The following is a 54,217-nucleotide window of genomic DNA, read 5'->3' on the forward strand; positions in this document are numbered from 1 at the left end:
CTCGGCCGGGGTGCGGCCGATCAGGGTGGACAGGCGGAACAGGGCCTCGTTGCGGGCGGCGCGCAGGGTCGGCAGGGTCGCCGCCGTCTGGGCCACCGCCGCGCGGGCGCTGGCCACGTCCAGCCCCGTGCCGGCCCCGCCGTCCAGCAGGGTCTGGGTCAGGCTGGCGGTGTTGCGTTGCAGCTCCAGCGTCCGTTCGGCCACCGCGATCTGGGCGTTGGCCGAGCAGGTGTCCGCATAGGCGCGGGCGGTCTCGGCCGCGACCGTCACCTGGACGGTGGCCAGAGCGGCCTCGGCGGCGCGGGTATCGGCGCGGGCGGCGCGGATGGTGGATTCCACCCGGCCGAACAGATCGACCTCATAGGCCGCCTGGATCCCGACGTCGTAGGTGTCGATCTCGGGCGCCTTCTCGCCCGCCGGCAGCCCCTGGACCGTGGCGGCCGAGGCGCGGCTGCGCTGGGCCTGGGCGCTGGTGGTCGTGGTCGGGAAGCGGCCGACGCGCGCCTCCGACAGCGACGCCCGGACGGCGCGCAGATTGGCGAAGGCGGCCTCCAACTGGTTGTTCTCGGCGAAGGCCTGCTGGATCAGGGCGTCCAGTTGCGGGTCGTCGTACAGCCGCCACCAGTCGTCGCGCGCTTGGGCGGTCGAGACGGTGGGGCTGGCGGAGCCGACGAAGGCGCCGGTTCCGGCCGTCGGCAGGTCGGCCGTCGGCGCCTTCGGCCCGACCGCGCAGGCGGCCAGCAGGGCGCTGGAGGCTGCGGCGGTCAGGAGGCTGAGCGTGGATTTGCGGGTCATCAGATGTCCCCTCCCCGGCCGGTCGCGGGCGCAGGCGCGTTCGGATCGGTCAGGTCGCTGGTTTCGTCGTAACGCTCGATCCGCTCGGGGGTCGAGGTCGGCTTGGGTCCGGGCTTGTGGCCCTGCGGCAGCTTGGACGACAGCCAGCGGCAGACCACATAGAAGACCGGGGTGAAGATCAGACCGAAGAAGGTCACGCCCAGCATCCCCGAGAAGACGGAGGTGCCCAGCGACTGACGCATCTCCGCGCCCGGCCCCGACGCCAGCATCAGCGGCACGACGCCGAGGATGAAGGCGAAGGAGGTCATCAGGATCGGACGCAGGCGGGTCTTGGCGGCGGCGACCGCCGCGTCGAACCGGTTCATGCCCTGCTCTTCCTCGGCCTGTTTGGCGAACTCCACGATCAGGATGGCGTTCTTGGCCGCCAGGGCGATCAGCACCACCAGCCCGATCTGGACCAGGATGTTGTTGTCCAGGCCCCGCAGGTTCACCCCGACGATGGCGGCGAGCAGACACATGGGCACGATCAGGATGACCGCCAGCGGAAGCGTGAACGCCTCATACTGCGCCGCCAGCACCAGGAAGACGAACACCACCGCCATCAGGAAGATGACCGTCGCGCCGGAACCGGCCGCCTTCTGCTGATAGGCCAGGCCCGTCCATTCGTAGGAGAAGCCCTGCGGCAGGGTCTGGGCGGCCATACGCTCCATGACCTGCAGCGCCTCGCCCGACGACACGCCCGCCGCGGCGTTGCCCTGAAGCTCGGCCGCCGGGAACAGGTTGTAGCGCACGATCCGCGACGGACCGGAGTCGTTCGTCAGATTGGCCACCGAACCGATGGGCACCATGGCCCCCGACGACGACTTGGTCTTCAGATTGGCGATGTCGGCGATGTCGTCGCGCGACTGCGGCTCCGCCTGCGCCGTCACCCGGAAGGTGCGGCCCAGCATGTTGAAGTCGTTGACGTAGGACGAGCCGAGATAGACCCCCAGGGTGTCGAACACGGCGCTGGGCTGGACCCCCATCATCAGCGCCTTGTCGCGGTCGACGTCGGCGGTGATGCGCGGCGAGGCGGTGTTGTAGGTCGAGAAGACCTGGTTCACCTCGGTCGGCGCCTGGGCGGCCGCGCCCATCATGGCGAAGGTCGCGCCTTCCAGCGGACGATAGCCGGCGCCTTCGCGGTCCTGGATCATCATCGAGAAGCCGTTGCCGGTGCCCAGACCCTGAACCGCCGGCGGGGCGATGACGAAGATCTGCGCGTCCTCGATCTGACCCGTGGCCTGGGTGATGGCCCCGGCCAGGGCGGTCGCGGCCTCCTGCTTCGAGCGCTCCTCGAACGGGTTCAGACGCACGAAGATGGTGGCGGCGTTGGAGCCGAACGAGAAGCTGGAGCCGTCAAGGCCGGCGAACGCGATGGCGCCGTTCACGCCGTCGGTCTTGCGGATGATGTCGGTGGCGCGCGTCATCACGGCCTCCGTCCGATCAAGCGAGGCGCCGGCGGGCAGCTGGATCACGCCGATCAGGAAGCCCTGATCCTGTTCGGGGATGAAGCCCGAGGGGGTGTCGATCAGGCGCCAGGCGGTCAGGCCCAGCAGGCCGGCATAGACGATCAATACCAGACCGACCGTGCGCACCAGTCGCGCGGTCAGACGGCCATAGCGATCCGACAGCCAGTCGAAGCCCTCGTTGAACTTCCGCCCGGCCCAGCCGCCGTAATAGACGACCGTGCCCAGGACGCCCGGCTTGCGGGCGTGTTCGTGGTCCTTCTTGTGCGGCTTCAGCAAAAGGGCGGCCATGGCCGGCGACAGCGTCAGCGACACGAACAGGGAGATGACCGAGGCCGAGGCGATCACCACCGCGAACTGGCGGTAGAAGATGCCGGGGATGCCGGGCACGAACATGGTCGGGATGAAGACCGAGATCAGCACCAGACCGATGGCGATCAGGGCGCCGGACACCTCCTGCATCGAGCGATAGGCGGCCTCCTTTGGACTGAGGCCCTCGCTGATGGCCCGCTCCACGTTCTCGACCACCACGATGGCGTCATCGACGACGATACCGACCGCGAGGACCAGGGCGAACAGGGACAGGGAGTTGATCGAATAGCCCAGCGCCAGCTGCACCGCGAAGGTGCCGACCAGGGCGACGGGAATGGCGATGATGGGAATGATGGCCGCGCGCCAGGTCTGAAGGAAGACCATGATGACGATGACGACCAGGATGACGGCCTCGACCAGGGTGTGCTGAACCGACTCCACCGAGGCGGCGACGAATTCGGTCGGGTTGTACGGCACCGAGACGTTCATGCCGGCCGGCAGATCGGCCTTCAGCGCCTCGACCTCGGCCAGGACGCGGTCGGCGGTGCCCAGGGCGTTGGCGCCCGGCTGCTGCACGATGGCGATGCCGACGCCGCGCTGGCCGTCGAAGAAGCCGCGAATGCCATAGTCCTGGGCGCCCAGTTCGATCCGCGCCACGTCGCGCAGATAGGTGACGCGACCCTGGGCGTCCGTCTTCAGGATGACCTTGGAGAACTCATCCGGGTCGCTGAGACGGCCCTGAACCTGAACCGGCAGCTGGAACGAGGCGGCGTTGTTGGCGAACGGCGGCTGGCCGATGGAGCCGGCGGCCGCCTGCACGTTCTGGGCGCGCAGGGCGGAGACGATCTCGGGGCCCGTCAGACCGCGCTCGGCCGCCTTGGCCGGGTCGATCCAGACGCGCATCGAATAGTTGCCGCCGCCGAACACCTGGACCGCGCCCACGCCCTCGATCCGCAGCAGGCGGTCGCGCAGGGTGGAGTTGGCGTAGTTGCCGACATAGTCGTTATCCAGCGTGCCGTCGGGCGACGTCAGACCCAGGATCATCAGGAAGCCGCTCTCGGCCTTGTTGACGACCACGCCGGTCTGACGCACCGCCTCAGGCAGGCGGGGCTCGGCCAGGGCGACCCGGTTCTGGACCAGCACCTGGGCCGCGTCGAGGTCGGTTCCGGGCTGGAAGGTCACGGTGATCGCCACCGCCCCGTCCGAGGTGGACGAGGAGGTGATGTAGAGCATCTTCTCGACGCCGTTCACCTCCTGCTCGATGGGGGCGGCGACGGTCTCGGCCAGGGTCTCGGCCGAGGCGCCCGGATAGGCGGCGTTGATGGTGATCGTCGGCGGCGCGATCTCGGGATACTGCGACAGCGGCAGCAGCGGATAGGCCGCGATGCCGATGATCGAGATCACCACCGCGATCACGGCCGCGAAGATCGGCCGATCAATGAAGAAACGGGAGATGTTCATGGCTTAGCCAGCGGGAATGGAGTTGGCGAACGAGGCGCTGGACGCCGGGGCCGCCTGGGTGACCGGCGCCTGGGAGGCGTCCGCCGCGACGGGTTCGATCTTGCCGGTCTTGGGCGTGACCTTTGACCCCGGCTGGGCGGCGCGCTGCAGGCCGGCGATGATGACGCGATCGGTCGGGGCCAGGCCCGAACGGACGACGCGCAGACCCTGGACGATCGGGCCCAGTTGGACCGCCTTGTTCGTCACGGTGCCGTCGGCGTTGACCACGGCGACGGTGCGGCGGGTCTGATCCGTGCCGATGGCCGAATCCGGCACCAGCAGGGCGTTGTAGGCGCCGGCGCCGGCGACCTGGGCGCTGCCGAACATGCCGGGGCGCAGGAAGCCGTCGGCGTTGGGCAGGATGGCGCGCAGGCGGATCACGCCCGAGGCGGTGTCCACGGCGTTGTCCGAGAAGTCCAGACGGCCGGTGTGTTTGTAGGTGGTTTCGTCCTGCAGGCGCACATTGACCGTCGCGCCCTGATTGGCGCCGCCCTCACGCAGATACTTCAGCAGGACCGCTTCCGAACCGTCGAAGACGAAGTGGATCGGCCCGCCCGAGATGATGGTGGTCAGGACGTCGCCCGCCGACGAGCCGCCGGCGATGACATTGCCCGGATCGACCCGACGGTCGGACACGCGGCCCGAGGTCGGCGCCGTGACGCGGGTGTAGTCCAGGTTCAGGCGCGCATTGCGGACCGCGGCGTTGGCGGCGGCCAGATTGGCCTGGGCCGCATCGACGGCGGCCTTGTTGGAATCATACTCGGCCTTGGATACCGCCTGGGACGCCAGCAGCGTCTCGCTGCGGGTCAGGTTGGCGCGGGCCAGGGTCAGTTGCGACTGCATCTGGGCGACCTGGGCCTGGGCCTGGGCCAGGGCGGCCTGGGCGGGGCGCGGGTCCAGGGTGAACAGCAGCTGGCCGCGCTGGACCATCTGGCCGTCGCGGAAGTGGACCGCCTGGATATAGCCGCCGACGCGGGCGCGCACGTCCACCGTCTCGACCGCCTCGAACCGGCCCGTGAACTCGTCCCAGTCGCGCACCTGCTGCTGCAGGGGCGTCGCCACCGTCACCGGAGGCGCGCCCTGCGCCGGAGCCTCCGCCTTAGGCGAACAACCATAAAGCGCACCCGTCACCATGACGGATACCGCCGCAATCTTCAGCCCGCGCATCTGCGCAATCTCCCTGTCGGAGGTAAATCCCTGTCGAGCGGACAGAGGCCGATGGGGAGTCGGCCTTGTCAACGCATGGTGACTTAATGGTCGGGGCCGTGGCGCTTGTCAACACGCGATGACAAAGCCATATGGGAGCTACGGTTATTGTTCTGTGGAGTGTCACACCCTTGTTATGTCCCGGCCCACGCCCGAGAAACGCCGCCGCGACGCGCACGGCCATTCTCGATGCAGCGCGCGAAAGGTTCGCGGCCGAGAGCTATGACGATGTCGGCATGCGCGACATCGCCCGCGACGTGGGCGTCGATGCGGCCCTGATCAGCCGGTATTTCGGCTCAAAGGACGACCTGTTCCTGGCTGCGTTGGACAGTTGCGGCGACGGCAGCACCTTGATGTCCGGCGACAAGTCCGAGTTCGGCGCGCGCGTCGCCAATGAGATCGTGTTCGAGCCCAAGACCGCCGAAAAGCTGAAGGGCATGTCGATCATGCTGCGCTGCATCGGCTCGAACAAGGCCGCGGAGATGGTGCAGACGACCTGCACCGCACGCTTCTTCGGCCCGCTGGAGGAGTGTCTGAGCGGGCCGAACGCCACGGTGCGCGCGCGGCTGCTGGCCGGCTTCATCATGGGCATGTCCGTCAGCCGCGAGTTGGGCGGCGGCAGCTTCAACATCGACGCTGCCCAGTGCGAAGAGATGCGCGACCGGCTGGCCCCCATCCTTCAGGCGCTGATCGACGGCTGATCGCGCGGCGGAATCAAAGAAGGGCGCGGAGGTCTCCCTCCGCGCCCTTTGTCTTGTCCGGCGACGTATCGCTTAGTGCGAGGCGGTCGTCGTCACCTCGGTCCGCGCCTTGGTGCGGATACAGGCGATGGCGAAGATCGTCAGCCCGACATAGCCCAGCATCGGCACGATGAAGGCCGGCTGCAGATTGCCCGCCGCATCGGCGATGCGCGCCGCCACCTGCGGCAGCAGGGCGCCGCCGATGATGCCGAACACCAGCAGGCCCGAGGTCGCCGAGGTCGGGGCGGTCGACCGCTCCAGCGTCAGGGTGAAGATGGTCGGGAACATGATCGAGTTGAACAGGCCGATGGACAGGACGGCATAGGCCGCCGTCGGTCCGCCCAGTTGGCTGACGGTCAGGCACAGGATGGCGGCCGCCACCGTGCAGAAGGCCAGGACGATGCCCGGACGCACCTTGGTCAGGACGGCCGAGCCGATGAAGCGGCCGACCATGGCGCCGCCCCAGTACAGGGCGACCATCTTGCCCGCCGTCTCGATGGGGGCGTTCAGGATGTCGGGGCTTTCCAGGAAGTTGGTCAGCATCCCGCCGATGGCGACCTCTGACCCGACATAGAGGAAGATGGCCAGGGCGCCGAAGATCGCCCAGGGCGAGGACAGGGCCTTCAGCGGCGACACGGCCTCGGTCGTCGCGGGCGCGGCGGCGTTGATCTTCTTGCGCGCCGTGAAGATGAAGACGGCGACCAGGGCGAAGAAGGAGCCCATGCCCAGGAAGGCCATGTCGATGCTGCGCAGCGACTGGGTGCGGGTGGCGGCGGTCACGACCGCGCCGGCGGCGAAGACCCCGCCCGTCAACAGAACGTGCGACCCCAGCCACGGCCCGATCGTCGTGCCCAGAGAGTTGAACGCCTGCGACAGGTTCAGACGGCTGGACGCGCCCTTGGGGCTGCCCAGTTCGGCGACCAGCGGATTGGCGGCGACTTGAAGCAGGGTGACGCCAGAGGCGATCACGAACAGGGCGATCAGCACGCCCGGATACCAGTCGGCGGCGGTCGCGGCCGGCACGATCAGGCAGCCCGCGACCATGACGATCAGGGCGCCGATGATCGAGCGGCTGTAGCCCAGCTTGCTCAGCACCGAGGCGGCCGGCAGCGACATCAGCCCATAGGCGATGAACCAGGCGAAGGTGGTCAGGAAGGCTTCGGCGTTGTTCAGGTCGAACACCCGCTTCACCGCCGCGATCAGCGGATCGATCAGCGAGGTGGCGAAGCCCCAGGCGAAGAACAGGGTGGTGACATAGGCGAAGGCCAGGCCTGCGCCCTGGCGTTTTCCAGCGTCCGTCGTGGTCATGAAAGTCAGGTCCCCCAGAGGCGTCATCGGCCGCGCTGCGCCGCGCGGTTCTTCAGATCGACGTGGTTCCGACATCGCAGGCCGTGCGTCCAGCCGAAAAGCGCGCCCTGTAACCAAACTTTTGCCGCCGGACGAAAAAAGGGCCGCCCATGAACGGGCGGCCCAAGTCTGCTCGGAGAGAAGAAGGATCAGAACTTGTAGTTCAGACCGACCGCAAAGGTGCGGCCATAGTGCTGGTAGTCGATGGTCTGACGCTCATCGCCGTTCTGGAAGGTCTTGAACGGTTCGTCGGTCAGGTTGTTGACCTGGGCCAGGACGGACAGACCTTCCAGCGCGCCGGACTGGAACTCGTAGCCGATCTGGGCGTCGACCACGGTTTCCGCCCCCACCGAACGCAGGGTGCGGCCGTTGCCGAAGCCGGCGACCTCGCCCAGGTAGTCCGAGCGATAGCGGGCCGAGATCCGCGACTGGAAGCCGTAGCGCTCGTAATAGAGCGAGCCGTTGATCACGTTCTCGGACAGCCCCGGAAGCGTGGTCGGCGCCTGGGTCGGATCGGGCTGGACCTCGCTGTCCGTCGTCGAGGCGCTGAACTGGGCGCCGAAGCCTTCCAGCGCGGGATGGAAGATGTCGAACGGCGCCGAGATCGACAACTCCAGACCCTTGATCCAACCGCCTTCGCCGTTGTCCGGGGCCGACGACTTGCCGAAGTTGATGACGGGCGTCACGCCACCGGTCGGATAGCCGGTGAAATCGAAGATCTGGTCGTGGTTATAAACGTAGCTTTCCAGATGCTTGTAGAATGCCGCCAGGGAGATGTAGCCCTTGCGGTTGGCGAAATACTTCTCGAACGAGAGGTCGGCGACGTCCGCGATGTACGGGGTCAGCGTCGGATTGCCGCCCGAGGCGCTCCAGGGCGAGTTCTGATCGGCCGACGCATTGCCATTGTTCTTGCCGTTGTCGAACGAATAGTTCCGCGACGCGCGCATGTCGTCCATGCGGGCGCGAGCCAGGGTGCGGGCCGCCGCGAAACGCACGAAAGTGTCGTCCGCGACCTGCAGGATGAAGTTCGAGCTGGGCAGGATTTCCAGATAGTCCTTGCCGCCCGACACGGCGACCGTCTGGGACACTCCCGGTCCCGCCTGACGGGCCGAGAAGCCGTTAGAGCTCTGGTCCGTATAGACGAACTGCATCCCCACATTGCCGGTCAGCCGCAGGCCGAACAGATTGTGATCGACGTTGGCGCGGACATAGGCGGTAGAGACCTTTTCCGTCACTTCCCAGTTGCCCGAGATGACGTCGGCGTTCGGGTTGCGAATGCGGTTCAGCGCGCCGCTGTTGACCAGGCCCAGGGCGTCGTAGCTCAGCACCTGCGAGATGCCGAGATAGCCCAGGTCGGTCGGGTCCAGCAGGAAGGCGGTCGGAACCGTCAGATCGCCGCCGCCGGGGACGCCGAGGTAGTACTGGTCGTTGACGAAGGTCTTCTGGCGTTCGGTGTAGTTGAAGCCGAAGTCGATCGACTTGAACGGGCTCTGGTGCAGCTGGCGCGTGACCGAGAAGCGGGCGGCCTTCAGCTCGTCCTCGATGGACGGGGTGTTCATATAGCCGGCCTGCCCCTCGGGGATCACGTCGCCGCCCCAGCCCTGCGGGCTGGTGATCTTGATCAGCGTCGGATCGGCGTAGTTCAGGCGGCTGGTGAAGCGGGTCACGCCGTCGCCGGTCAGTTGGAAGCCCAGCGTGTCCAAAGCGCCGTTGATGTTGCGGCCGGTGCCGGCGTTGGTTTCCAGGATGATGTCGTTACGCTCGACCTTCGAATAGCTGAGGTCCAGGTTCGCCGACCAGTCGTCGCTGATCGTGAACTCGGTGTTCCAGCCCAGGGCCGTGATGTTGCTGTCGCGCTTGTTCAGGTCGTTGCGAACGACGCCCTTGATGTTGTCCCAGGTTCCCGCGACGATCAGGCCGTCCTCGACCGTGTAGCCGGGCCGCAGCGACGGCGCCGGGCGGCAGACGTTGGGCGTCGCGACATTGTTGGTGATCTGGCAACCGCCCAGAACGGTGTCGCTGCGGTTGGGGTTTTCAGCCAGGCCGCCCCACGCCAGCGGGAATTCGATGCCGCGCAGGACCTGGGTGTTCTTGAACTCGGAATAGAAGGCGTCGATCGTGGAGTGGATGCGGTCGTTCGGGCGCCATTCCAGCACGCCCATGTAGCCGTCGCGCTCCAGTTCCGACGACATGACGTAGGGCTTGACCCCGCCCGTCAGCAGATTGCCGTCGGTGTAGTTGGGATAGCCCCAGGCGTTGAACCGCTCGGACTGATAGGGCGAGCTCATGTGGGCGTAGCCCAGGGCCACGCCCAGGGTTCCGTCCAGGAACTGATCGACGTAGGAGACGGTGTAGCGGTCGCCCTTGTCGGTGGTGCCCGAGTTCAGGGCGCCGATGTCGTTCCACTCGTGGCGATAGTTCAGGGCGATGGCCTGGCGGCCATAGGCCAGCGGGCGCACGGTGCGCAGATCGACGGTGCCACCCAGGCCCTGACCGATCAGGGCCGAATCCGGGGTCTTGTAGACAACGACGCTGGACAGCAGTTCGGCGGGAAACTGATCGAACTCGACGCCGCGGTTGTCGCCGGTGGTGACCAGTTCGCGACCGTTCAGCAGGGCGGTGGTGAAGTCGGGGCCCAGTCCCCGGATCGAGATCGCCTGGCTGCGGCCGTCCAGCCGCTGCATCGTCACGCCCGGCAGGCGCGCCAGGGATTCGGCGATGGACACGTCGGGCAGTTTGCCGATGTCCTCGGAGGAAATGACCTCGACGATAGAGGTGTTGTTGGCCTTGGCCGAGATCGACGCTTCGATCGAGCGGCGGATGCCGGTGACGACGATTTCGCCGACCTCGGTCGGCTGGTCGCCCGCCTGAGCGGTGGTCGTCGCGGCGGTCTGGGCGTGGGCCGAGCCGACGGCCATGAAGGCGGCGGCGCCGAAGGCGACACCGGACAGCAGACGCGCGCGTCGGTTGAGACGTTGGAACATAATCATCCTCCCTGGGGCTGTTCGCGTTTCTGAACGTCGCGACCCTAAGCCGTCGCAAAAATATGCAAATCTTCGCGAACCTTGCAAGCAGTTAATGTTGTCCCTGCCACACTCCCCTCGCACGGACGGGATTTTTGCAGCTGCGACGCCTGGCTGCGGCCTGAAACCGCACATAAGGTTTGCATTACAGCAAAAACGACGCGCGTTGACAGCCGGAGCCATTGCTGCAAAATCTTGCAAACTGATCTGGAAGGCTTTGCATCGGCCAGACGTTTGGGAGCGACGACGATGAACACCGCAAAGACACCGAACAGATGGCGCGCGGTTGCGGCCGCCGCCGCCCTGATATCGGCCGCAGGCGGCTCGGCCCTGGCCCAGACCGGCCAGACGCCCGCCGCTCTTGAGGCGCTGCGCCAGCGCCCGCCGCAGGACGAGGTCATCTATTTCCTGCTGCCCGACCGCTTCGCCAACGGCGATGCCGCCAACGACCACGGCGGCTATGCGCCCCAGCGGCTGGTCAGCGGCTTCGATCCAACCGACACCGACTTTTATCACGGCGGCGATCTGGCGGGGGTGATCCAGCGGCTGGACTATATCCAGGGCCTGGGCGCGACGGCCGTGTGGCTGGCGCCCATCTTCAAGAACAAGCCGGTCCAGACGCATGGAAACTATACCGGCGCGGCGCACCACGGTTATTGGATCACCGACTTCACCACGGTCGATCCCCATTTCGGCGACGAGGCGACGATGCGCGCCCTGGTCGATGCGGCCCATGCACGGGGCATGAAGGTCTATCTGGACATCGTGGCCAACCACACCGCCGACGTCATCCGCTATCGCGAATGCCCGCAGAACGACTGCGCCTACCGCAGCCGCGCCGACTATCCCTACACACGCCAGGGCGGGGTGGACGGCGCGCCGATCAACGACGGGTTCGACGGTCGCGACTTCTCGCGCCTGACCCGGCCCGACTATGCCTACAGCCCTTACGTCCCGGCGGGCGAGGAGAACGCCAAGGTTCCGGCCTGGCTGAACGATCCGATCCGCTATCATAACCGGGGCGAGAGCACGTTCTCGGGCGAAAGCAGCCTGGACGGGGATTTCGCCGGTCTGGACGACCTGCTGACCGAGGACCCGGTGGTCGTGCAGGGCATGATCGACATCTTCGGCGGCTGGATCGATCGATACGGCATCGACGGCTATCGCATCGACACCGCCCGCCATGTGAACCCCGAATTCTGGCGGGCCTTCATCCCCGCCATGAAGGCCCGCGCCGCCGCCAAGGGCATCCCCAACTTCCACATCTTCGGCGAGGTCTATGACCCCGATCCGGCGGTGACGGCGCGGTTCACGCGGGTCGACGGCTATCCGGCCGTGCTGGACTTCCCGTTCCAGAAACAGGCGACCGACGTCGCGGCGGGCAAGGTGGGGACCGACGCCCTGGCCAAGCTGTTCGACGCCGATACGATCTATGCGGACGGCGCGGAGACGGCCGCCATCCTGCCGACCTTCCTGGGCAACCACGACATGGGCCGGATCGGCTTCTTCGTGAAACAGGCTAACCCTGAGGCCGACGACGCCGAACTGCTGGCCCGGATCAAACTGGCCCATGCGCTGATGATGTTCAGCCGGGGCGTGCCGACCCTTTATTACGGCGACGAACAGGGCTTCGCCGGCGCGGGCGGATACGGAAAATCGCGCCAGGACATGTGGCCCAGCCGCACGCCGGTCTATGCGAACGAGACGCCCGTCGGCGGCCGCCAAGCGGCCTATTCGACCGAGGCGCCGCTGTACAAGGCCATCGCGGAAATGGCCCGCCTGCGCGCCGCCGAACCGGCGTTGCGGCGCGGCCGTCAGGTCGTGCGGGCCTATGGCGACAAGCCGGGCCTGTTCGCCCTATCTCGCGTGACCGAGCCGCGCCTGACGGACGACGGCGGCGAAGTGCTGGTGCTGTTCAACAGTTCGACCGCCCCCGTCAGCGCCCAGGTCGAGGTGGAGCCCGGCTCGCTTCGGTGGCAGGCTTTGCGCGGCGACTGCGCCCCCCGTTCGTCGGCGCCCGCCAGCGTCGCCGTTCGCGTTCCCCCCCTCGATTACCTCGTCTGCAAGAGCGTGCCGTGACCGCCCAGCCCATCGATCCTTCCCCGGCGGCCGTCGTCCCTGCCCTCGCTCAGGATTGGTGGAGGGGCGCGGTCCTGTACCAGATCTATCCGCGCAGCTTCGCCGATGCGAACGACGACGGCGTGGGCGACCTGCGGGGGATCACGGCGCATCTGGATCATGTCGCCGGCCTGGGCGTGGACGGGGTGTGGCTGTCGCCCTTCTTCAAGTCGCCGATGAAGGACTTCGGCTATGACGTCTCGGACTATTGCGATGTCGATCCGATCTTCGGCACGTTGGTCGACTTCGACGCCCTGGTTGCGCGCGCCCATGCCTTGGGGCTGAAGGTCGTCATCGATCAGGTCTTCTCCCACACCTCCGACGAACACCCCTGGTTCACCGCCAGCCGCGCCAGCCGCGATGGCGAGCACGCCGACTGGTATGTCTGGGCAGACGCCAAGCCCGACGGCTCGCCGCCCTCGAACTGGCAGTCGGTGTTCGGCGGCCCGGCCTGGACCTGGGACGCGCGGCGCGGCCAGTATTACATGCACAACTTCCTGGCTTCCCAGCCCCAGTTGAACGTCAGGAACCCGGCGGTGCAGGACGCCCTGATCGCGGCGGCGCGGTTCTGGCTGGACCGGGGCGTGGACGGCTTCCGGCTGGATGCGATCAACTTCGCCATCCACGATCCGTCCTTGCGCGACAATCCGCCGATCGACGACGGCAAGAAGCGCACGCGGCCGTTCGACTTCCAGGACAAGATCTATAACCAGTCCCATCCCGACATCATAGGTTTCCTGAACCGCATCCGTACCCTGACCGACAGCTATGACGCCCGGTTCACGGTGGCCGAGGTCGGCGGCGACCACGCCGACCGCGAGATGAAGGAGTTCACCGCCGGGAACGACAGGCTGCATTCGGCCTATGGCTTCCTCTATCTCTACGCCGACACGCTGAAGGGCGAGTTGATCGGTCAGGGCGACGAGATGTGGCCGGACCAGCAAGGCGAAGGCTGGCCGTCCTGGACCTTCTCCAACCACGATGCGCCGCGCGCGGTGTCGCGCTGGGCCAGGGGCCGCGACGAAAAGGCCTTTTCCGAGATGGCCCTGCTGCTGCTGATGAGCCTGCGTGGCAATGTCTTCGTCTATCAGGGCGAGGAGCTGGGCCTGCCCCAGGCCGAAGTGCCGTTCGAGCGGCTGGTCGATCCCGAGGCCATCGCCAACTGGCCCCAGACCCTGGGCCGCGACGGCGCCCGCACGCCCATGCCCTGGATCGCCGTCGCGCCCAACGCGGGCTTCTCCACCGTCGAGCCGTGGCTGCCGGTCGATCCGCGACACAAGGCGCTGGCGGTCGATGCGCAGGAGGCGGACCCGACGTCGATCCTGCACGCCGCCCGCCGCATCATCGCCCTGCGTCAGGCTCATCCCGCGCTGCGGACCGGAGGTCTGGAGATCGAGAGCGCGGGCGACCTGGTGGTCTTCCGCCGGTTCGAACGGGCCGAGGGCGGCGAGCGGCTGCTGTGCGTGTTCAACCTGGGCTTCGAGGCCATGGAGTGGTCGCCGCCCGCCGGGGCGCGCCGGATCGCGGCGGTCAACTGGACCGAGACGGACGGCGCGGCGCTGAGGCCGCTGGCCGGTCTGATCTTCGCCGACGCCGGATGAAGGGGTCAGCCGCCGCAGGTCTCGCGAACGATCAACTCGGTCGGAACGCGCTCGGACCGGCCGACGCCCATGCCAGCGGATGCGCCGCCGTGATCCAACAGTTTGGACACCATCAGCCGACCGGCCTTCATCGTGTCCTGGGCGATGGTGCTGAGGGCCGGGCGCGAATAGCGGCTGAACGGCACATTGTCGAAGCCGATGACCGAGACCTGGCCCGGCACGTCCACGCCCGCGTGCAGCAACGCTCGCACGGCCCCAAGCGCGATCTGGTCGGACGCCGCCACCACGCCGTCGAAGGCGACGCCGCGTCGGATCAGGGCGTCCACGGCGGCCTCGGCCGATTCGACCTCGAAATGGGCGGGCACGATCCGTTCGGCCTCGGCCTCCAGCCCGCTCTGGTTCAGGGCGTCCAGATAGCCGCGATGCCGCTGCATGGCCTCGGGCGGATCGAGGTCGCCCAGGAAGACGATGCGCTTTCGCCCCAGCCGCGCCAGATGCAGGGTCGCGCGCCGTCCGCCCGAGATATTGTCCGAGCCGATGGAGCAATAGTCCTGGTCCGGCAGTTCGGCGCCCCAGACGACGAACCGATGGTCGGCGTCCACCAGCCGGTTGAAGGCCGAATGCAGGCTGGACTGGCCCAGAAAGATCACCCCGTCCGCCCGGCTGGTGTTCAGGGCGGCGGACAGCTCGTCATAGTTGGCGGGCGAGATATGGCTCATCAACAGGTCGCAGCCGCGTTCGCGCGCCGCCTCGCCCACCCCGGCCAGAAGCTCCAGGAAGAAGGGATCGCTGAGGCGCCCTTCGCGCCCCTGCGGACGCGGCACCACCAGGGCGATGGTGCCCTGGGCGCCGATGGGGCCGGCCGGCATGTGGCGGCGAAACGGATAGTCGTGCTCCTTGGCCAGCTTCCAGATCGTCTGTTTGGTGCGGTCGTTGACGGCGGGGCTGTCGTTCAGGGCGCGCGAGGCGGTGGCGATGGACACGCCGGCCAGGCGGGCGATGTCTTCCAGACGGGTGGTCTTGCGGCTCAAGGTCGCGGGTCCTCACGGCAGCATGGTGAAGCTGCAAAATTTTCTGCAAATATTTCAGCCACCGTTCGCGGCGGTTGGCAAGAGGCGGCGTAACGGAGTTCCCATGATGCAGCGCAGATCCTTCCTGGCCCTTGGCGGCGTGTCGATCCTGGCGTTCGGCGCCACGGGCGTTCGCGCCCAGACCACGCCCGCCCACGCCCGCACCAGCTCGCCCGGCGGCGTGCTGACGGTGGAAGCCTTCACCGACAACGACGGCCGGCCGATGTATTCTGTCCTGCGCCAGGGCCGGGTCGTGGTGGCGCCGTCCAAACTGGGCTTCCTGCTGACCGACGCCCCCGCCATCGAGCGCGGCCTGACCCTCACCGCAGGTCAGCCGGTCACGGTGGACGATACCTGGGAGCAGCCGTGGGGCGAGCGCCGCTTCATCCGCAACCACTACAACGAATGGCGTGTCGCCTATGCCGAGACCGGCGGCCTGCAACGCCGCGTGGACGTGGTGTTCCGCCTGTACGACGACGGCCTGGGCTTCCGTTACGAGTTCCCGGATCAGCCCGCGCTGAAGACTGTCCGCATCGGCTCGGAACTGACCGAGTTCAATCTGGCCGAAAACGGCGAGGCGCTCTGGTGCCCGGCCTGGGAGTGGAACCGCGAGGAATACCTCTATGACCGCACCCCCATCGACGCGGTGGGCAGCGCCCAGACGCCGATGACGGTCAAGGGCCAGTCGGGCCTGCACGTCTCGATCCACGAGGCGGCCTGCATCGACTATGCGGGGATGAACCTGCGTCGCTCCGAAGGCACGAACTTCCGCGCCCAGCTGACGCCCGGCCTGACCAATGCGGCGGTGGTGCGCCAGGCGCCGTTCAACACCCCGTGGCGCACGCTGCAGATCGCCGACAATGGGGCGGGGCTGATTGAATCCAGCCTGATCCTGAACCTGAACGAACCCAACAAGCTGGGCGACGTGTCATGGTTCAAGCCGATGAAATACGTCGGCGTCTGGTGGGAGATGCACCTGGAGCTGAAGACCTGGAACGCCGGTCCCAAGCACGGCGCCACCACCGAAAATACGATCAAACACATCGACTTCGCCGCCAAACACGGCCTGGGCGGCGTCTTGGTCGAAGGCTGGAACAAGGGCTGGGACGGCCAGTGGTTCGCCAACGGTTCGGACTTCAGCTTCACCGAGGCCTATCCCGATTTCGATATCGAGGCGGTCTGCGCCCATGCCCGGTCCAAGGGTGTGCAGCTGATCGGCCACCACGAGACCGGGGGCAACGCCTTCCATTACGAGCAGCAGCTTGAACCGGCGATGGCGCTGTACGAGCGGCTGGGCGTCCATTCGGTCAAGACCGGCTATGTCGCCGATGCGGGCGGGGCGCGCGTCGCTGGGCCCGATGGCCGGATGGTCATGGCCTGGCACGAGAGCCAGCCGATGGCCCAGCACCATATGCGGGTGATCGAGGCGGGCGCCCGGCACAAGGTCGCCGTCAACGCCCACGAGCCGTTCAAGGATACCGGCCTGCGCCGCACCTATCCCAATATGATCAGCCGCGAGGGCCAGCGGGGCATGGAATATTCGGCCTGGGGCAACCCCGGCAATCCGCCCGAACATGAGCCGAACCTGGTCTTCACCCGCCTGCTGGCCGGGCCGATGGACTATACGCCCGGCATCTTCGGCATGGAGACGCGCAGCCCCGGCGGGGTGCAGACGACCTGGGCGAAACAGCTGGCGCTCTATGTCGTCATCTACAGCCCGATCCAGATGGCGGCGGACCTCCTGGTCAACTACGAGGCCAATCCCGGCCCGTTCCAGTTCATCAAGGACGTGCCTTGCGACTGGGCAGAGACCCGCGTGCTGGCCGCTGAAATGGGCGACTATGTCGTGATCGCCAGAAAGGACCGGGCGTCCGACGTCTGGGCCCTGGGCGCCGTCACCGACGAACATCCGCGCGTGCTGAGCGCCCCGCTGGACTTCCTGGACGCGGGCCGCCGCTATCGCGCCGAAATCTACCGCGACGGCCCGGAGGCCGACTACAAGGGCAAACGCGAGGACATCGTGATCGAGCAGCGCGAGGTGACGTCCGGCGACGTCCTGACGCTGGCCCTGGCCCCCGGCGGCGGCCAAGCGATCCGGTTCGTGCCGGTGGGGCGTCGTCGGAGATGAGCGCTTCGCCCCATCCGTCATCCTCGGGCTTGACCCGAGGACCGGGCGCCGATCGAGCGTTGCGTCGCCCGTTCGCACCAGTCGTTGATTGTCCGATCCTCGGGTCAAGCCCGAGGATGACGGAGATGGTGATTGCGATCAGGGGCATCCGCCCATGACCCTGCTCACCCACCGTCCGCGCCTGTCCGGTCTGGCGATCTGGAACATGTGCGTTGGATTCTTCGGCATCCAGATCGGCTTCGGCCTGCAGAACGCCAACACCAGCCGCATCTTCCAGACCCTGGGTGCCGAGGTCGATACGCTGGCCATCCTGTGGATCGCCGCGCCGCTGACGGGTCTGCTGGTCCAGCCGATCATCGGCCATTTCAGCGACCGGACCTGGACCCGGTTCGGGCGACGGCGGCCTTACTTCCTGATCGGGGCCATCGCCACGACCCTGGCCCTGATCGCCATGCCCAACAGCCCCGGCCTGTGGTTCGCGGCGGCCATGCTGTGGATCATGGACGCCTCGATCAACATCACCATGGAGCCGTTCCGCGCCTTCGTCGGCGACAACCTGCCAGAGGAACAGCGCACCGCAGGCTATGCAATGCAGAGCTTCTTCATCGGCGCGGGCGCGGTCTTCGCCTCTACCCTGCCGTGGCTGTTGTCCAACGTCTTCCATGTCGCCTCGACGGCCGAGGCGGGCGTTGTGCCCCTGTCGGTCAAGATCGCCTTCTATGTCGGCGCCGCCGGCCTGTTTTCGGCGGTGCTGTGGACCGTGCTGTCGACCAGGGAATACAGCCCCGAACAGATCGCCGCCTTCGAACGCGCCCGCACCCTGGTCGCCGACGACGCGCCCGAGGCGCCGGCCCGGTCGGTGCGCGGCTGGCTGGGATCGGGTCTGATCTGCCTGGTGCTGGGCGTTCTGGCGCTGGGCCTGATCGCGGCGCTGGGGCTTGAGAAGGAACTGCTGATCCTGGGCGGCTTCATCGCCGGATTCGGCCTTCTGATGATCGCCGTCGGCATGATGCAGCGCCGGGGCATGGTCAACGCCGCGACCGAAATCCTGAACGACATCTTCCGTATGCCCAAGACCATGCGCGGCCTGGCCGTGGTTCAGTTCTTCAGCTGGTTCGCCCTGTTCGCCATGTGGATCTACACCACCGCCGCCGTGACCCGCGTCCATTACGGCGCGACAGACACCACTTCGGCCGCCTATGCGGCCGGCGCGGACTGGGTGGGGGTGCTGTTCGGCGTCTATAACGGCGTGGCGGCCCTGGCGGCCTTCACCCTGCCCGTCCTCGCAAAGCGGATCGGGCGAAAGGCGACCCATGCGCTGATGCTGCTGCTGGGCGCGGCTGGCCTGTTCGGCGTCTTCGCCATTCGCGAGCCGGGCCTGCTGTGGCTGCCGATGATCGGCGTCGGCTTCGCCTGGGCGTCCATCGTCTCCATGCCCTACGCCATCCTGTCGGCGGCGGTGCCGGACCGGAAGATGGGCGTCTATATGGGGGTGTTCAACATCTTCATCGTGGCGCCGCAACTGCTGGCCGCCACGGTGCTGGGCCTGATCCTGAAGGCCCTGTTCGACGGCCAGGCGATCTGGGCCCTGGTGCTGGGCGCGGCCTCCTTCGTGCTGGCGGCGGGCAGCGCCCTGCTGATCAAGGAGCACCGGGCATGAACCGGCGCAGCCTGCTGACCCTGATGGCCGCCCTGCCCTTCGCGGGCGCGGCCCAGGCGGAGGGCGCCCTCGCGAGCGGCCGTCTGATCGTCCACGAAGGCATGACTTCGGCCCATGTGAAGCCGCGCAACGTCTCGATCTGGCTGCCCCCGGGCTATGAGGCGTCCGACGCCCGTCATCCCGTCCTCTATATGCACGACGGCCAGAACCTGTTCGACGCGGCTACGGCCAACTTCGGCGAATGGGGCGTGGACGAGCATCTGACGCGGCTGATCGCGGGCGGCCAGGTGCGCGCCCCCATCGTCGTCGGCGTCTGGAACACCGACCTGCGCCTGAGGGAATATGTCCCCGCCGACCTGATCGCCGCGCTTCCCGCCGACATGCGCGACGAGGTTCAGGCCATCTATGGCGGGCCGTCGCTGTCCGACGGCTATCTGCGGTTCCTGGTCGAGGAACTGAAGCCGTTCGTCGACGGCGCCTATCGCACCCTGACCGGGCCGCAGGACACGATGATCGCCGGGTCCAGCATGGGCGGGCTGATCTCGATGGCGGCGGTGATGAAGCGTCCCGACGTCTTTTCCGCCGCCGCCTGTCTGTCGCCCCACTGGCCGCTGAAGGTCGAGGGGCTGGAGGCGGGCGGCGCGCTGGACGCCTGGCGCGAGCGGCTGGTCGCCGCCTGGACCGGCGTGATCGAACGCGGCCTGCCGGCGCCGGGCGCGCACCGCTTCTATTTCGACCGGGGCGACGAGACGCTGGATCAATTCTACGCCGTCTTCCAGACCCAGGTGGACCAGACGTTCCGTCGTCGCGGCTATGGCCCCGGCGATGTCCAGAGCCTGGTCTTTCCCGGCGCCCAGCATACCGAGGCGTCGTGGAACCAGCGTCTGGACGCGCCCCTGACCTTCCTTCTTTCCCCCGCCCCCACGCGCAACCCGTGAGGACTACAATGCGTCACTTCCGTACCTTCTGCCTCGCCGGCGCCGCCGGCCTGGCTTTCGCTTCCGCAGCGACCGCCCAGTCGGGCGTCGCCCCCGGCGCGCCCGGCGCGCCGCCCGTCTGGTCCAGCGCGGCCAAGACCGGCGCCGGTTCGTCCTACGAAGCCTATGTCGACGGCCAGTATCGCGACGGCGGCCCGACCGGGGCGGTGTCCAAGGTCTGGTATTCCATCGCCGACGGCGTCCTGACCGAAACCATGTACGGCCTGATCCACGAGGCCCAGATCAAGGCGCTGCGCTTCGCCGGCGTCACCCATGACGGCCTGGTCGTCGAAGGGCCGGACACCACCAGCCGCACCGAATATCTGCATGTGGACGCGCAGGGCCGCCCGCTGTCGCCCGCCTATCGCATCACCACCCGCGACAAGAACGGCCGCTTCCAGATCGAGAAACAGATCTTCAGCGACCCGGACCGCAACGCCCTGGTGCTGCGCGTCACGATCACGGCGCTGAAGGGCGAGGTGACGCCCTATCTGATGCTGGAGCCGCACATCGCCAACACCGGGATCGACGACCGGGGCCAGGTCACGCGCGACGGCTTCCACGCCTGGGAAGGCGACACCCATCTGGTCCTGAAGCCCAGCCAGGCGTTCGAAAAGGCCAGCGTCGGCTTCGTCGGAACCTCCGATGGTCTGACGGACCTGAAGGATGGCAAGCTGGACTGGACCTACGCCTCGACCGGCGATCAGGCCGGCAACACCATGATGACCGGCGCCCTGCCCCGGATGCGCGAAAGCACCCAGATCACGCGCGACTTCGTCATCGGCTTCGGCGCCAGCGAGGCCGAGGCGCGCGCGGCGGCGGACGGATCATTCGCCACCGGCCTGGACGAGGTTCTGGCCCGCTTCAACGGCGAGGGCGAGCGCGTGGGCTGGGAGGACTACATCGCCTCCCTGACCGAACTGCCGCGCATCGCCGAGCAGGCGACCGACGGCGGCAAGCTGGCCTACGCCTCGGCCCTGATGCTGAAGGTGCAGGAGGATCGCACCCACGCCGGCGCCCTGATCGCCAGCCTGTCCAACCCGTGGGGGGACACGGTGGACGCCTCGAAGTCCTCGACCGGCTACAAGGCCGTCTGGCCGCGCGACTTCTATCAGGTGGCGATGGCTCTGGCGGCCCTGGGCGACAAGGAGACGCCGCTGGCGGCCTTCAACTATCTGCCTCAAGTCCAGGTGGGTGCAAACACGCCGGGCAACACCGGCGTCGGCGGCTGGTTCCTGCAAAAGACCCATGTGGACGGCGAACTGGAATGGGTCGCGGTCCAGTTGGACCAGACGGCCATGCCGATCATGCTGGGCTATCGTCTGTGGAAGATGGGCTGGCTGTCCGACGCCCAGATGACCGAACACTATCGGTCCATGCTGAAGCCGGCGGCCGACTTCCTGGTCGACGGCGGCAAGGTCGGCCTGCTGTGGAACGACGCCGAGATCAAGCCGCCCTTCACCCAGCAGGAACGCTGGGAGGAGCAGCAGGGCTATTCGCCGTCATCGACCGCCGCCGTGGTTGCGGGCCTGACCGTCGCCGCCGAGATGGCCCGCGCCTCTGGCGACGCGGCCGGGGCGACCCGCTATCAGGCCACGGCCGACAGCTATGCGTCCAAGATCGAAGAGCGGATGTTCACCACCAACGGCGACTTCGGCGACGGCCGCTACTTCATCCGCATCACCCAGAACGAGAACCCCAACGACAAGGCCCCGATCGGCGCCGCCAACGGCCAGGTCGCTCCGCCGGAGGACAAGGTGGTGGACGGCGGCTTCCTGGAGTTGGTCCGCTACGGCGTGCGCAAGGCCGACGATCCGCACATCGTCGCCACCCTGCCCGTCTATGACGATCAGGGGCTGGAAGACCTGTACCGCGTCCGCTTCGACTTCGGCCCCGAAGGCGACAAGACGCCGGGCTGGCGCCGTTACGGCGTGGACGGCTATGGCGAGGATCATGTCACCGGCGCCAACTACGGCGTCGGCGGCGAGATGAGCCCCGGTCAGCGCGGGCGGGTCTGGCCCTTCTTCACCGGCGAACGCGGTCACTATGAACTGGCCCGCGTCAGCGTGAACGGCGCGCCATCGGCCGCCGACATCGCCGCCATCCGCCAGACCTATGTGCGCGGCATGGAGCGGTTCGCCAACGACGGCCTGATGCTGGCCGAACAGGTCTGGGACGGGGTCGGCAACCCCACGGCCCGCGACTACGCCCTGGGTCAGAACACCGACTCGGCCACCCCCCTGGCCTGGACCCATGCGGAATATCTGAAGCTGCTGCGGTCGCTGGCCGACGGCAAGGTCTGGGACAGCTACGATCCCGTCCACGACCGCTACGCCCGCTGAACGAAAAAAAGGCCCCGGAGAGCGATCTTCGGGGCCTTTCCACTTGTGTTTTCGGTTGGATCAGAAGGTCAGTTTCAGGCCGCCCACGATGCGGTCGTCGGCGGCCGGAACGCCTTTGATGTTGGTGTCGTAGTAACGCACGTCCAGCCCCAGATTGTCAGTCAGGGCGTAGCCGACGCCCAGGTTCCAGGTGGTGTAGTCGTTGCTGACGTTCAGCCACTGATGGCCGACGGCGCCCGAGACGGTCCATTTCGGCGCCGGGGCGAAGGCGCCGTTGATCTCGGCATAAGTCGCCTCCTTGTCCACGCCGTAGAAGTCCGGCGAATAATAGACGGCGGCGCCGAGGGTGGCCGGACCCACGGCGCGCGAGGCGGCGGCCTTGAACTCGGCATAGTTATAGTCCGCGCCCTTGGGCTCGCCCGCATAGAGGTAGCCGACCACGCCGAAGTCCCAGGCGAAGCCCGCCGCCTCGGTGCGATAACCGCCATAGACGTCGATCTCCGCATCGGTGTCGTCGCCGAAATCGACGTTGGAGGCCCAGGCGCCGGCGTAGAAGCTGCCTGAGGTCAGATCGACCCCGCCCTGGATGGCCGGATCCTCGCCCGTCTGGCTGAAGCCGCGGAAGATGTAGTCGCTGACGACGCCCACGTTCCAGGCGACCTTGACGTCGCTCTGGGCCGAGGCAGGACTGGACAGGCCGATCAGGGCCGTGGCCAGGGTCGCGGCGGCGGCCGCACGAAACAGGTTCTTGCTCATAGTTTTATCCCCTTGTTTTGATTTACGAACCGGCGGCGATGGCCGGGCGCGGGGATGGAGCCGCGCCCGGTCGCCGGATCAGTGTTCCAGCGCTTCGCCGTGCAGCGAGGTGTCCAGGCCGGCCGCCTCTTCCGCCTCGCTGACTCGCAGACCCGTGGTGAACTTGCAGATCATCAGGATGACCAGGGTGCCGACGGCGCTGTAGACGATGGTCCACAGCAAACCCAGGGCCTGGGCGCCGACATTGGCGCCTTCCGACAGGCTGTTGATCGCGGTGGTGGCGAAGACGCCGGTCAACAGGGCGCCGATCAGACCGCCGGCGCCGTGGATGCCGAAGGCGTCCAGGCTGTCGTCGTAACGCAGCAGCTTCTTGACCCACACCGACGAGGCGTAGCAGGCCGGACCGGCGATCAGACCAATGATGACCGCCCCCTTGGGATCGACGAAGCCGGCTGCCGGAGTGATGGCGACCAGGCCCGCGACCACGCCCGACAACATGCCGATCAGCGAGACCTTCTTCTTCTCGATATATTCGACGATCTTCCAGGTCAGGGCGGCGGCGGCGGCGGCCAGCAGGGTGTTCAGCAGCGCCACGCCCATCAGGTCGTTGGCCGCGCCCGCCGAGCCGGCGTTGAAGCCGATCCAGCCGACCAGCAGCAGGCTGGCGCCGATCATGGTCAGGACCGGGTTGTGCGCCAGGATCGGCTCGACGCCATAACCCTTGCGACGGCCCAGGACGATGGCGCAGACCAGACCCGCGACGCCCGAGTTGACGTGAACCACCGCGCCGCCGGCGAAGTCCAGCACGCCGGCCGAGCCCAGGAAGCCCCCGCCCCAGACCCAGTGGCAGATAGGCGCATAGACCAGAAGCGACCACAGGGCGGTGAACAGCAGAAGCGCCGAATATTTCATCCGCTCGGCGAAGGCGCCGGTGACCAGGGCCGGGGTGATGATGGCGAAGGTCATCTGGAAGGAGATGAACAGGAACTCGGGGATTCCCGGCAGCAGGGCGTTGGCGGTCTGAAGCGACACGCCGTTCAGGAACAGCATGTCCAGGCTGCCGATGAAGGGCTGAAGGCCAGCGCTTCCGTTCTTGCCGAACGCCAGGCTGTAGCCGGCGATGAACCAGACCAGCGACACCACGGCGAAGACGCCGACGGACTGGGTGATGGTAGCGATCACGTTCTTCTTGCGCACCATGCCGCCATAGAACAGCGCCAGACCGGGGAGGGTCATCAGCAGAACAAGAGCGGTGGAGGTGCCGAGCCATGAGGCCCCGGCGCTGTCCAGCACCAGCGGCGCCTGATGGCCCAGAAGGGCGGGCGCTCCGGTCTGCGCCTGAGCGGCGCCGGCCCCGATAAGACAGAGTGTGGGAAGGACGAGGCCCGCGGCCCCGATAAGTCGGTTTCCAATCTGCGACATGAAATAGTACCCCCTATGCAATCTCGCAGTTGCGAAGGTTTTACCGCAATTGCGAGACGCGCAAGAGGCAAGCGCGCGATCAGCGCAACATTCTTGCAACGGTCGAGTCACAAAACGTTCAAGGCGCAAGATCATTCGATCCTGAGCCGAAAACGAGATTTCAGATTGCCGGAAAGGCCAAGCTTAAAGGAACGTTTTTCAGCCGCTGTCGGCCGACCTTCAGGCCCAGTGCATCTGCACCCGGTGCGCGGCCGCCCAATGGATGGCGCGGATGGCGTCGATGACGGCCTCGGTGGCCGCCCGCGTGCCCAGTTCGCCGCCCAGATCGGCGGTCACGGCGCCCGCGGCCAGGACGGCGGCGACGGCGGCCTCGATGGAATCCGCCTCGTCCTCCATCTTCAGGCTGTGTCGCAGCAGCAGGGCCGCCGACAGTATGGCCCCTACCGGATTGGCCAGGTCCTGACCGGCGATGTCGGGCGCCGAACCATGGATCGGCTCGAACAGACCCGGCCCCTGGGTTCCCAGGGAGGCGGACGGCAGCAGGCCGATGGAGCCGCCCAGCACCGAAATCTCGTCCGACAGGATGTCGCCGAACATGTTCTCGGTCAGGATGACGTCATAGTCGCGCGGCTTCCTGATCAGGTGCATGGCCATGGAATCGACCAGGGCGTGCTCCAGGGTGATCTCTGGATACTCCTCGGCATGGATACGGGTCACGACCTCGCGCCACAGGCGGCTGGTCTCCATGACATTGGCCTTGTCGACCGACGTCACCTTGCCGCGACGCTGGCGCGCGGTCTGGAAGGCGGCGCGGGCGACGCGCTCGATCTCCACCACCGTATATTCGCACAGGTCGGTGGCGCCCTTATCGTCGCGGGTCTTCCTGCCGAAATAAACGCCGCCGGTCAGTTCGCGGAAGACGATCAGATCGACGCCCTCGACGATCTCCCTCTTCAGCGGCGAGCGGTGCGCCATCACCGGCGAAACCTGCAGCGGGCGCAGATTGGCGAACAGGCCCATGGCCTTGCGAATGGCCAGCAACCCCTGTTCGGGCCGCACCTTGCCGCCGTCCCACCTGGGTCCGCCGACCGCGCCCAGCAGAACCGCGTCGGCCGCGATACAGGCGGCGCTGGTGACGTCGGGCAGAGCCTCGCCCGTGGCGTCGATGGCCGCACCCCCGATCAGATGTTCGGTGAAGGCGAAGTGGTGGCCGTAGAAGTCGGCGATGACCGACAGCACCTGACGGGCGGCGCCCGCCACCTCGGGTCCGACGCCGTCGCCGGGCAGGACGACGATATTGTAGGTCTTGGGGGCGGCGTTGGTCATCTGATGGTCTCTCTCGAACGCTCGAACGCTTCGATCTCTGGCAGGTTTGATTGCAGCCAACCCAGGGTGTCCACCCCGTCCAGCAGGCACTGACGAGCGAAGGATTCGACCCCGAACGGCACGGGTTCGGCATTGCCGCGCTGGATCTGATTGGCCTGGAGGTCGATCGTGACCGGCTGGTCCGGCTGCGACGCCAGATCGTCCCAAACGGCCTGGCTGACGACGATGGGCAAGAGGCCGTTTTTCAACGCGTTAGATGTAAAAATGTCAGCGATCTCGGTCGAGATCACGGCCCGGAACCCATAATCCAGCAGGGCCCAGGGCGCATGTTCGCGCGACGAACCGCAGGCGAAGTTCTTGCCGGCCAGCAGGATCCGGTGCTCCGCCGGGTCGATCCGGTTCAGGATGGCCTCGGGCTTTTCCGAGCCGTCGTCTTCGTATCGCCAGTCATAGAAGGCGGCCTTGCCCAGCCCTTCGCGGGTGGTGGTGGTCAGGAAACGCGCCGGGATGATCTGATCCGTGTCGATATTGGCCTGGCTGAGCGTGACCGTCTTCGACGTCAGGACCTTGAAGGGCTCAGACATAATCATCTCCGCTCATCCCCGCGGAAGCGGGGACCCAGTTCTGTGGGCGACGGGCGCCACCCGTCCAGCCTTGGCGTCTATCCAGCGCGCGGCGCTTGGCGAAAGCACTGGGTCCCCGCTTCCGCGGGGATGAGCGGAAGGATGCAGCGTCAGACATGCTCCGCCTCGTTCAGATAGACGCGCGGGTCGGTCAGCACGCCCGCCACCGCCGTCGCCGCCGCCGTCGCCGGGCTGGCCAGAATGGTGCGCGCATCCTTGCCCTGACGCCCTTCGAAATTGCGGTTCGAGGTCGAGACCGCCAACTGTCCCGGCGCGACCACATCGCCGTTCATTGCGATGCACATCGAACAGCCGGGAATGCGCCATTCGGCCCCGGCCGCGATGAAGACCTCGTGCAGACCTTCCGCCTCGGCGTCGCGACGCACGGCCTCGGACCCCGGCACCACCAACATCCGCAGCCCCGGCTTCACCTTTCGGCCCCGCAGCACATCGGCGGCGGCGCGCAGATCGGGCAGACGGCCGTTGGTGCAGGAGCCGATGAAGACCACATCCACCGGCTGGCTGGTCGTCGCCTCGCCCGCCGTGAAGCCCATGTAGGCGATGGCCTTGCGGTCCGAGTCCGACCGAGGCTGCGGCACCGGCGAACCGATGGGCGCGCCTGCATCCGGCGTCGTGCCCCAGGTCGCCATGGGTCGGATGGCGCCGCCGTCGATGGTCACTTCCTTATCGAAGACCGCGCCTGCATCCGTCGCCAGTTTCAGCCATTCGGCCGTCGCTGCTTCATAGTCGGCGGGGACGTGCTTGCGACCGCGCAGCCAATCAATGGTCGTCTGGTCCGGCGCGATCATGCCGGCGCGCGCCCCCGCCTCGATGGACATGTTGCACAGGGTCATCCGCCCTTCCATGTCCAGCGACCGCACCGCCTCGCCCGCATATTCGATGACATAGCCGGTGCCGCCGCCGAAGCCGATGGCGGCGATTACGGCCAGGGCCACATCCTTGCCCGACACGCCCGGCTGCAGTTGGCCGTTCACAGTGACGCGCATGGACTTGGCCTTGCGCTGCAACAGGCACTGGGTCGCCAGCACATGGCCGACTTCCGAAGTGCCGATGCCGAAGGCCAGAGCGCCGAACGCGCCATGCGTCGCCGTGTGGCTGTCGCCGCACACCACCGTCATGCCCGGCTGGGTCAGGCCCAGTTCCGGCCCCATGACGTGAACCACGCCGCGATCATCCGAATCCCATCCCGCCAAAGGCACGCCGTGGGCGGCGCAGTTGCGCTCCAGCGTATGAACCTGCGCCTCGGCCTGGGCCGTGACATAGGGCTTCAGGCCGTTCAGACCCGCAGGCAGGGTCGGGGTCGAATGGTCCAGGGTCGCATAGGTGCGGTCGGGACGGCGGACCTTCAAGCCGCGGGCCTCGATCTCGCTGAACGCCTGGGGGCTGGTGACTTCGTGAACCAGATGCAGGTCGATATACAGCACCCCCGGCGTCTCGGCCGTTTCCGACCGCACGACATGGGCGTCCCAGACCTTGTCGAACAGGGTCTTAGGCATATGCAGGCGTCCGTTTCTCTGCGGGCGCGTCCATCGGCTCCAGCCAGCCTTCGAACACCGAAGCGCCATGGTGTGGCGCATGGTTCGCCACATGGATCTTGGCGTCGGCCCACGGCGTCAGCGCGCCGTCGACCCAGATGTTCTCAGCCAGGGGCTGCATGCACGTCTTCCTTCTTACGTCTTGGTTGGCGCTCGATCAGGGAGCGCCGCGAGGCCGCGATCAGGCGGCCTCGGACTGGATCATGTCGTTGGAGATGCGGCGCGCACCGAACAGACGATCAATCTGGCGGCCCAGATTATCCATGCAACGGGCGGCGTCACGGCCGCGCAGCGTCAGAGCGATGCGGCGGAACGCGCCCTCATCGGCCATGCTGATGCCGTCGATGTGGAAGCCCCGGCGCTCCACCAGACCGATCAGACGCTGAAGCGAGCCGTCGGCCCGGTCGATCTGGATGTGGATGGTGTCGGTCATCACAGTTCTCCTTCAGGGGTCGCAGCGTGCATCATCTGCGCGTTGTTCTTGCCCGGCGGCACCAGCGGCCAGACGTTTTCGGCGGGGTCGATAATGACGTGGGCCAGAATCGGCCCTTCGGTCTTCAGCAGGCGCTCCAGCCCGGCCGTGACCTGGTCGCGGCGCTCGATGCGGAAGGCCTCGATGCCGAAGGCTTCGGCGACCTTCACGAAGTCGGGGTTGTCGGACAGGTCGACCTCGGAGAAGTTCCGCTCGAAGAAGAACTCCTGCCACTGGCGCACCATGCCCAGACGCGAGTTGTCCAGCAGCAGAATCTTCAACGGAATGCCGAAGCGGTTGACCGTCGCCAGTTCCTGAATGTTCATCATGATGCCGCCGTCGCCGCTGATGGCGACGACCACAGCATCCGGCTCGGCCAGTTTGGCGCCGATGCCCGCAGGCAGGCCAAAGCCCATCGAACCCAGACCGCCCGAGGTGATGTGCGCCTCGGGCCGCGAAAACTCGCAGTGTTGCGCGACCCACATCTGATGCTGACCGACATCGCAGGCGGCGATGAAGCCGGGCCCAGCCAGACGCGACAGTTCGTTCAGCAGGGCGGGGGCATAGACCTTGTCGCCCGGCGCGTCATAGCGAACTTCTGTTTCGGCCGAACGCGCGCGCCATTGGTCGGCCCAGGCCGAAACATCGATAGCCGGGCCGTCGGCCAGACGCCGGTTCAGCGCTTCCAGATTGGGCTTCAGATCGCCGACGACGCCGACCGCGACAGGACGCAGCTTGCCGATCTCGGATGGATCGATGTCGAAATGGATGACGCCCGCCTTGGGTGCGAACTCAACCAACTTGCCGGTGGCGCGGTCGTCGAACCGGGCGCCGACGACGATCAGCAGATCCGATTCCTGAACCGCCTCGTTGGCGGCGGGCGTGCCGTGCATGCCCAGCATGCCCAGATAGTTGTCCTGACCCGTCGGGATCGTACCCAACGCATTCAGGGTCGAGACCTGCGGAATCCCGGTGGCTGCCGCGAACGCACGAACGGCGTCAATGGCGCCCGAAATCTTGGCCCCGCCGCCGACGTACAGAACCGGGCGGCGCGCAGCCCGGATCGCCGCCTCGGCCTCGGCGATGACCGAAGGTTCGGCGACAGCGATCTCGTTCGGCAGATGCAGGCCGCGCGGCTCGCTGGTCAGCTCGAACTGAACATCCTTGGGCAGGTCGATCAGGACCGGCCCCGGACGGCCCGAACGCGCGATATGGAAGGCTTCCTGAATGATGGCCGGAATGTCAGCAGCCTGACGCACCAGATAGGAGTGTTTCACCAACGGCAGGGTCACGCCCAGGATGTCGACTTCCTGGAACGAGTCCGTGCCCATGACGCCCTGGGCGACATTGCCGGTGATGCAGACCATCGGCACGGAATCCAGCATGGCGTTGGCGATGCCGGTGACCAGATTGGTCGCCCCCGGCCCCGAGGTCGCCATGCAGACCCCGACCTTGCCGCTGACCCGGGCGTAGGAATCAGCGGCGAAGGCGGCGCCCTGTTCGTGGCGGCACAGATAGTGCCGCAGCGTCGAACCGGCCAGGGCGTCATAGATGGGCATGATCGCCCCGCCCGGATAACCGAACACCACCTTTACCCCCAGCTGCTCCAGGGTGGAGACCAGCAGGCGGGCGCCCGACTGGGCGACCTCGGCAGAGGGTTTCAAGGCGACGGCGGTCATCTGGGTCATCCGGTCTTGTTTGGATCAGGCCGCTTCGGACTTGGGCGTATTCAGCCAGGCCATACGTTCACGCAGACGCGCGCCGACCTGCTCGATCTGGCTTTCGCGGTCCTGCTTCAGCCAGGCTTCGTACTGCGGCTTGCCGGCCTCGTTCTCGGCGATCCAGTTGCGCGCGAAGGTGCCGTCCTGGATCTCGTCCAGAATGGTCTTCATGCGGGCCTTGGTCTCTTCGGTGACGACGCGCGGGCCGCTGGCGACAGCGCCGTACTTGGCCGTTTCCGAGATGAAGTGGTGCATCTTGGAGATGCCCCCTTCGTAGAACAGGTCCACGATCAGCTTCAGCTCGTGCAGGCATTCGAAATAGGCGATCTCGGGCTGGTAGCCGGCCTCGACCAGGGTGTTGAAGCCCTGGATGACCAGTTCCTTGGCGCCGCCGCACAGAACGGCCTGTTCGCCGAACAGATCGGTCTCGGTCTCCTCGCGGAAGGTGGTTTCCAGCAGACCGCCGGTCGCGCCGCCATTGCCCTTGGCGTAACCCATGGCCCGGTCGCGCGCCTTGCCGGTGGCGTCCTTCTCGATGGCGAACAGGCTGGGCACGCCGCGCCCGCGCTGGAACTCGCGGCGGACCAGATCGCCCGGCCCCTTGGGCGCGACCAGGATGACGTCCATGTCCTCGCGCGGCTTGACGCGCTCGTAGATGATCGAGAAGCCGTGGGCGAACAGCAGGGCCGAGCCCTGCTTGGCGTTCGGCTCGACGATGTCGCGATAGACTTCGCCCTGAACCATGTCCGGCGTCAGGATGGCGATGATGTCGGCGCCCTTGACGGCCTCGGCCGGCTCGGCGGTCGGGATGCCGTCCTCGGTGGCGTGTTTCCAGCCCGTGCCGCCGTGGCGGACGCCGGCGACTACGTCATGGCCGCTGTCGCGCAGATTCTGGGCGTGAGCACGGCCTTGCGATCCATAGCCGATGATGGCGATGCGCTGACCGGCGATGGCGCCCGGCTTGATGTCTTCGTTGGTGTAGATGGTGATGGCCATGGGATCAGGCGTCCTGAGCAGCGTTGGTCTTATGGGATGCCGGAACTTGAGCCGGCGGCGGGTTGGGGATGGTGACGGCGCCCTGAGCGGCCGAGGCCACCGAGGCGCGGTATTTGGCGAAGACGCCTCGCGCCGGGCGGACTACGTGGGGCGTAAAGCCCGCCCGGCGCGTCGCCAGGTCGACGTTGACGTCGATCCGGCGGTTGGTGACGTCGATGGTGATGCGGTCACCATCGCGAATGAGGGCGATCGGGCCGCCGACGGCGGCTTCCGGCGAGACGTGTCCGGCGACGAAGCCGTAGCTGGCGCCCGAGAAACGGCCGTCGGTCAGCAGGGCGACGTTGTCGATCTTGCGGCCTTTCAGGGCGGCGGTGACCTGCAGCATCTCGCGCATGCCGGGACCGCCCTTGGGCCCCTCGTAGCGGATGATGATGACGTCGCCTTCGCCCACCGTTCCGTCCTGAACCGCGTGGAAGGCGTCTTCCTCCGAGTCGAAGACACAGGCCGGGCCTTCGAACGTGTCGACCTTGTGGCCCGTCAGTTTGATGACCGCGCCTTCGGGAGCGACATCGCCATAGATGACCGCGAAGCTGCCGCGCTCCATCACCGGCGCCTCGAAGGATGTGACCACCACCTGGCCCGGGGTCTCCTCGGCCTCGGCCGCCTCGGCGAACAGGCTGCGGCCGCTGACTGTCGGGGTGTTCACGATCTTGCCGGCCTCGGCCATCCGCTGGGTGACCAAACGCGTGCCGCCGGCGGCGAACAGGTGGGAGGCCAGGAAACGACCGCCGGGCTTCAGGTCGCAGATGACCGGCGCCTCGACGCAGGCCTGATGGCAGTCCTCCACCCCGAAATCGACGCCGGCTTCCGCCGCGATGGCCGTCAGGTGCATCACCGCATTGGTGGATCCGCCCGAGGCCGAGACGGCCACGGCGGCGTTCTTCAGGCTGGCCCTGGTGATGTATTTGCGGGCCGTGTCGCCCGCGAAGACGCGCTCGACGATCAGGCGACCGCAGCGTTCGCCCTCGGCCCCCTTGTTGGGATCGACGGCGGGCACGTCATTGGCGCCCATGGGGCTGATGCCCATGACCGACAGAGCCATGGCCATGGTGTTGGCCGTGAACTGACCACCGCAGGCGCCGGCGCCGGGGCAGACCGCACTCTCGACCGCCTTCAGACCCGCATCGTCCAGCGCGCCGGCCGAATGGGCGCCGATGGCCTCGAACACCTCTTGAACCGAGACCTCCTTGGTCCCCCCAGGAGCGGGCAAGACGCCCGGCATGATGGTGCCGCCGTAATAGACCAGGCCGGGGATATCCATCCGCGCCAGGGCCATGGCCGCCGCCGGGATCGTCTTGTCGCAGCCGACGATGCAGACCACGCCGTCCAGCTGGTGGCCCTCGATGGCCAGTTCGATCGAGTCGGCGACGACCTCGCGGCTGATCAGGGAAGCCTTCATCCCCGCCGTCCCCATCGAAATGCCGTCGGTGACGACGATGGTGTTGAAATCGACCGGATAGCCGCCCGCCGCCACGATGCCCGCGCGCACGTCCTTCGCCAGACGGTCCAAGTGCATGTTGCAGGGCGTGACCGTCGACCAGGTGTTGACGATGCCGATCATCGGCTTGTCGAAATCGGCGTCCTGCATGCCGGCGGCCCGCAGATACGAGCGGGCGGCGGCCCGGTTCGCGCCGGCCGTCACCGCCGCGCTGCGCGCGTTGGGCTTCTTGGGCTGAGAGGTAGAATCTTGCGTCATCGGTCCGGTTCGTTTCGAACCGCCGCGCACTAAAAACCCCGCTTCCTTTCGGATGCGGGGTGGTGCGAGGCGATCCTGAGTGCGTTTAGGTCAGGTCGCGTGCATCCACGCCGCTTGCGTAAGCAGGCCGAGAAGTACGAGGGTAATGAGGAATACGGGGCTTTCCAGGCCGAACGGCGCGCGAACGGTCGCGACCGCCTTGGCGGTGCTTCCCTTCATCATGTCGCGCATCATCGTGGCCACGGGCGGCTCCCTGTCTGACGCCAAGAAACCATACCGCCGGGACAGGCACAAGCCCTGTCGCAAAAATTTTGCTCAATAGGCGTCGCAGCGCCTCTCAAGGGGTGTTTCTTGCCGCAACGCCAGACAACGTACCCCTAAAGCGTAACCGTTCATCACATCATGTTACAGGCTCAGGGTTGCAAGCCGCGCCCGACCGCTCCATTGAGACGCCCACCTATATAAGCGTCACCCCTATCCGTTCAGAGGAGCCTTCCATCATGACCGTCCGCGTCGCCATCAACGGCTTCGGCCGCATCGGCCGTCTCGTCCTTCGCTCGATTGTCGAGCATGGCCGCAAGGACATCGAAGTGGTGGCGATCAACGATCTGGGGCCGGTCGAGACCAACGCCCACCTGTTCCGCTACGATTCGGTTCACGGCCGCTTCCCCGGCACGGTGACGTCGGGCGAGGACTGGATCGACGTCGGCACGGGCAAGATCAAGGTGACGGCCGAGCGTGATCCGGCCAACCTGCCGCATGCGGAGCTGAAGGTGGACATCGCCTTCGAATGCACCGGCATTTTCACCTCCAAGGACAAGGCCAGCGCCCACCTGAAGGCCGGCGCCAAGCGCGTCCTGGTCTCGGCCCCCGCCGACGGCGCCGACAAGACCATCGTCTATAAGGTCAATCACGAGACCCTGACCGCCGACGACATCGTAGTGTCGAACGGCTCGTGCACCACCAACGCCCTGGCCCCCGTCGCCAAGGTGCTGAACGACCTGTTCGGCATCGAGCGCGGCTATATGACCACCATCCACTCCTACACCGGCGACCAGCCGACGCTGGATACGATGCACAAGGACCTGTACCGCGCCCGCGCCGCCGCCCTGTCGATGATCCCGACCTCGACCGGCGCCGCAAAGGCCCTGGGCCTGGTCCTGCCGGAACTGAAGGGCAAGCTGGACGGCTCGTCGATCCGCGTCCCGACCCCGAACGTCTCGGTCGTGGACCTCAAGGTCGTCGCCGGTCGCGAGGTCACGGTCGAGGAGATCAACGCGGCGCTTCAGGCCGCCGCCGACGGCCCGATGAACGGCGTCCTGTTCACGACCACCGACCCGCTGGTCTCGCACGACCTGAACCACATCGCCGCCTCCTCCACCGCCGCCCTGCCCCAGACCCAGGTCGTCGACGGCAAGCTGGCCCGCGTTCTGAGCTGGTACGACAACGAATGGGGCTTCGCGACGCGCATGAGCGACACGGCGCTGCAGATGGCGAAGTTCCTGTAAGACTGCGAAAGTCTCCTCCCCACACCGTGGGGAGGGGGACCACGAAGTGGTGGAGGGGCTCTTTCCGCCGCACCGAACTCGGGGCCAACGCCCCTCCGTCACGGCGCAAGCGCGCCGCGCCACCTCCCCATCGCTTCGCGACAGGGAGGAGACAGGGAAACGATCATGACCTTCCGCACTCTCGACGACGCTAAGGATCTTGCCGGCAAGACGGCTCTGGTCCGCGTGGACTTCAACGTGCCGATGGAGGGCGGCAAGGTCACGGACGACACCCGGCTGCGGGTCGCCCTGCCGACGATCCAGCGTCTGCGCGAAGCGGGCGCCAAGGTCGCGCTGCTGGCCCACTTCGACCGCCCCAAGGGCCAGCGCGTTCCGTCGATGAGCCTGAAGCCGGTCGTCCAGCCGCTGGAAGAACTGCTCGGCGCGCCCGTCCGCTTCGCCGACGACTGCATCGGCGGCCCCGCTGTCGAAGCCATCCGCGATCTGGACGCCGGCGGCGTGGTCCTGCTGGAGAACGTCCGCTTCCATGCGGCGGAAGAGGCCAATGATCCGGTCTTCGCCCAGAAGCTGGCCGACCTCGGCGACCTCTATGTCAACGACGCCTTCTCGGCCGCGCACCGCGCCCACGCCTCGACCGAAGGCGTCGCGCATCACATTCCCGCCTACGCCGGCGAATCCATGCGTCGCGAACTCGATGCGCTCGACGCCGCGCTCGGCAATCCGCAGAAGCCGGTCGTCGGCATCGTCGGCGGCTCCAAGGTCTCGACCAAGCTGGACCTGTTGAAGAACCTGGTCGGCAAGCTGGACACGCTGGCCATCGGCGGCGGCATGGCCAACACCTTCCTCTATGCTCAAGGGATCGATATCGGCGGCTCTCTGGCCGAAAAGGACATGGCCGACACCGCGCGCGAAATCCTGGCGGAAGCCCAGGCCAAGGGCTGCGACATCCTGTTGCCCGTCGATGTCGTCGTGGCGACCGAGGTCAAGCCCGGCGCGGAGGCCCGCACGGTCAAGACCGGTGAAACCCTGACCGCCGACGACAAGATTCTGGACGCCGGTCCCGATACCGTCGCCCGTCTGAACGCCGCCGTCGACGCCTCCAAGACCCTGATCTGGAACGGTCCGCTGGGCGTGTTCGAGGTTCCGCCCTTCGACGCCGCCACGGTCGCCGCCGCCAGGCATGTCGCCGAACGCACCAAGGCCGGCGCCCTGATCGCGGTGGCGGGCGGCGGCGACACCGTCGCGGCTGTCGGCCATGCCGGCGTGGCGGCGGACCTGACCTTCGTCTCCACGGCGGGCGGCGCCTTCCTGGAGTGGATGGAGGGCAAGCCCCTGCCCGGCGTCGAGGCGCTGCGCGCCTGATGGATCAGCGATGCAGGCGGATCACGTCTGCATCGCTTCCTTGCGAAATGCCCGCCCAGCCCCTGTAACACGGCGTGACTTCGGCGCGTCGCGCGGCTAGTCTTTCGCCCAATCAAAAAAGACTATTCGGCTCAGGAGACTATCATCATGGCGCGCATCACGCTGCGACAGCTGCTCGACCACGCGGCGGAGAACGACTACGGCCTGCCGGCCTATAATATCAACAACATGGAGCAGGGTCTGGCGATCATGGAGGCGGCCCACGAGGTCAAAGCCCCGGTCATCATCCAGGCTTCGCGCGGCGCCCGCAACTACGCCAACGACATCGTCCTGGCCAAGCTGATCGACGCCTTGGCGGAACTGTATCCGCACATTCCGGTCTGCATGCACCAGGACCACGGCAACGGCCCGGCGACCTGCGCCACCGCCATCCAGTATGGCTTCACCAGCGTCATGATGGACGGTTCGCTGGAAGAGGACGCCAAGACCCCCGCCTCCTACGAATACAATGTCGACGTCACCCGTCGCGTCACCGAAATGGCCCACGCCTGCGGCGTCTCGGTCGAGGGTGAACTGGGCGTCCTGGGCTCGCTGGAGACCGGCATGGGCGAGGCCGAGGACGGCCACGGCTTCGAGGGCAAGCTGGATCACTCGCAACTGCTGACCGACCCGGATCAGGCCGTCGACTTCGTCGCCGCCACCAAGGTCGACGCCCTGGCCATCGCCATGGGCACCAGTCACGGCGCCTACAAGTTCACGCGCCAGCCGGACGGCGACGTCCTGGCCATGAATGTGATCGAGGAAATCCACCGCCGCCTGCCCAACACCCACCTGGTGATGCACGGCTCATCGTCCGTGCCGCAGGACCTGCAGGACATCATCAACGCCTATGGCGGCGAAATGCCCCAGACCTGGGGCGTGCCGGTCGAGGAGATCCAGCGCGGCATCAAGCACGGCGTGCGCAAGGTCAACATCGACACCGACAACCGCATGGCCATCACCGGCGCCATCCGCAAGGCGCTGATCGAGAAGCCGGGCGAGTTCGATCCGCGCTACTATCTGAAGCCCGCCAAGGAGGCGATGAAGAAGCTGTGCATGGAGCGCTATCTCCAGTTCGGCTGCGAGGGTCAGGCGGCCAAGATTCGTCCCCTCTCCACCGCCCAGATGGCCAAGCGCTACGCTGCGGGCGACCTTGATCCGTCATTCCGCGGCGCATCCGTCAAGGCGGCTTAAGACACGTCTAGGCCGGGTAGCGGCCGCTCAGTTCGCGCCGCACCCGGCGAACGTCCCATTCGGCGTGATCCAGAGCGTCGCGGACATCTCTGGCGTCGCGGCGCGCCTCTTGGATTTCGCCCCGGACCTCTTGGATGCGGTCACGAATACGCTCCCGCTCTTCGTCCGTCAGGCCTTCACCGCGCAGTTCGCGCGCCTTGGCCTCCAGCTTGTCTTCGCGGTTCTCGATCCTGGCTTCTGCGCTGTTCAGCGCGCTTTCCGCCGTCTCGTAGGCGTCCTCGACCGCATGCAGCATTCGGCCGTCACGATAGGCCGGCAGAAACGCCTGCTCTTCGTCCGGCCGACAGACGCCGTAATAGGCATTGCCCGCCCGCCCCTCCTCCCAGCCGCGCTGGAAGGTGCAGTAGGTCCGCAAGCCATCCTCACGCGCCGAGCCATAGGCTGTCGGATTGGGCGCGACCTGAAACTTGGCGCAGGCCTTGGCGTGGTCGTCCAACCGGCTCATCGGATAGCCCGACGCCCAATCCGCATAGCCCTTCTCGCCCCAGGCGCCGGCTAGGCATTCGTCCTTGCTCATGGTGGTGCAGCTGCTCAACAGCGCCGCTGCGGCGAACGCGCCCCCGGCGATCATCAACCGCTTCATCGGATGTCCCCAACCCCCAAGCTTGACTATCGCCTCCCCCGCGCCCCTCGCGCAAGCGGCCGGTCGTGCTAGGGAGACGATGTGTCCGCCCAAGATTTGATCGACGAAGACGAAGACCCCGCGACCGGCGACCCCGCCGAGGTGCTGGAGGCCCGCATCGACGCGGTCGGCGTTCGCCTGGACAAGGCGCTGGCGACCGCTTTTCCCACCCTGTCGCGCGCCCGCCTTCAGGCCCTGCTGGCCGAAGGCGCCGTCAGTCGCGATGGCGCGGTTCTCACCGGCGGCTCGGCCAAGGCCCAGCCCGGCCTCTACGCGGTCGCCCTGCCGCCCGTCGCGCCCGCCACGCCTCAGCCGGAAGCCATTCCCCTGACCGTCCTCTACGAGGACGCCGACCTGATCGTTATCGACAAGCCTGCGGGCATGGCCGCCCACCCGGCGCCCGGCTGCGAGACCGGCACCCTGGTCAACGCCCTTCTGGCCCATTGCGGCGACAGCCTGTCGGGCATCGGCGGCGTCGCCCGCCCCGGCATCGTGCATCGGCTGGACAAGGACACATCCGGCGTCATGGTCGCCGCCAAGACCGACCGCGCCCATCAGGGCCTGTCCGCCCTGTTCGCGACCCACGACATCGAACGCACCTACATCGCCCTGACGCGCGGCGCGCCCTCACCGCCAAAAGGTCGGATCGAAACCCGCATCGGCCGCTCCACCGGCGACCGCAAGAAGATGGCTGTGCTGAAGTCCGGCGGTCGCGAGGCGATCACCGACTATGTCGTCCAGGCCGTCTTCGGCGCACCGGCCAAGGCTGGCGGCGCGCCGATGGCCGCCCGCGTCGCCTGCACACTACACACCGGCCGCACCCACCAGATTCGCGTCCACATGGCGTCCAAGGGTTCGCCCCTGCTCGGAGACCCCGTCTATGGATCCGGCAGCCCCGCCCCCCCCGTCCGCACGGCCATCGCCGAAGTCGGGTTGGTCCGTCAGGCCCTGCACGCCGCCGCCCTCGGCTTCATCCACCCCGTCACCGGCGAACCGCTCCGCTTCGAAACCGCGCCCCCGGCTGATATGCTGGCCCTGGAAGCTGCGCTTCGCGAACTCTGAGCACCACCGTGCCGAGACCGTGGCGTCCAACCATCCAGCAAGCAGGTCTTGAATAGCAACGGACCCATTCCTACATCCGACCTCGGTCGGCGCGAGTGGCGCACGGGTCACGGTCACGCCTTCGTGTGACCTTCCGCCTCTACAAAAGGCGGCAACCCATCGCCATTTGACCGGTTGAGGGGTGAGACGTCGATGCACGCGCGTGGTCGACAGCGAAGAGCCCGCTCGTTGATACGGTCGGAGGGACCTTTATATGGCTGCCAATAGTACGCTCGCGGTGATGTCGCCTGAACAGGGCCTGTCGCGTTATCTGACGGAAATCCGCAAGTTTCCGATGCTGACCAAGGACGAGGAGTTCATGCTCGCCAAACGTTGGTCCGAGCATCAGGACCCCGAGGCCGCCCACCGCCTCGTCACCTCTCACCTTCGTCTCGTGGCCAAGATCGCCATGGGCTATCGCGGCTACGGCCTGCCGATCGGCGAGGTGATTTCCGAGGGCAACGTCGGCCTGATGCAGGCCGTCAAGAAGTTCGACCCGGACAAGGGTTTCCGCCTGGCCACCTACGCCATGTGGTGGATCAGGGCCTCGATCCAGGAATATATCCTGCGCTCGTGGTCACTCGTGAAGATGGGCACTACGGCGGCGCAGAAAAAGCTGTTCTTCAACCTGCGTAAGGCCAAGAGCCAGATTTCGGCCTTCGAGGAAGGCGACCTTCACCCCGAACACCTTTCCGCCATCGCCACCAAGCTGGGTGTGACCGAGGAAGAGGTCACCAACATGAACCGCCGTCTCGGCGGCGACGCCTCGCTGAACGCGCCTCTACGCGCGGACGGTGAAAGCGAGTGGCAGGATTGGCTGGCGGATGACACGGCCGTCTCTCAGGAAACCCAACTCGCCGACGACGAGGAAAAGGGCATCCGCATGAGCCTGCTTCAGGAGGCCATGGAAGAGTTGACCGACCGCGAGAAGCATATCCTGACCGAACGTCGCCTGAAGGACGATCCGGTCACTCTGGAAGAACTCGCCGGTCAGTATGGCGTGTCGCGCGAGCGCGTGCGTCAGATCGAGGTCCGCGCCTTCGAGAAACTGCAAAAGGCCATGCGCGCCGCCGCCGAAGAGCGCAATCTGGTCGACGCCTGATCTGAGCCGTTCGTCTGCGCCTCAGGACGCCCTGGCCATCGGCTCGGCGTCCGCGGCGCGGGCGGCGGTCACCACCGCATTGACCGGCTGCATCAGCCCGGCCTTGGTCACCTGGCCGGTCGCAAGATAGGCTTGCAGCGTGGCCACCACCATCACCAGCTTGGCGTCGGACGCCTTGATCGCCAGGCTGTTCAACGTCTCGGCCTGCTGGCGAATGGCGCGCGTGGCTTGCGACGGGTCCTGCTCGAACTGGGACAGGGCCGACACGAGAATGCGCGTCGCCTGATCGCGCATCTCCGCCGCCCCCCCGGTCGCGCCGTCGCTGCGGCGCTTCTTGGCCCCGGTATATTCGCCCGAGTTGAAGCGTCGACGGTCCGGCCCGACATAGCCGACGGCCTCGATCCACGGGCGCGGCTTCAGGGCGACGTTTTCGACCCGTTTGAACAGGTCGCCGGTCGTGAAAGGCTTTCTCAGGAACTCATGGACGCCGGCGTCGCGCGCGCCCTTGATGGCGGCGGCCGTGGCCTCGCCCGTCACCATGATGATCGGCGACATCCGGCACGACATGCTGGAGCGCCGCACGCGCCGCGCCAGGGTTTCGCCGTTCAGCTTCTCGCCCGACCGTTCGGTGAAGATCACGCCCGGCTCGACGTCGCGCAGCAGTTCCAGCGCCCGTTCCTCGTCGCTCTCGCTATAGACTTCGCGCGCGCCCATGCCCTTGATGATGTCGGTCAGCAACCGGACGGCCGACGCATTGGGATCGACGATCACCACCCGCCTTATCGCGGGCTCGATGCGGCTCAGGGTTCTGGCGTTGGTTGAGAACACGTCCGGCTCCGGGTTTGAGCCTTATGCTTACCGCGCCGGAGTTAAAGCCTGTTGAATCCGCCGTTACGCCCCGATCAACCCTGGAACGGATCGCGCATCAGTATGGTGTCGTCCCGCTCAGGGCTGGTCGACAACAGGGCCACCGGCGCGCCGATCAACTCTTCGATCCGACGCACATATTTGATGGCGTTGGCGTTGATGTCCTTGAAGCTGCGGACCCCGGCGGTGCTTTCGCTCCAGCCTTCCAGTTCCTCGAACACCGGCTCGGTGGCGGCCTGGGCCTTCAAACTTGAGGGCAGATAGTCCAGCACCTCGCCGTCGACCTTGTAGCCGACGCAGATCTTCAGCGTTTTCAGCCCGTCCAGCACGTCCAGCTTGGTCAGGGCGATCCCGTCGATGCCGTTGATCGCCACCGACTGACGCACCAGCACGGCGTCGAACCAGCCGCAGCGGCGCGCGCGCCCGGTGTTCACCCCAACCTCGCGCCCCACGGTCGCCAGATGCTGGCCGACCTCGTCGTCCAGTTCGCAGGCGAACGGGCCTTCGCCCACCCGCGTCGTATAGGCCTTCACGATGCCCAGCACATAGCCCACGCCGCGCGGCCCGACGCCCGACCCCGCCGCCGCCTGTCCCGCCACGGTGTTCGAGCTGGTGACATAGGGATAGGTGCCGTGATCCACGTCCAGGAAAGCGCCCTGCGCGCCTTCGAACAGCACGCGCTTGCCGTCCTTCTGCGCCTGATCCAGCACGCGCCAGGCGGGCTTCACATAGGGCAGGATCTTCGGCGCGATCTCCAGCAACTGCGCCAGCAGCGCCTCGGGATCGATCGGCTCCAGCCCCAGGCCGGCGCGTAAGGGATCGTGGTGCGAACGCAGGCGGTCGATCTTGACCTTCAGATCGTCTGTGTTGGCCAGGTCGCAGACGCGGATGGCGCGACGCCCCACCTTGTCCTCATAGGCCGGGCCGATGCCGCGTCCGGTCGTGCCGATCTTGGCGCCTGGCGCACTCGCCGCCGCCTCGCGCGCCACGTCCAGCGCGGGGTGGACAGGCAGGATCAGACAGGCGTTGTCGGCGATGGTCAGGATGTCGGGCGTGATCGCCACCCCTTGCGCCTGAATCTTCTCGATTTCGCCGACCAGATGCCAGGGGTCCACCACCACGCCATTGCCGATGATCGACGGCTTTCCCTGCACCACGCCCGAAGGCAGCAGCGCCAGCTTATAGACCTTGCCGTCCACGACCAGCGTATGGCCCGCGTTATGCCCGCCCTGGAACCGCACCACCATGTCGGCGCGGTTGGACAGCCAGTCCACGATCTTGCCCTTGCCCTCGTCGCCCCACTGAGCGCCGACCACCGCCACGTTCGCCAAAGCACTTCTCCGCCTTCGAATGCGGGCGCAGCCTATAGCGGGGGAATCGTCCGATGTCGTCCCGTCAGGCGGATTTATCCGACTTCGCTGACAGCCGTCTCGAACGCCCATTCCAGCCAAGGCGTCGCCGCGATCACATCGGCCGTCTCGACGGTGCAACCACACCACAGCCTCAGGCCCGGCGGCGCATTGCGGTGCGGCTCCATGTCGAACACCGCCGCCTCGTTTTCCAGCAGGGCCTTGAAGCGTGAGACGAAGGCTTTTTGCGCCTTGTCATCGAGGCGCGTCACGCGCGGATCGACGAACTTCAGGCACACCGAGGTCGTCGAACGGATTTCCGGCCGTTCGGGCAGGAAGTCGATCCAGTCGGTCTTGTCCACCCACGCCGCCAGCGCCGCATAGTTGGCGTCCGTCCGCCGGATCAGTTCGCTCAAACCCCCGATGTCACGCGCCCAGCCCAGGGCGTCGATCCAGTCTTCCAGCGTCAGAACCGAGAAGGTGTTGATCGCCACCCCGTCCGCCAGCGTCCGGTCGAACCGGCCCTTCCCGTCGGTCAGGCGAAGCAGCTTGGGAACGGGCCGATCCGGCCGATACGTGTCCAGCCGCTCCACCGCGCGCGGCGACAGCACCATCACCCCGATGCCCGCCTCGCCGCCCAGCGCCTTCTGGAAGCTGAACGTCACCACATCCAGCTTGTCATAGGGCAGCGGCATGGCGAAGGCGGCCGAGGTGGCGTCGCAGATGGCCAGCCCCTGGCGGTCGTCGGCGATCCAGTCGGCGTCCGGCACGCGCACGCCCGACGTCGTGCCGTTCCAGGGGAAGATCACATCCCTGGACCAGTCCGCCCGCAACAGGTCGGGCAGTTCGCCCCACGGCGCCGTCAGGGCCTCGGGCTCCAGCCCCAGATGGTCCTTCACGTCCGCCAGCCAAGTCAGGCCGAAGTTCTCATAGGCCACCACCTGCACGGGCCGCGCGCCCAGCATCCCCCACAGCGCCGCCTCGACCGCGCCCGTGTCGGACCCCGGCGTATAGAGCATCACATGGCTGTCGGGGACTTCCAGCACCTCGCGCGTCAGGCGCAGACCATGGGCGAACCGCTCGACCACCTCCGGCGCGCGGATGCCGCGCCCCAGCAGGTCGGACGGCAGGCCGCCCAGCGCATAGCCCGCGCGTTTCGCCGTCGGTCCGGCCGAGAACCACGGCCGCGCCGGCTTCACATCGGGCTTCACAGTCATGATCGTCTCCTCGACCGGCTTAACGCCCCGGCGTATAGGGCCGCTTGACGCGCCAGTCCTCGGCGAACTGCGTCAGCACGGCGTCCGGCTCGTCCGGCAGCGTGACCACCAGCCTGGCCAGCAGATCCCCGCGCCGCCCTTGGGCGAACGCGCCGCGCCCCTTCAGCCGCAGCACCTTGCCCGAGTTCGAGCCGGCCGGGACCGTCATCTGCACCGCCCCCTCCGGCGTCGGCACGCGCACCTTGGCGCCCAGCACCGCATCGGGGACCGAGATCGGCAGGTCCATCGTCAGGTCCGCGCCTTCGCGACGATAGATCGGGTGCGCCTCGATCTTCAGCGCGATCAGGGCGTCGCCATTCTCGGCCCCGCGCCCCGGCGCGCCCTGTCCGCGCAGACGGATGGTCTGGCCGTCCGACGCCCCCTTGGGAATGGTCACGTCCAGCGTGCGCCCGTCCGAGAACTGAATCCGGCGCGTCGCCCCGGCGATGGCGTCTTCCAGGCTGATGTCCAGCGTCGCCTTCACATCCTGGCCGCGCGCGGTGAAATCCCGCGCCCCGCGCTGACGCCCCCCGCCGCCGAACATGCCGAACAGGTCGTCCAGATCGACGCCTTCGAAGTTGGCCCGGCCGCCCGGCCCGCCGCCCTGGCCGAAGGGGCTGCCCCCCTGTCCGAACGGATTGCCGCCCGCACGACCACCGCCGCTCCCGCCAAAGCCGCGATACTGCTCGTTGCCGTCGCCGTCGATCTGGCCCGCGTCGTATTTGGCGCGTTTGTCCTTGTCGCCCAGGATGTCGAAGGCGGCGGTCACCCGCTTGAACTTGTCCTCGGTGATCTTGTCGCCGGGGTTCTTGTCGGGGTGCAGTTCCTTGGCGAGCTTGCGGTACGCCTTCTTGACCTCGTCCGCGCTCGCGCCCTTCGAAACGCCCAGTTCCTTATAGGGGTCGCCTGCCACGTCCGTTGTCGCTCCAACTGAAAACCGATGGGCCGTCAGTTAAGCCATGCCCCCGCCTCCGCAAAGGGCCGGGTCCGTCATATTTCGTCAGACCCGCCCGATTTCCAGCCCGACCGACGCCTCTACGCCCCAGCCGAAGCCTTCGCCCCATTGGGCCACGGCGATCCTGGCCTCATCCCCCGGCCCGCGCGGAAAGTCCGATGCGAACGCCGCCAGCGGATACAGCAGACTGCTCCCCTCCACCTCGAACGTCCTCACCACCACCTCGCCGTCCAGCACCCGGACACGGAACCGCAGCGGATCGACGGCCGCCGGCTCTCCGTCCCAACCGTCGCCATACAGGCGCACGCGCGGGGTCCAGCGCACGCTCCGCCCCGCCTGGGTCGTCTCGATCGTCAGGCCGCACGGCGACCACGGCCGCCCATGGACTCCCGCCGGGATGAAGCCGACCTCTCGAAACCCACCGCCGCCCGGCGCCGCGCCCGCCGGTCCCGCACGACAGACCAGCGGCAGCCCCCGCTCGCTGCGCCCGATCTCGGCCCGCGCCGGCCGACCGTCCAGAAACACCGCCGTCGCCCCTTGCGGCGCCCCCGCCCGCATCTCGACCTCGGTTCCCTGCTGCGCCCGCAGCAGGTGCGTCAGCGCCCATGTTCCCGACCCGACCAGGGCGGCGGACCGATACTGGATCACCTCCCACCCCGCCGCCGTCTCGACCGCCACGGCGTTGGCCCCGCCCAGCACCGCCGCCTCCAGCGCGCTTTCCGGCTCCCCGCCTTCGATCCGCACCACCACCCGGCGCAGGCCGCGGCCGTTTCTCGGGCGCCGTCCCCGCCGCCCTCGTCGTCATCCCGATTTCCCGCCATGCCCAAACCATAGCGCATCAGCGTCCTCAGGCCGGAAGAACGCCCACATAATTCGCCAATGGTTTGTTTTCGCAGCCTTTCGACCAGCGACATTGCGCTGGCTAGGGGGTGCTACCCTATCGCTCGCGCCCGCGTTCGACCGCCCATTCCGGCGCCTCGAAGTCCAGCGCATCCTCCGGCTCGGCCAGCGACAGCTCCGAAATCGTCTGCCCCCGCACCGACACGCCCGCCGTATGCACCGTCTCGCGACTGCCCGAGATCAGATGATGCCATTTCGCCAGCGTCCGCCCCTCGTGCAGCCGGCGATAGGCGCAGGACTTGGGCATCCACGCCAGCGCCTCGATATTGCCGGGCGTCAGCTTGATGCAGTCCGGCACCTGGGCCTTGCGGTTCGCATAGTCCGAGCAGGAACAGGCTTTCGAATCGAACAGCTTGCAATGCACCCGCGTCGGAACGACCTCGCCCGTATCCTCGTCCTCGAACCGGATCACGCAGCACAGCCCGCACCCGTCGCACAACGCCTCCCACTCGGAAGGCGACATCTCGTCCAGGGTCTTGGCTTCCCAGTAGGCTTGCATGGCGGGCCTCATACGCGCCCATTCGGGCGCTGTCGCGGCCTCAATGCCCCACGGTTCGCGAGAACAGGTTGATGACCGCCACCCCACCGACGATCATCGCCAGGCCCGCGATGGCCGGCGGGTCCAGCCGCTGGCGAAACACCACCGTCCCGACTGCCGAGATCAGCACCACCCCCAGCCCGCTCCAGATCGCATAGGCGACCCCCACCGGCATCTGCCTCAGGGCGATGGACAGCAGATAGAAGGCCAGGCCGTAGCAGACCGCCATCCCCGCCGTCGGCCAGGCCCGCGTGAACTGCGCCGAGGCCTGCAGCAGGCTGGTCCCCGCCACCTCCAGCCCGATGGCGCCCAGCAGCGCCATCCATGTCGTCGGGCTCATGCGTCGTTGGCCGTGATCGGATGACCAGGCGTCAGCAGCGACAGCAGCGCCTGTCTCTGCTCGGGCGAAACCCGGTGCGTCCCGAACTGGTCCGACATCCACAGCCCGTCCGCGATCAGCCTCAGCATCAGGGCGTCGTCGGCCCCCACCGGATCGCTGGGATCGTCGTTCTTCACCTGGTCGATCCAGCCGTTCCACCGTTGCGACAGGGCCGGATCGATGGCGCAGGCCGCCAGGATCACCCGTCCGATGCTGATGTTCTGCGGCGTCACCGGCTCGTTGACCGTCGCCCTCAGATAGGCCCGCGCATTGCGGCCATAGGGTTCGGGATCGCGCGCCGCCTCGGCCAGGATCATGTCCCGGTGCATCTTTCCCAGATGATCGATCATCCCCTCCAGCAGCGCGATCTTGCTGGGAAAATGGTGCAGCAGGGCGCCCTTGCTGACCGTCGTGCGCGCCGCCACCGCATCCAGGGTGAAGCCCGAAGCCCCCAGCTCCGCCGCCACCTCCAGCGCCTTTTCGATGATTTCGGCGCGGGTGTCGTCGGGCGCGCGGCGGCGTGTGATCGTATCCATCTCGGCTACATACCAACCGGACGGTAACTGTCAAATCTCAAAGGTCGTGGCGGTTCGGCCTGCCCTCCTCTATATGGCCGCCCATGGCAGCCAGACCCCCTCTCGTCGCACTCAAGGACGTCCGTCTTCAGGACGGCCAGCGCCCCCTGTTCGACGGCGTCGATCTGGCGGTCGAACCGCGCAGCCGCGCCGCCCTGGTGGGCCGCAACGGCGCGGGCAAATCCACCCTGATGAAGGTGGTCATGGGCCTGATCGAACCGGACAGCGGCGACCGTTCGGTTCAGTCCGCCACCCGTTTCGCCTATGTGCCGCAGGAGCCGGATCTCAGCCCGCCCTCAAGTAGCGCCAGCGATAGGGCGACAGAGGAGTGGACGCTGCTGGACTATGCCTCCTCCGGCGAGGCCGAGAGCTGGACGGCGGAATCCTGGCTGGCCACCTTCGGCCTGGACCCCGCCAAATCGACGCAAGGTTTGTCGGGCGGCGAAACCCGCCGCGCGGCCCTGGCCAAGGCCTTCGCCGAGGAGCCCGATCTGCTGCTGCTGGACGAGCCGACCAACCACCTCGACATCCTGGCCATCGAGCTGTTGGAAAACGAGCTGCTGTCGGCCCGGTTCGCGCTTCTGGTCGTCAGCCACGACCGCGCCTTCCTGAACCGCGTCACCAACACCGTCCACTGGCTGGAGGGGCGCCGCGTCCGCACCCTCAGCAAGGGCTTCGTCGAGTTCGACGAATGGTCGACCAAGGTTCTGGAGGAAGAGGCCGAATCCCTGCGGCGCCTGACCAAGACCATCGAGCGCGAGACCGCCACCTTCTACTCCTCCATCACCGCCCGACGCAGCCGCAACGAGGGCCGCGCCCGCTCGCTTCAGGCCCTGCGCGCCGAACGCGCCGAGAAGATGAAGGACGCGCCGCGCGAACTGTCGCTGGGCGTCGATTCCGGCGCCACGTCCGGAAAACTGGTCGCCGAAATCAAGGGCGTGTCCAAGGGCTACAACGGCCGCACCCTGTTCAAGGATCTGACCACCCGCATCATCCGCGGCGACCGCCTGGGCATCGTCGGTCCCAACGGCGCGGGCAAGACCACCCTGGTCAAGACCCTGCTGGGCGAACTGGCGCCCGACGAGGGCACGGTCCGCATGGGCGCCAATCTGGAGCCCGTCTATCTGGACCAGTCGCGCGAGGGGCTGAAGTCGGACATGACCCTGTGGGACGCCCTGACGCCGGGCGGCGGCGACAGCATTCTGGTGCGCGGCGTCTCCAAACACGTCGCCGCCTACGCCAAGGACTTCCTGTTCTCCGAGGCCCAGCTGCGCCAGCCGATCTCGACCCTGTCGGGGGGCGAGCGCAACCGCCTGCTGCTGGCCCGCGCCCTGGCCAAGCCCGCCAATCTGCTGATCCTCGACGAACCGACCAACGACCTGGACATGGACACGTTGGACAAGCTGGAGGAACTGCTGGAGGGCTATGACGGCACCCTGATCCTGGTGTCCCACGACCGCGACTTCATCGACCGCCTGTCCACCTCGACCCTGGCCCTGAACGGGCGCGGCGACATCGTCGAGACCCCCGGCGGTTGGACCGACTTCATCCGCCAGAACCCCGGCTTCCTCCAGCCCGGCGCCAACCCCCGCCCCCAGGACAAGGCCGCCGCCCAGCGCGCCGCCGACAACCCGGCCCCCGCCGTCGCCCCCAAGAAGACCGCCAAACTCTCCTTCAAGGACGCCCACCGCCTGAAGGAACTGGAAGCCCTGATCGATGCGCTGCCCGCGACCATCGCCAAACACGACGCGACCCTGGCCGACCCCACCCTCTACACCCGCGACCCCAAGGCCTTCGACACCGCCATGAAGGCCGCCGAGAAGGCCCGCGCCGAACTGGAATCCGCCGAACTGGAATGGCTGGAGCTGGAGGAGAAGAAGGCGGCCCTGGTGGGGTAAACCCGACCGACCTTTTCGTTATTCCGGGGCTGAGCGAAGCGAAGAACCCGGAACCCAGGAGGACAGAGATTTTGTCAGACGCATTCGGAGCGGGATGTGCGTCTCCTGGCTTCCGGGTTCGTCCTGCGGACGCCCCGGAATGACGGTGACGGTCTGACCCCTTGAAACCAAACGCGCCGCCGCACACTCAAGCTTCATGACCCTGCGCTCCCACGTCGTCGCGTTCGCCCCGCCTCAGCAGGCGGCCGTCAGGCGCATCAACGCCGCCCTGGCCCGCGCGCCGCGTCTGCGTACGGACGGCTGGCGGATCGATGCGGGTCAGCGGCTGTCGCTGTGGCTGGACGCGGCGGCGGGGCGCGTCACCACCCCTCGCCTGAAGAAGCGCGGCGTCACGGTCGAGATCGTCCAGACCGACGGCGAACACCCGGTCAATCTGCGTATCCTGCACCCGGCGGGCGCGCCCCGCGCCGTCATCCTGGACATTCACGGCGGCGGCTGGGTGCTGGGCAGCGCGGGGCTGAACGACCGGCTGAACGCCCATCTGGCGCATCACGGTTTCTGCGTCGTCTCGGTCGACTATCGCCTGCTGTCCGAGCGTCGTCGGGTCTATATCGACGCCGCCATCGCCGACTGTCTGGCCGCCGCCTATTGGACCGTGACCAATGTCGACCGGCTGGGCGCCGCGACCCTGTTCATCGCGGGGGAATCCGCCGGCGGCCATCTGGCGGCCCTGACCGCCGTGGCCCTGCGCGACCAGGGGCTGATCGACCTGGTGAAGGGCTGCGTCTTCACCTACGGCGTGTTCGACCTGTCTGCGACCGAAAGCGTGCGCTCGGCCGGGCCCGAGACCCTGTTGTTCAACGGCCCGACGATGCAGGCCGATCTGGCCCGACTGGCCCCCGACCGCGACGAGGCGGGCCTGCGCCGGCCCGACGTCTCGCCGCTGTATGCCGATCTGACCGGCCTGCCGCCCGCCCTGTTCCTGGCCGGGGAGTCTGATCCGCTGTTCGAGGACAGCCTGCTGATGGCCACCCGCTGGGGCGAGGCGTCCGACGCCGACCTGATCCGCGCGCCCGAAGTCCCGCACGGCTTCCTGCACTTCGGCGGCCCCGCCGCGCGGGGCGCGCGCAGAGCCATCCGCACTTGGCTGGACGCGAAACTCTGAGGAGATCGGGTTGGAAAGGAATTCGTCGCAACGGGCGCGACGAGTCACGGAAAACACGACGGGACCGAACGCGCGTCGGCTTCCGGCTTCCTTGTGCACGGCATTGCTCACTCTGCGGCTTCGCCGCCGCAGACGTCAAAACCTTCCGATCCCGCACAATCCCGTCGTGCTCGCTGTGACCGCGTCGTGCCCGTTGTGATGAACCCCTTGCAGTCCTTGCTTTTCTCAACCCCGCCCGGCTCTTAGCTTTCGATCAGCTCGCGGATGCGCGTGCCCAGGGCCTCCATGGCGAAGGGCTTGGTCATGACGTGCATTCCGGGGTCCAGCTGGCCGTTTCCGACCACGGCGTTCTCGGCGTAGCCGGTGATGAACAGCACCTTCAGGTCCGGCCGGTCGATCCGGGCTGCGTCCGCCATCTGGCGCCCGTTCATCCCGCCCGGCAGGCCCACGTCCGTCACCAGAAGGTCGATCCGCGCATCGGATTGCAGCAGTTTCAGCCCCGCCGCCCCGTCCGCCGCCTCGATGCACTGATAGCCCAGTTCGTGCAGGATTTCGGCGACCAGCATCCGCACCGTGGGTTCGTCGTCCACCACCATCACCGTCTCGCCGGCATGGGCGCGCGGGGCGTCGGCGATCTCGGGCGTCGGTTCACCGTCTTCGACCACGCCCAGATGGCGCGGCAGATACAGGCACACCATCGTCCCTTCGCCCGGCTCGGAATAGATCCGCACCTGTCCGCCCGACTGGCGCACGAAGCCATAGATCATCGACAGGCCCAGGCCCGTGCCTTCCCCCATCGGCTTGGTGGTGAAGAAGGGTTCGAACGCGCGGGCCGCCACATCCGGCGCCATGCCGCCGCCGGTGTCGCTGACGCAGATGGAGACATACTGACCCGGCTCCAGGTCTTGGACGCGGGCCACGCGCGGATCGATCCAGCGATTGCCGGTCTCGATGGTCAGCCGGCCGCCGTCGGGCATGGCGTCGCGGGCGTTGATGCACAGGTTCAGCACCGCGTTCTCCAGCTGGTTCGCATCGATCAGAACGGGCCACAGTCCGGTGCTGGCCACCACCTCCAGCGACACGCCCGGCCCGGTCGTGCGCCGGATGAGATCCTCCATCCCCCGGATCAGGCGGTTGGGATCGGTCGGCTTGGGGTCCAGGGTCTGGCGCCGCGAGAAGGCCAGCAGCCGGTGCGTCAGGGCCGCCGCCCGCTTGGCCGCCCCTTGCGCCGCCGCCGAGAACCGTTCGACGTCGTTGAACCGTCCCTGGGCGATGCGCGAGCCGATGATCTCCAGGCTGCCGGTGATCCCGGCCAGCAGATTGTTGAAGTCGTGGGCGATGCCGCCGGTCAGCTGCCCGACCGCCTCCATCTTCTGGCTCTGGCGTAGGGCCTCCTCGGCCTGCATCAGGGCGCTGGTGCGTTCGGCGACCTGTTCTTCCAGCGTCTCGTTGAACCGGGCCAATTCCGCCGACTGGCTGCGCAACTCCTCGATGTCGGTGTTGGAGCCGACCCAGCGCACGATCCGCCCCTCCTCGTCGTGTACGGGCTCGGCCCGCACCATGAAGGTGCGGTAAACGCCGTCGTGCCGCCGCACGCGGAACTCGGTCTCATAGACCTGGCCGCTCGCTACGGCGCGCGCCCAGGTTTCGGCGGCGCGCTCGGCGTCCTCGGGATGCAGGTTCGCCAGCCAACTTTCGGCGCCGTCCAACTCGCCCTGCGTCTGGCCGGTGTAGGCATAGACCTGCGGGTTGAACCAATACAGCGCCCCATCCGCCCAGCTGGCCCAGATTTGGATCGGCGTGGCCTGGGCGAAGACGCGGAACTGGGCCTCGCTGTCGCGCAGGGCCGCCTCGCTTCGGGCGCGCTCGGTCGCCATCCGCACCCGTTCGGCCACATCGCGCATAAGCCGCAGGTCGCCCTCGCTGTAATGGCGCGGGGTCGCATGGTTGACGAAGACCATGGCCACCACCCGGCCCTGCTCCATCAGCGGCATGTTGACGAACGACCCGGCGCTGATCCGCTTCAGCACATCCGCCGTCGCCGAGGTACGGGGGTCCAGGGCCACATCGGCTATGGCCACCGTCTCGCCGCGCTTGATGTCCTCGATGTAGGAGCCATGCTCGCGGAAGGCCAGGGTGCCGGCGATGCTGGTCACGCCCGGCTGGTTGAAATCCCGCGCGATGGTGATGGTCTCGGCGACCGTGTCCACCGTGCCGTAACCCGCGCGGCTGACGCCCATCGACTGGGCCAGGACCCGCGCCGACGCCTGGGCGATCTCGGTGGCGTCGGTCAGGTCGCGGATGGCGTCGTTCAGCTCCAGCAGGGCCGCCTGACGCGCCTCGCTCTGCTTGCGCTCGGTGATGTTGTTGAACAGGATGGCGACCTGATAGGCGCCCGGCTGGCCGATCCGCAGGGCCTGCACGTCGTACCAGCGCCCGAAGATGTCGGCCGGGTTCTCGAACCGCACCGGCTCGCCGGTGCGCGCCACTCCGCCGTAAAGCTCGAACCAGTGCCGCTCCAGGCCCGGCGCAATCTCGCTGACCCATTTGCCGTAGGGGTCTGCCAGGCCCGTCATTTCCTCGAAGGCCTCGTTTCCCTCCACGATCTTGTAATCGACCGGCCGATCCGCCGCGTCGAACTTCATCTCGATGACGCAGAAGCCCGTCGCCATGGCCGAGAACAGGGCGGCGTAGCGCGCTTCGCTCAGCGCCAGGGCCTGGTCGGCCCGCATCCGTTCGGTGACGTCGGCGCCCTGGACGAAAACGCCCCAGACCCGACCGTCCTCCGTCTTCATCGGCTGGAAGACGAAATCCAGATAGCGTTCCCTGACCGGCCCGCCCGGCGTCGCCTGCATGGCGTAAAGCGCGCTCTCGGCATGGTGGGCCCGGCCGGTGCGATAGACCGTGTCCAGCAGCGCCAGATAGCCCTGGTCCACCGCATCCTTCAGCACGTCGGCGAGGGCGCAGCCCGTCACCGACCGGTGGCCGATCAGCGTCTGATAGTTGGTATTGGTCAGTTCGAAGCGGTGCTCCGGCCCGACCAGCAGCGCCATGAAGCCCGGCGCATGGGCGAACATCTGCACCAGTTGGGCGCGATTAAAGGCGATTGTCGCGCCTTCGGAGACCGTGATGGACAAGCCTTTTCCTCAAAGTCTGACGTCTGCGACCACAGAACCCCCAGCCGGTGAAGTTGTTGCAGTCGAACCTGTGTTCGTCACCGGACATAAGCGTTTTTCGCCGTCTTGTTGTGGAAAACGCAAGAGGCTGATCCGCAATCGCAATTTGATCCGTCCACCGATGTTCACAGGCTTGTCCACCGCCGCCGGGCCAATCGTGCACATCGGGGCGAAATCGGGCGCTTGCCTCATAGCCGGTTTCGTCGGAACGTCAACAGGCCAGAGGGACACGGCGGCGCGGAAAACCAGGGAGACCTGGCGATCAAGCGGACCGGCCCGGCTCTCCGACCCGGCGTTTCGGGCGGTCTTCGGATCGTAACGTGCGCCAGGCGGGATCAAGGCTCCGATGCTCGACGGTCCTTGGATCGACGACGAACGGGGAACCGGATCGGGATCGAGGGACGATGCGGTCGCAATGCCGCAGAACGCCCGAGACCAGGAGCGCGACGAGGTACAGCCGACCGCCCTTTCGGGTTCGCCCGAAACGACGCTGACGCCAAGGCCCCGACCCGAACGGCCAAGTCCAACCCGGACTTGGCGAGGGGACGAAGCACACGGGTCCGCCCGCACGCTTCGTCCCCTCGCTCAATTGGGGCCGCCCCATAAACCCTGTCACACGATCACGCTAGACAGACCGCGCCCGACCTGCACCCATGAGATGCAGACGGAGACACCCATGCGCGCAACCCTGATCGCCCTCGGCCTGACCTTGACCGCATCCCCCGCCCTGGCGACCGTCTCGGGCCAGGCGATGGAGCCGTTGCAGGTGTCGCCCGTTCGGGACGGACGTCTGGCCACGACCGAGCAGTGGGTTCAGGTCCCGACCACCGACTTCACCTGCGACGGCCAGACGATCCAGCCCCTCTACGCCGACGATCTGGCCGTCGACATCACCCGCATCGCCGGTCGCGACAGGCCCGCCGTCATCCTGGCCTTTTCGGTGGACGTACAGGGCCGCACCCGCGACATCCGGCCGGTCCGGGACACCCCTTCGACACCGTCAGACCCGATCGTCATTTCGCCGCCCCGCCCCGCCCAGGACGAGCAGGCCGCCCTGGCCGCCTGGCGCTTCCCCGCAGGGCCGCGCACCGACTGCCGGGCGACGATCCGCTATTCGACCAAGCCGCTGGAGGCGGCGACCACCGACGACCTGCTGCGCTATTTCGCCGTAACCCGCACGCGCGGCGCGCTGCGCGAGATCGTCGCCACACGCCTGGGC

The 54,217-nt window shown here is 67.3% G+C and carries 42 protein-coding genes; 15 read left to right on the top strand and 27 right to left on the bottom strand.

Features of this window, described 5'->3' with window-relative positions; genetic code table 11:
- The 3 genes from RTU05_RS03080 to RTU05_RS03090 form a co-directional block, all read right to left on the bottom strand.
- A partial coding sequence (locus RTU05_RS03080) for a TolC family protein (protein ID WP_312595583.1) occupies window positions 1-795 on the bottom strand: 795 nt, incomplete at its 3' end.
- The gene (locus tag RTU05_RS03085) at window positions 795-4,073 is read right to left on the bottom strand and encodes a multidrug efflux RND transporter permease subunit (RefSeq protein ID WP_312595585.1); all 3,279 of its coding nucleotides are present in this window, start codon (window positions 4,071-4,073) and stop codon (window positions 795-797) included. The genes RTU05_RS03080 and RTU05_RS03085, both read right to left, overlap by 1 nt.
- Before the next feature lie 3 nt (window positions 4,074-4,076).
- Window positions 4,077-5,279 (bottom strand): efflux RND transporter periplasmic adaptor subunit, encoded by a 1,203-nt coding sequence (locus RTU05_RS03090; protein ID WP_312595587.1) that lies wholly within the window; start codon window positions 5,277-5,279, stop codon window positions 4,077-4,079.
- Between the two features lie 131 nt (window positions 5,280-5,410).
- On the opposite strand from RTU05_RS03090, the gene RTU05_RS03095 reads away from it, so the two are divergent.
- Window positions 5,411-6,019, top strand: coding sequence for a TetR family transcriptional regulator (locus RTU05_RS03095; RefSeq protein WP_312595589.1), 609 nt, complete (start codon window positions 5,411-5,413; stop codon window positions 6,017-6,019).
- A 72-nt stretch (window positions 6,020-6,091) separates the two neighbouring features.
- Here RTU05_RS03095 and RTU05_RS03100 read toward each other — a convergent pair whose 3' ends face one another.
- Both RTU05_RS03100 and RTU05_RS03105 read right to left on the bottom strand, forming a co-directional pair.
- Complete coding sequence (locus tag RTU05_RS03100) at window positions 6,092-7,366, bottom strand: sugar MFS transporter (protein WP_312595591.1); 1,275 nt, start codon at window positions 7,364-7,366, stop codon at window positions 6,092-6,094.
- Window positions 7,367-7,554: 188 nt separating this feature from the next.
- Window positions 7,555-10,389 carry a TonB-dependent receptor gene (locus RTU05_RS03105; RefSeq protein WP_312595593.1) on the bottom strand — a complete coding sequence of 945 codons (2,835 nt, stop codon included), beginning with the start codon at window positions 10,387-10,389 and terminating at the stop codon, window positions 7,555-7,557.
- A 288-nt stretch (window positions 10,390-10,677) separates the two neighbouring features.
- Here RTU05_RS03105 and RTU05_RS03110 point away from each other — a divergent pair, with 288 nt between their 5' ends.
- A complete protein-coding gene (locus RTU05_RS03110) occupies window positions 10,678-12,507 on the top strand; it encodes an alpha-amylase family glycosyl hydrolase (RefSeq protein WP_312595595.1) in 1,830 nt (609 codons plus the stop codon).
- Window positions 12,504-14,147: an alpha-amylase family glycosyl hydrolase gene (locus tag RTU05_RS03115; RefSeq protein ID WP_312595597.1), complete on the top strand. Its 1,644-nt coding sequence runs from the start codon at window positions 12,504-12,506 to the stop codon at window positions 14,145-14,147. The genes RTU05_RS03110 and RTU05_RS03115 overlap by 4 nt, the downstream gene beginning before the upstream one ends.
- A gap of 5 nt (window positions 14,148-14,152) precedes the next feature.
- Here RTU05_RS03115 and RTU05_RS03120 read toward each other — a convergent pair whose 3' ends face one another.
- Window positions 14,153-15,178 (bottom strand): LacI family DNA-binding transcriptional regulator, encoded by a 1,026-nt coding sequence (locus RTU05_RS03120; RefSeq protein ID WP_312595600.1) that lies wholly within the window; start codon window positions 15,176-15,178, stop codon window positions 14,153-14,155.
- Between the two features lie 103 nt (window positions 15,179-15,281).
- Here RTU05_RS03120 and RTU05_RS03125 point away from each other — a divergent pair, with 103 nt between their 5' ends.
- The 4 genes from RTU05_RS03125 to RTU05_RS03140 all read left to right on the top strand — a co-directional run bounded on the left by RTU05_RS03125 (window position 15,282) and on the right by RTU05_RS03140 (window position 22,324).
- On the top strand, window positions 15,282-17,345 hold the full coding sequence (locus RTU05_RS03125; protein WP_312595601.1) for a glycoside hydrolase family 97 protein: 2,064 nt from the start codon (window positions 15,282-15,284) through the stop codon (window positions 17,343-17,345).
- 154 nt (window positions 17,346-17,499) lie between these two features.
- Window positions 17,500-19,005: an MFS transporter gene (locus tag RTU05_RS03130; protein ID WP_312595603.1), complete on the top strand. Its 1,506-nt coding sequence runs from the start codon at window positions 17,500-17,502 to the stop codon at window positions 19,003-19,005.
- Window positions 19,002-19,943, top strand: a complete 942-nt coding sequence (locus tag RTU05_RS03135) for an alpha/beta hydrolase-fold protein (RefSeq protein ID WP_312595605.1) — start codon at window positions 19,002-19,004, stop codon at window positions 19,941-19,943. Before RTU05_RS03130 ends, RTU05_RS03135 begins: the two co-directional genes overlap by 4 nt.
- Window positions 19,944-19,951: 8 nt before the next feature.
- Complete coding sequence (locus tag RTU05_RS03140) at window positions 19,952-22,324, top strand: glucan 1,4-alpha-glucosidase (RefSeq protein WP_312595607.1); 2,373 nt, start codon at window positions 19,952-19,954, stop codon at window positions 22,322-22,324.
- 60 nt (window positions 22,325-22,384) lie between these two features.
- Here RTU05_RS03140 and RTU05_RS03145 read toward each other — a convergent pair whose 3' ends face one another.
- From RTU05_RS03145 to RTU05_RS03195, 11 genes are all read right to left on the bottom strand, one after another.
- Window positions 22,385-23,080 (bottom strand): TorF family putative porin, encoded by a 696-nt coding sequence (locus RTU05_RS03145; protein ID WP_312595609.1) that lies wholly within the window; start codon window positions 23,078-23,080, stop codon window positions 22,385-22,387.
- 78 nt (window positions 23,081-23,158) lie between these two features.
- Entirely contained in the window at window positions 23,159-24,502 is a 1,344-nt protein-coding gene (locus RTU05_RS03150; RefSeq protein WP_312595611.1) for an ammonium transporter, read from the bottom strand.
- Between the two features lie 219 nt (window positions 24,503-24,721).
- Window positions 24,722-25,828, bottom strand: coding sequence for a 3-isopropylmalate dehydrogenase (gene leuB / locus RTU05_RS03155; RefSeq protein WP_312595613.1), 1,107 nt, complete (start codon window positions 25,826-25,828; stop codon window positions 24,722-24,724).
- Window positions 25,825-26,412 carry a 3-isopropylmalate dehydratase small subunit gene (leuD, locus tag RTU05_RS03160; protein WP_312595615.1) on the bottom strand — a complete coding sequence of 196 codons (588 nt, stop codon included), beginning with the start codon at window positions 26,410-26,412 and terminating at the stop codon, window positions 25,825-25,827. The genes leuB and leuD overlap by 4 nt, the downstream gene beginning before the upstream one ends.
- A gap of 149 nt (window positions 26,413-26,561) precedes the next feature.
- The gene (gene leuC, locus RTU05_RS03165; RefSeq protein ID WP_409411589.1) at window positions 26,562-27,968 is read right to left on the bottom strand and encodes a 3-isopropylmalate dehydratase large subunit; all 1,407 of its coding nucleotides are present in this window, start codon (window positions 27,966-27,968) and stop codon (window positions 26,562-26,564) included.
- A complete protein-coding gene (locus RTU05_RS03170) occupies window positions 27,961-28,128 on the bottom strand; it encodes a hypothetical protein (protein WP_312595617.1) in 168 nt (55 codons plus the stop codon). The genes leuC and RTU05_RS03170 overlap by 8 nt, the downstream gene beginning before the upstream one ends.
- 60 nt (window positions 28,129-28,188) lie before the next feature.
- Window positions 28,189-28,440 carry an ACT domain-containing protein gene (locus RTU05_RS03175; RefSeq protein ID WP_312595619.1) on the bottom strand — a complete coding sequence of 84 codons (252 nt, stop codon included), beginning with the start codon at window positions 28,438-28,440 and terminating at the stop codon, window positions 28,189-28,191.
- Window positions 28,440-30,167 (bottom strand): acetolactate synthase 2 catalytic subunit, encoded by a 1,728-nt coding sequence (gene ilvG, locus RTU05_RS03180; protein ID WP_312595621.1) that lies wholly within the window; start codon window positions 30,165-30,167, stop codon window positions 28,440-28,442. The genes RTU05_RS03175 and ilvG overlap by 1 nt, the downstream gene beginning before the upstream one ends.
- Window positions 30,168-30,182: 15 nt before the next feature.
- Window positions 30,183-31,196, bottom strand: coding sequence for a ketol-acid reductoisomerase (ilvC, locus tag RTU05_RS03185; protein ID WP_312595623.1), 1,014 nt, complete (start codon window positions 31,194-31,196; stop codon window positions 30,183-30,185).
- A gap of 4 nt (window positions 31,197-31,200) precedes the next feature.
- Complete coding sequence (locus tag RTU05_RS03190) at window positions 31,201-32,952, bottom strand: dihydroxy-acid dehydratase (protein WP_312595625.1); 1,752 nt, start codon at window positions 32,950-32,952, stop codon at window positions 31,201-31,203.
- 90 nt (window positions 32,953-33,042) lie between these two features.
- On the bottom strand, window positions 33,043-33,195 hold the full coding sequence (locus tag RTU05_RS03195) for a hypothetical protein (RefSeq protein WP_312595627.1): 153 nt from the start codon (window positions 33,193-33,195) through the stop codon (window positions 33,043-33,045).
- Between the two features lie 257 nt (window positions 33,196-33,452).
- Here RTU05_RS03195 and gap point away from each other — a divergent pair, with 257 nt between their 5' ends.
- The 3 genes from gap to fba all read left to right on the top strand — a co-directional run bounded on the left by gap (window position 33,453) and on the right by fba (window position 37,055).
- Window positions 33,453-34,460 carry a type I glyceraldehyde-3-phosphate dehydrogenase gene (gap, locus tag RTU05_RS03200; RefSeq protein ID WP_312595629.1) on the top strand — a complete coding sequence of 336 codons (1,008 nt, stop codon included), beginning with the start codon at window positions 33,453-33,455 and terminating at the stop codon, window positions 34,458-34,460.
- 165 nt (window positions 34,461-34,625) lie between these two features.
- A complete protein-coding gene (locus RTU05_RS03205; RefSeq protein ID WP_312595632.1) occupies window positions 34,626-35,822 on the top strand; it encodes a phosphoglycerate kinase in 1,197 nt (398 codons plus the stop codon).
- A gap of 147 nt (window positions 35,823-35,969) precedes the next feature.
- Window positions 35,970-37,055, top strand: a complete 1,086-nt coding sequence (gene fba / locus RTU05_RS03210; RefSeq protein WP_312595634.1) for a class II fructose-bisphosphate aldolase — start codon at window positions 35,970-35,972, stop codon at window positions 37,053-37,055.
- Between the two features lie 7 nt (window positions 37,056-37,062).
- Here fba and RTU05_RS03215 read toward each other — a convergent pair whose 3' ends face one another.
- On the bottom strand, window positions 37,063-37,698 hold the full coding sequence (locus RTU05_RS03215; protein WP_312595636.1) for a DUF2799 domain-containing protein: 636 nt from the start codon (window positions 37,696-37,698) through the stop codon (window positions 37,063-37,065).
- Window positions 37,699-37,779: 81 nt separating this feature from the next.
- On the opposite strand from RTU05_RS03215, the gene RTU05_RS03220 reads away from it, so the two are divergent.
- A complete protein-coding gene (locus RTU05_RS03220) occupies window positions 37,780-38,799 on the top strand; it encodes an RluA family pseudouridine synthase (protein ID WP_312595638.1) in 1,020 nt (339 codons plus the stop codon).
- Window positions 38,800-39,052: 253 nt separating this feature from the next.
- Window positions 39,053-39,940 (top strand): RNA polymerase sigma factor RpoH, encoded by an 888-nt coding sequence (rpoH, locus tag RTU05_RS03225; RefSeq protein WP_087120666.1) that lies wholly within the window; start codon window positions 39,053-39,055, stop codon window positions 39,938-39,940.
- A gap of 21 nt (window positions 39,941-39,961) precedes the next feature.
- On the opposite strand, the gene RTU05_RS03230 is transcribed toward rpoH, so the two are convergent.
- The 8 genes from RTU05_RS03230 to RTU05_RS03265 all read right to left on the bottom strand — a co-directional run bounded on the left by RTU05_RS03230 (window position 39,962) and on the right by RTU05_RS03265 (window position 46,720).
- Complete coding sequence (locus tag RTU05_RS03230) at window positions 39,962-40,768, bottom strand: response regulator (protein ID WP_312595640.1); 807 nt, start codon at window positions 40,766-40,768, stop codon at window positions 39,962-39,964.
- 74 nt (window positions 40,769-40,842) lie between these two features.
- Window positions 40,843-42,138 (bottom strand): adenylosuccinate synthase, encoded by a 1,296-nt coding sequence (locus RTU05_RS03235; protein WP_312595642.1) that lies wholly within the window; start codon window positions 42,136-42,138, stop codon window positions 40,843-40,845.
- A gap of 74 nt (window positions 42,139-42,212) precedes the next feature.
- Window positions 42,213-43,373 carry a phosphoserine transaminase gene (locus RTU05_RS03240; protein WP_312595644.1) on the bottom strand — a complete coding sequence of 387 codons (1,161 nt, stop codon included), beginning with the start codon at window positions 43,371-43,373 and terminating at the stop codon, window positions 42,213-42,215.
- Between the two features lie 19 nt (window positions 43,374-43,392).
- Window positions 43,393-44,325: a DnaJ C-terminal domain-containing protein gene (locus tag RTU05_RS03245; protein ID WP_312595646.1), complete on the bottom strand. Its 933-nt coding sequence runs from the start codon at window positions 44,323-44,325 to the stop codon at window positions 43,393-43,395.
- A gap of 87 nt (window positions 44,326-44,412) precedes the next feature.
- Window positions 44,413-45,114: a hypothetical protein gene (locus RTU05_RS03250; RefSeq protein ID WP_312595648.1), complete on the bottom strand. Its 702-nt coding sequence runs from the start codon at window positions 45,112-45,114 to the stop codon at window positions 44,413-44,415.
- Window positions 45,115-45,304: 190 nt separating this feature from the next.
- On the bottom strand, window positions 45,305-45,766 hold the full coding sequence (locus RTU05_RS03255; protein WP_312595650.1) for a YcgN family cysteine cluster protein: 462 nt from the start codon (window positions 45,764-45,766) through the stop codon (window positions 45,305-45,307).
- 40 nt (window positions 45,767-45,806) lie between these two features.
- The gene (locus RTU05_RS03260; RefSeq protein WP_312595652.1) at window positions 45,807-46,145 is read right to left on the bottom strand and encodes a multidrug efflux SMR transporter; all 339 of its coding nucleotides are present in this window, start codon (window positions 46,143-46,145) and stop codon (window positions 45,807-45,809) included.
- On the bottom strand, window positions 46,142-46,720 hold the full coding sequence (locus tag RTU05_RS03265) for a TetR/AcrR family transcriptional regulator (RefSeq protein ID WP_312595654.1): 579 nt from the start codon (window positions 46,718-46,720) through the stop codon (window positions 46,142-46,144). The genes RTU05_RS03260 and RTU05_RS03265 overlap by 4 nt, the downstream gene beginning before the upstream one ends.
- Before the next feature lie 83 nt (window positions 46,721-46,803).
- On the opposite strand from RTU05_RS03265, the gene RTU05_RS03270 reads away from it, so the two are divergent.
- Together RTU05_RS03270 and RTU05_RS03275 are read left to right on the top strand one after the other, a co-directional pair.
- Entirely contained in the window at window positions 46,804-48,657 is a 1,854-nt protein-coding gene (locus RTU05_RS03270) for an ABC-F family ATP-binding cassette domain-containing protein (RefSeq protein WP_312595656.1), read from the top strand.
- A 196-nt stretch (window positions 48,658-48,853) separates the two neighbouring features.
- Window positions 48,854-49,822 (top strand): alpha/beta hydrolase fold domain-containing protein, encoded by a 969-nt coding sequence (locus RTU05_RS03275; protein WP_312595658.1) that lies wholly within the window; start codon window positions 48,854-48,856, stop codon window positions 49,820-49,822.
- Window positions 49,823-50,064: 242 nt separating this feature from the next.
- Here RTU05_RS03275 and RTU05_RS03280 read toward each other — a convergent pair whose 3' ends face one another.
- The gene (locus RTU05_RS03280) at window positions 50,065-52,959 is read right to left on the bottom strand and encodes a PAS domain-containing protein (protein WP_312595661.1); all 2,895 of its coding nucleotides are present in this window, start codon (window positions 52,957-52,959) and stop codon (window positions 50,065-50,067) included.
- 715 nt (window positions 52,960-53,674) lie between these two features.
- Here RTU05_RS03280 and RTU05_RS03285 point away from each other — a divergent pair.
- A partial coding sequence (locus RTU05_RS03285) for a hypothetical protein (protein ID WP_312595663.1) occupies window positions 53,675-54,217 on the top strand: 543 nt, incomplete at its 3' end.

The organism is Brevundimonas sp. (genome assembly GCF_032017145.1).
In the GTDB taxonomy this organism is placed as follows: domain Bacteria; phylum Pseudomonadota; class Alphaproteobacteria; order Caulobacterales; family Caulobacteraceae; genus Brevundimonas.

Coding starts and splice junctions, on each gene's coding strand:
- RTU05_RS03260 (WP_312595652.1), bottom strand. CDS start 46,145: ATGAGCCCGACGACATGGATGGCGCTGCTGGGCGCCATCGGGCTGGAG.
- RTU05_RS03275 (WP_312595658.1), top strand. CDS start 48,854: ATGACCCTGCGCTCCCACGTCGTCGCGTTCGCCCCGCCTCAGCAGGCG.
- RTU05_RS03265 (WP_312595654.1), bottom strand. CDS start 46,720: ATGGATACGATCACACGCCGCCGCGCGCCCGACGACACCCGCGCCGAA.
- ilvG (WP_312595621.1), bottom strand. CDS start 30,167: ATGACCCAGATGACCGCCGTCGCCTTGAAACCCTCTGCCGAGGTCGCC.
- leuC (WP_409411589.1), bottom strand. CDS start 27,968: ATGCCTAAGACCCTGTTCGACAAGGTCTGGGACGCCCATGTCGTGCGG.
- RTU05_RS03125 (WP_312595601.1), top strand. CDS start 15,282: ATGATGCAGCGCAGATCCTTCCTGGCCCTTGGCGGCGTGTCGATCCTG.
- RTU05_RS03100 (WP_312595591.1), bottom strand. CDS start 7,366: ATGACCACGACGGACGCTGGAAAACGCCAGGGCGCAGGCCTGGCCTTC.
- RTU05_RS03140 (WP_312595607.1), top strand. CDS start 19,952: ATGCGTCACTTCCGTACCTTCTGCCTCGCCGGCGCCGCCGGCCTGGCT.
- RTU05_RS03190 (WP_312595625.1), bottom strand. CDS start 32,952: ATGACGCAAGATTCTACCTCTCAGCCCAAGAAGCCCAACGCGCGCAGC.
- RTU05_RS03150 (WP_312595611.1), bottom strand. CDS start 24,502: ATGTCGCAGATTGGAAACCGACTTATCGGGGCCGCGGGCCTCGTCCTT.
- RTU05_RS03170 (WP_312595617.1), bottom strand. CDS start 28,128: ATGCAGCCCCTGGCTGAGAACATCTGGGTCGACGGCGCGCTGACGCCG.
- gap (WP_312595629.1), top strand. CDS start 33,453: ATGACCGTCCGCGTCGCCATCAACGGCTTCGGCCGCATCGGCCGTCTC.
- RTU05_RS03145 (WP_312595609.1), bottom strand. CDS start 23,080: ATGAGCAAGAACCTGTTTCGTGCGGCCGCCGCCGCGACCCTGGCCACG.
- RTU05_RS03270 (WP_312595656.1), top strand. CDS start 46,804: ATGGCAGCCAGACCCCCTCTCGTCGCACTCAAGGACGTCCGTCTTCAG.
- rpoH (WP_087120666.1), top strand. CDS start 39,053: ATGGCTGCCAATAGTACGCTCGCGGTGATGTCGCCTGAACAGGGCCTG.
- ilvC (WP_312595623.1), bottom strand. CDS start 31,196: ATGGCCATCACCATCTACACCAACGAAGACATCAAGCCGGGCGCCATC.
- RTU05_RS03090 (WP_312595587.1), bottom strand. CDS start 5,279: ATGCGCGGGCTGAAGATTGCGGCGGTATCCGTCATGGTGACGGGTGCG.
- leuD (WP_312595615.1), bottom strand. CDS start 26,412: ATGTCTGAGCCCTTCAAGGTCCTGACGTCGAAGACGGTCACGCTCAGC.
- fba (WP_312595634.1), top strand. CDS start 35,970: ATGGCGCGCATCACGCTGCGACAGCTGCTCGACCACGCGGCGGAGAAC.
- leuB (WP_312595613.1), bottom strand. CDS start 25,828: ATGACCAACGCCGCCCCCAAGACCTACAATATCGTCGTCCTGCCCGGC.
- RTU05_RS03085 (WP_312595585.1), bottom strand. CDS start 4,073: ATGAACATCTCCCGTTTCTTCATTGATCGGCCGATCTTCGCGGCCGTG.
- RTU05_RS03240 (WP_312595644.1), bottom strand. CDS start 43,373: ATGACTGTGAAGCCCGATGTGAAGCCGGCGCGGCCGTGGTTCTCGGCC.
- RTU05_RS03135 (WP_312595605.1), top strand. CDS start 19,002: ATGAACCGGCGCAGCCTGCTGACCCTGATGGCCGCCCTGCCCTTCGCG.
- RTU05_RS03175 (WP_312595619.1), bottom strand. CDS start 28,440: ATGACCGACACCATCCACATCCAGATCGACCGGGCCGACGGCTCGCTT.
- RTU05_RS03205 (WP_312595632.1), top strand. CDS start 34,626: ATGACCTTCCGCACTCTCGACGACGCTAAGGATCTTGCCGGCAAGACG.
- RTU05_RS03110 (WP_312595595.1), top strand. CDS start 10,678: ATGAACACCGCAAAGACACCGAACAGATGGCGCGCGGTTGCGGCCGCC.
- RTU05_RS03095 (WP_312595589.1), top strand. CDS start 5,411: ATGGGAGCTACGGTTATTGTTCTGTGGAGTGTCACACCCTTGTTATGT.
- RTU05_RS03105 (WP_312595593.1), bottom strand. CDS start 10,389: ATGTTCCAACGTCTCAACCGACGCGCGCGTCTGCTGTCCGGTGTCGCC.
- RTU05_RS03130 (WP_312595603.1), top strand. CDS start 17,500: ATGACCCTGCTCACCCACCGTCCGCGCCTGTCCGGTCTGGCGATCTGG.
- RTU05_RS03215 (WP_312595636.1), bottom strand. CDS start 37,698: ATGAAGCGGTTGATGATCGCCGGGGGCGCGTTCGCCGCAGCGGCGCTG.
- RTU05_RS03255 (WP_312595650.1), bottom strand. CDS start 45,766: ATGCAAGCCTACTGGGAAGCCAAGACCCTGGACGAGATGTCGCCTTCC.